The sequence below is a fragment of the Sphaerisporangium fuscum genome, from assembly GCF_018531465.1.
GTDB classification, from domain to species: domain Bacteria; phylum Actinomycetota; class Actinomycetes; order Streptosporangiales; family Streptosporangiaceae; genus Sphaerisporangium; species Sphaerisporangium fuscum.
This window is the reverse complement of sequence record NZ_JAHDTF010000048.1, coordinates 1-55,418: the sequence shown is the minus strand read 5'-3', so window position 1 is coordinate 55,418 and position 55,418 is coordinate 1. Positions and strand designations below refer to the sequence as shown.

Here is a 55,418-nt window from a genome sequence, read left to right as displayed (position 1 = left end):
CCCGAGCCCTTGAAGACGATGCCGACGGCCGAGAAGACCTTGCGAAGCTGGCCCTGGCAGTTGGGGCAGGTGGTCAGCGGCTCGTCGGTGAACCGCTGGACAGCCTCGAGCCCTTCACCGCAAGCGGTACAGGCGTACTGGTAGGTGGGCACGCACTCCTCCTATGGCTCACGCAGATTGGCACTCTACCGATGCGACTGCTAATGGTACGCAGCCGATTAGGCTAAACGCCACCCAGGTGGCTTCTAATCCCCGTCCCAGGCTCTCTAGGGGGTCCGCTCCGGAGCTGATACAGGTCGCCCGAAACCCGCCTCACTCGCCGTGTTCGCCGTACCAGCCTGCCAGCTTGCCCCGGCGGCTGACGGCGCGCAGGCGGCGTTCGACGCGGTCCCGGCAGGCGGCCGTGGTGACGACCAGGAGTTGGTCGTCGGTTCGCAGGCGTGTGGTGTCGACGGGGACGAACGACCGGCCGTCCCGTACGACCATGGTCACGGCCGCGTCCGACGGCAGGCGCAGCTCGAAGATCTCCACTCCGTGGAGCCCGGAGCCGGGCGGGATCGTGACCTGCAGCAGGTCGGCGTTGAGCTCTTCGAGCGGGGCGGCCTCGACGCCCAGGTCGCGGGCCTCGTTCGGGGCGCCGACCTTCAGCAGCCGCGCGAGGTACGGGAGCGTGGGGCCCTGCACCAACGTGAACGCGATGACGATCACGAAGACCTCGTTGAAGACCCCCTTGGCGCCGGTGACTCCTGCCGCCCACGGGATGGTGGCGAGCACGATGGGGACCGCGCCGCGCAGCCCGGCCCAGGAGAGGAACGTCTGCTCGCGCCAGGACAACCTGTCGATGCCGAAGAGCTGTACGAGCAGGGCGGAGACGGCCACGGACAGCGGCCGGGCGAGTAGGACGAGGGCGAACCCGGCGATCAGGCCGGGGACGACGGCGGTGGGCAGTTCGCGTGGGCTGGCCAGCATGCCGAGCATGACGAACAGCCCGATCTGGGCGAGCCAGGCGGCCCCTTCGGCGAAGCCGCGGGTGGCCGGCCGGTGCGGCAGGCGGGTGTTCCCGAGGACGAGCGTGGCGAGGTACACGGCGAGGAAGCCGCTGCCGTGCAGGAGGGTGGCGCCGCTGTAGGCGGCGATGGCGAAGGCGAGGACGGCGATGGGGTAGAGGCCGGACGACGGCAGCGCCACCCGCCGCAGGGCGTACGCCCCGAGCGGCCCGACGCCGAGCCCGACCGCGGCTCCGACGACGAGCTCGAAGGCGGCGTCGAACACCACGTGGCCGAAGGTCGGTATGGGCGCGCCCGCCGTGCTGAGCATCATGACGACGATCACGGTCGGCGCGTCGTTGAACCCGGACTCGGCCTCCAGGACGCCCGCGAGGCGGGGCGGGAGCGGCAGGCGGCGCAGGACGGAGAACACCGCGGCCGCGTCGGTGGAGGCGAGGACGGCGCCGAGCAGCAGTGCCGTACGCCAGTCCATGTCCAGCAGCCATTGGACCGCGGCGGCGAGCACGACGATGCTCACGGCGACGCCGAGTGTGGCGAGGACGAGCGCGGTGGGCACGGCCCGGCGGACGTGCTGCCAGTTGGTGGTCAGACCGCCCTCGGCGAGGATGACGGCCAGCGCGACGAGGCCGATCTGCTGCGCGAGCTGGGCGTTCTCGAACTGGAGGCCGAGCCCGGCCTCGCCGACCAGCAGTCCGAGGCCCAGGTAGATGAGCAGGCTCGGCATGCCGGTGCGGTGGGCCACGCGTACGGACGCGATGGCGGCCATGACCACGACGGACGCGAGGAGCAGCCAGGTATGCAAATTCACTGGGCCCCCTTCTCGCGTTTTAGGCCCATTCTGTCGTATCCGTATAGTCGACTACCACGTTGAACTACTTTGGGCTACCGTCACACGCGACACATTGGTTGGGCGATCAGGTGGCGAAGTGACCGACGAAGCTTCCCCGGTTCTGGAGAACGCGAGGAAGGGAGATTCCGCCGACGAGGAGAAGCTCCTCCCGACGGAACCGCCGAGGAAACGTCGGTTGCTCCGCCGGCTGTTGATCGCGGTCGTGCTCATCCTCGCGATGGTGGTCGCGGCGGCGTTCGCGGTGGTGATGGAGCGTCAGATCACGCTCAACGGCAATATCGAGCGTATCCCCGGGGCTTTTCCCGAAGAGGCCGGGCGTCCGGCCAAGGCGGCCGGCGACGCGCAGAACTGGCTGCTCATCGGGTCGGACAAGCGGCCAGGTGAGGCGGGCAACCAGCGGGCCGACACCATCATGATCGTCCACATCCCGGCGGCCCGGGACCGGCTCACCCTCATCAGCATCCCCCGCGACTCTTATGTCCCCATCCCGGGGAAGGGAAACAACAAGATCAACGCGGCGTACGCCTTCGGCGGGCCGAAGCTGCTGATCAAGACGGTCGAGAACCTCACCCGCGTCCGTGTCGACCACTTCGCGGCCCTGGATTTCGAGGGCTTCGTCAACATGACCAAGATCATCGGTGGCGTGGACGTGTACGTGTCGCGCAAGGTGTACGACCCGATGAACAAGGTCACCTGGCCCCAGGGCATGGTGCACCTGGAGGGGGAGAAGGCGCTGCTGTTCGTCCGCCAGAGGTACAACCTCCCGGGCGGCGACTTCGACCGCATCAGGCGGCAGCAGGCGTTCATCGGCGCGGTGGGCCGCAAGATGACCAGCAAGGACCTGCTGACGGACCCGTTCAAGCTGAACGACTTCCTCGAGGCGCTCACCCAGGCGGTGAGCGTGGACGACGGCGTGACGCTCGGCACGCTGCGCGACCTGGCGATCGACCTGAGGAACATCAGGGCGGACACGGTCGACTCCACCACCGTGCCCACACTGGGCACCGCGACGGTGAAGGGCGCGAGCGTGGTGAAGCTCAACAAGGAGGCCGGGCGGCTGTTCTACGCGGCCCTCAGGAACGACACCCTGCCGCAGTACTTCAAGGACAACGGCGGGCTCAACGACCTGCAGTCCCTCCAGTAGCACCGCCATGGGCCGTCCAGGTCGAAGACGGTTCCGGCCGGCCCGTAAATACCCCGCTTACGACACCGGACGGCCGCCGAAGGTGACGATCCCGGACGGAAGGGCGGCCATGGATACCGGACGGTCGTGAGGCTCCGCCGGAATGCCCTCGACCAGCTCGCCCTCGTGCAGCAGCGCCACCGTCGGGACGTTCGGCCCGACCCGGGCCAGCGCCCGGTCGTACGACCCGCCGCCGCGCCCCAGGCGGATCCCCGTGGACGGGTCGACGGCCAGGGCGGGGACGATCACGAGGGCGGCGGTGCGGATGGCGTCGACGCCCCGCCGCACGTCCACCGGCTCCATCATGCCGCGCCGCCCGGGCGCCACCGAGTCGGGCCCGTCGTACACCGCCCAGTCGAGATCGTCGTCGGGCTTGAGAACGGGAAGGATCACCGTCGCCCCGTGCTTCCACAGGGCGAAGATCAGGCCGTGGGTCGCGGGCTCGTCGCCCATCGACCAGTAGCACGCGACGAGCCCTGCCAGCTGGACCCAAGGTTGGTCGAGTAGCGTCTCCCTGATCGCCATGGCCGAGCCGCGCGGATCGGAGACCTGGGTTCGCGCGGCCAAGATCCTACGACGCAGCTCTGCTTTGTCCACTCGACCCTCCATTAAGGTGCATTTATGGCTGACTACGATCCAGTGACGAAAGTCGTCATTCCCGCCGCAGGTCTCGGCACGAGATTCCTGCCGGCGACCAAGGCGACCCCGAAAGAAATGCTGCCGATCGTCGACAAGCCGGCCATCCAGTATGTCGTCGAGGAGGCGGTGTCCGCCGGGCTCCTGGACCTCCTCATGGTGACAGGCCGGAACAAGCGCTCGATCGAGGACCACTTCGACCGGGCGTACGAGCTGGAGGAGGTGCTGGCGGCCAAGGGCGACTCCGAGCGCCTGTCGCAGGTCCTCGAACCGGTCGAGATCGCCACCTTCCACTATGTGCGCCAGGGCGAGCCGAAGGGCCTCGGCCACGCCGTGCTGTGCGCGAAGCAGCACGTCGGCAACCACCCCTTCGCCTGTCTGCTGGGTGACGACCTGATCGACCACCGTGACGGGCTGCTGAAGCGCATGATCGAGGTGCGCGACACCTACGGCGGCAGTGTGGTCGCTCTCATGGAGGTACCGAGGGAGCAGGTCTCGCTGTACGGCTGCGCCGAGATCGAGGCGACCTCCGAGGACGACGTGGTCCGCGTGACGGGCCTGGTCGAGAAGCCCCCGGCGGAGGAGGCGCCGTCCAACTGGGCGGTCATCGGGCGCTACGTCATCGACCCGGCCGTCTTCGAGGTCCTGGAGAACACCCCGCCCGGTCGCGGCGGCGAGATCCAGCTCACGGACGCGCTGCTCGAGCTCGCCGGACGTACGAACGAGCAGGGCGGCCCGGTCCACGGCGTGCTGTTCCGCGGCCGTCGCTACGACACCGGGAACAAGCTCGACTACCTGCGCACGGTCGTCCAGTTCGCGGCCGAACGCCCTGACCTGGCACCCGAATTCATCCCCTGGCTGCGCGAGTTCCTGGAGAAGGCGCCGCCTGTGGCAGAGTGATCTGGCGGTGCCGCCCCGTGGGGGCGGCGACTCCACGGATGGGCTGAGGCGATGAAAACGGTTGACGCGCACCTGGCCGAGATCCTCGACACCGTGCGCCCGCTCGACCCGGTCGAGCTCGACCTCGACGCGGCGCTCGGCGCCACGCTGGCCGAGGACGTCACCTCACCGGTCGCGCTGCCGCCCTTCGACAACTCGGCGATGGACGGCTATGCCGTGCGCGCCGAGGACGTCGCGACCGCGACCGGCGACGAACCCGTCGTGCTGCCGGTCACGCTCGACGTGGCGGCGGGCGACACCGCGCCGCGGGCGGTCGCGCCGGGGTCGGTCACCCGCATCATGACCGGCGCGCCGGTGCCGGAGGGCGCCGACGCCGTCGTCCCCGTCGAGTGGACCGACGGCGGCGCCGTCAAGGTCACCGTCCATCGCGCCGCGCCGCTCGGCAACGCCATCCGCAGGGCCGGGGAGGACGTCCAGGCCGGCGACGTCGTGCTCCCCGCGGGCACGCTGATCGGGCCCGCCCAGCTCGGCATCCTCGCCGGCGTCGGCCGTCGCGGCGTCCTGGCGCGCCCGCGTCCCCGCGTGGTGGTGCTGTCGACCGGCAGCGAGCTGGTGGAGCCGGGCGCGCCGCTCGGGCACGGGCAGATCTGGGAGTCCAACAGCTTCACCCTGGTCGCCGCCGTCCGGCAGGCCGGCGGGGAGGCCTCCCGCAGGCGTGCGGTGGGCGACGACCCGGAGGAGTTCTCGGCGACGCTGCACGCCCTCCTCGGCGAGGCCGACGCCGTGATCACCAGCGGCGGCATCTCCATGGGCGCGTACGAGCCCGTCAAGGAGGCGCTGTCCCCCCTCGGCACCGTCCGCTTCGAGAAGGTCGCCATGCAGCCCGGCATGCCGCAGGGCTTCGGCGTCCTGGGCGACCGCAGGGTTCCGATCTTCACGCTGCCCGGCAATCCCGTCTCGTCGTACGTCTCGTTCGTCCTGTACGTGAAGCCGGCGCTGGCCAAGATGCGAGGCCTGCCGGCCGGGCCCGCGGCCACCGTCACGGCGGCGACGACCTCGGCGCTGCGCTCTCCCGCCGGCCGGCGCTCGTACCTGCGAGGGGTGCTGAGCAGCTCGGCGGACGGACGGACGCTGGTGGCCCCCGTCCACGGGCAGGGCTCCCACCAGCTCGCGGCGCTCGCCACGGCGAACGCCCTGATCGTGGTCCCCGAGGACGTCACCGCCGTGCCCGAGGGCGCGGCCGTACAGGTGATCCCGCTGTGAGGAAGTGGTGCGGCTGTGAGTGAGCTGACGCATATCGACGAGTCGGGCGCCGCCCGCATGGTCGACGTTTCCGCCAAGGAGGTCGGCGTCCGTACGGCTCGCGCCACCGGCCGGGTGCTGCTCTCGGCGGAGGCCGTGGCCATCCTGCGGTCCGGTGAGGTTCCCAAGGGGGACGCGATCGGCGTCGCGCGCATCGCGGGCATCCAGGGCGCCAAGCGCACGCCCGATCTGATCCCGCTGTGCCATCCGATCGCCCTGCACGGGGTCAAGGTCGACATCGCCGTGGTCGACACGGGCGTGGAGATCACGGCCCGGGTGAAGACGGCCGACCGCACGGGCGTGGAGATGGAGGCTCTGACGGCGGTGTCCGTGGCGGGCCTCGCCATGATCGACATGATCAAGGCCGTCGACCCGGCCGCGGTGCTCACCGACATCCGGGTCGAGGAGAAGACCGGCGGCAAGACCGGCGTCTGGACGCGGCCGTGAGAGCACTGGTCGTCACGGCGTCCAACCGGGCCGCCGCTGGCATCTATCCCGATAAATCCGGGCAGTTGCTGGCCGAGCTGCTCGCCGGCGCCGGGTGCGAACAGGTGGACGGCCCGCGCGTCGTCCCCGACGGGCAGCCCGTCGAGGACGCGCTGCGCGAAGGGGTCCGCGAGCGGTACGACGTGATCGTCACCACCGGTGGCACGGGGCTCACCCCGCAGGACCTCACCCCCGAGATGACGCGACGCGTGATCGAACGGGAGATACCCGGCATAGCGGAAGCCGTACGGCAGGCCAATCGCGAGAAGGTCCCCACGTCGATCCTCTCCCGCGGCCTCGCCGGCCAGGCGGGCACCACACTCATCGTCAACCTGCCCGGATCGTCCGGAGGTGTCCGGGACGGCATGGCGATCCTCGCCCCGATCCTCCGGCACGCCGTCGACCAGATCAGGGGCGGAGACCACCCACGGTGACCGTTCCGGCCTGAGGGCCGCCGACCGGGGCTGTCAAAGGGAAGGGCTGGAAGGCGCCATGGCGCACATAGGGTCCGGCAGGGGATGATTGACCCGTGGATCGACTTCGCGGCTGGCCGGTGACCCTGAACGAGGGACCGGTGGGACTCCGGCCGCTCCGCCTGCGCGACGTCGTCGCGTGGCGGGAGACCCGACTGCGCAACGCCGACTGGTTACGGCCATGGGAACCCAGCAACCCCGAGACCCCGCTGTTCCGCACCGGCCTCGGCCCCTACATCTCCATGGTCGGCACCCTGAGGCGCGAGGCACGGCAGGGGCTGGCGCTGCCGTGGGTCGTGACCTGGAACGGGGCCTTCGCGGGACAGCTCACCGTGGGCGCCATCGTCTGGGGCTCGGCCCGGTCGGCCCAGGTGGGCTACTGGGTGAGCGGCGACCTCGCCGGGCGCGGCATCATCCCCACGGCGCTCGCCCTGGCGGTCGACCACTGCTTCTTCACCGTGGGCCTCCACCGCCTGGAGGCCAACATCCGGCCGGAGAACCACGCCAGCCGCCGGGTCGTGGAGAAGCTCGGGTTCCGCGAGGAGGGCATCCGCCGTCGGCAGCTCCACATCGACGGGGCCTGGCGCGACCACATCTGCTACGCGCTGACCCTCGAGGACGTGCCTCGCGGACTGCTCGCCCAATGGCGACAGACCCGGGCGAAAACCGCACACGACGGATCCACCTGAACCACCATAGAGAGCTTTGACTCAGGCCTGGCCATAAACAGGTTGACGATCTCGCGACACACCGCACCGAATGCTCGTCAACCAGTGACACCCGGTCCTACGGTGCGTGACGTGAACACATTTGCTACGGACCTGGCCCCGTGCTGTGTTCATGCTGCCCGGAGGTGGGCTCATGGGTAGCGCCTTCCTGTACCTCGGCATCGTGCTCATGTGGCTGTGCGTGCTCGTGCCGATGTGGCTGCGGCGCGACCGCCACACGGTGGAGATGAGCGAGCTCTACGGCGAGCAGGGCATGGACGGCGATCCGGACGTCTCCGACTGCGACCCGATCGGAGGGGACACCCTCGCCGACATCAGCGTGTCCGACGTGGCCGGCGTCCGCACCACCGGTGCCCTCGACCCCTCCGACGACGAGATCACCGTCGAACTCACCTCCCCCACGTCCGACAGCGCCACACCGGGGTCGTCCGGCACCGGCGGTTCCGCGTCGTCCGGCACCGGCAGTGGCGCCTTCCGGCCGTCCGGCACGGGCAGTGGCGCGTCCGGGCCGTCCGGCGCCGGCGGTTCCGGATTGTCCGCTTCCAGCAGTGGCGCCACCGGCCCTGGAACCCCGTCCGGTCCTCGGGCGAAGAGCGAACCGTCCGGCCCCTCCGAGACCCCGCTCACGGAGCCTTCCGCCGGCGAGTCCAGCGGGCCGTACGGCGGCGGAGCCGACCCCTCCCAGGAGGAGTCGCGGCGCCGCGCCAGGGTCCTCGCCCGGCGCCGCAGATGGCTGCTGTGCTGCGGGCTGGTGCACCTGGCGTCCGGGGTGACGGCCGCGGCCGGGGTGGCTCCCTGGTGGAGCGTCGCGCCGTCCACCGTCCTGCTGGCGTCCTACGTCGTGATCCTTCGCATAGCGACGCGCGTGGACCGCGAGCGGCGTGCCGCGGCGGCCAGGGCCCTGGCGGAGCGGCAGCGCAAGGCACGGGAGCGCAGACGCGCCCTCGAAGCCGCCGCCCAGCAGGCGGAGGCCGAGATCATCGAGTTCGTGAAGCCCGCAGAGCCCTTCGACCAGCACGCCGACCGCTCCCGCCGAGCAGTGGGCGACTGAGGCTCCCAAGGGTTCGGCGGGAGCGAACCGGCGCGAGTGGCGCGGGTGGTCGCCAAAGTTTGCTAATCTGGTCGAGTCCTTGGGGCTGTAGCGCAGTCCGGTAGCGCACTTCGTTCGCATCGAAGGGGTCAGGGGTTCGAATCCCCTCAGCTCCACCCAGGTCAAAGGCCGTTTCCGGGTGATCGGAAACGGCCTTTTTTGATCTCCGTACAGCAGCGTTGTACAGCAACGGCTATTCGAGTTGTTCGCCGAGCTTCTTGAGTGCCTTCCGCGTGGCTTCGGACGACACCTCGCTGTAGATGTTCATCGGGACCGCGATCTGACTGTGTCGAAGGATCTGCATAGCGATCCTCGGGTGAACGTCCAGCGCGACGAGGAGCGACGCGCCCGTCTTTCGGGTGGCGTGAACCGGAATGCTCCGCACACCCGCATGCTTGATCGCGCTCGCGAAGCTGCGGTTGAAGTTCCGAGGTTCGACCGGCCGACCGGTCCGCGTCGTGAAGACGAGTCCCTTGCCGATCCACTCGCTCCCGGCAGCCTTGCGCGCCGCCTCCTGGTCTGCCTGCCGGTCGCGAAGCGCGGTGACGCAGAGATCGACGAGAGGCAGAACGGCGTCCGACGCCTCCGTCTTGGTCTCACGGTGGTAGAGCTGCCCGCTCACCCGCTGGAGCTGCCAGCCGATCGTCATCTCGGCGTTGTCCAGGTCGACGTCTTCCCACCTCAGCCCGAGGACTTCACCGCGCCGCAGGCCCACCGCGAGGATCAGCACGTAAGCGGCGTAGAGCGGATCACGCCGAGCCCGCGCGGACTCCAAGAACTGTCGGGCCTCGTCCACCGACCAGGGCTTGATCTTGCGGCGCCGAGGCTTCGGGACACGCATCAGGGCCGCGACGTTACGGTGATCAACTCATCCCGTATGGCGTTGTTCAGCGCGGCCCGGAGAATGGTCCAGGCGTCGCGCACGGTGCGGTCGGAGGCCGTCTGCTGGCAGCAGGCCCCCACGGCACAGCACTTCTGCTTCTTGGTTGGCCTACGGGCGTCCTTGCCCTGCGCGCAGCATTGGCAGGTGGTTCGGAGCTTGTTGTACCAGGTCTGAACATCGCGAACGGTCAGCTTGTCGAGCCGCTTGGTGCCGAGAGCAGGCCCGATGTACAGGCGTGAGAACACCTCGTAGGTCGCCGCCGTGGACGGAGCGAGATTGGGGGCGACAACCTCATGGATCCACCGATCGAGGTAGGCGCCAACCGTCATGGACTTGGTGACGACTGGCCCCCTGGCGGCGGCCTCGTGGAGCTTGAGCCACTTCTTGTGGGTCTCGTCGCGGGTCTTGCCATAGGCCCACTTGCGCTTACGCTCGCCCTCGGGCGTCGTCACCCAGACGTATCCGGCGTAACCGTTCTTGTAGGGGAAGATCGAGCCTTCCCCGTTGGCGCGCTGTCCCATCAGGCGGCCTCCTCGCACAGCCGGGTCATGTAGTCGTGGAGCGCGGATTGGGGGATGCGCCGGCATCGTTCGCTGACGAGTACGGATTCGAGTTCGCCGGAGCGGATGAGCTTGTAGACCGTCCACCGGCTGACCCTGAGCTTGGTCATCACGTCGGGGACGGTGAGCATGTCGTCCGTGATCACTGGTCACTCCTGGCGGCTGGTGTGGGTGCGGGAAGGGGGACACCGGTGAGGGCGGCGGCGATGACTTGTTCACCGGCGGACAGGCCGCGTCCGGCGTACTCCCAGTGCGCGACGACGAGCACGGTGTCTTCGTCGAAGAGGGGCAGGCGGCCGGTGCTGGTCTCTTCGTCGCGCATGTGGTCGACTCGGGCGGCGCGGAGGGCGCCGAGGGTGGTGGAGTAGCGGCGGGATTTGGTGGAGAAGTGGCCGCGGAAGCCGAGCATGTGCGCCCATTGGGCAAGCCGCAGTTCGTTGAGCCGGTCAAGGGTGGACAGGCGGAAGCATTCGACGATCAGCCGCCGAGCATGCTCGCTCAGGTCCAGACCGCTCAGGTCTTCCAGGGCGTTGATACGTCGATCGACGGTGCCGACGCATTCGGCCGCTTTAGTTGCGTACTTGGCGATGTATCCGGCGACTGCCTGATCCGTCAGCTCCCCATTGATCGTGATCGACCGGATGTCGAGCTGTGTGCCCCAGCGCATGACGCGGGCAGGTTCGCCGGGCAGCTCGGGCACCGGGACGGTCACGGCGGCCGTGGCGTGGCGTACGGCTTGCGTCAGGGCATCGGCGTTTGCCCAGTCGGGCGGTGTGGTGTCGGGGCCGGCGGGGCCGTCGAGGCGGATCACCGCGTGGAAGTGGACGACGCCACGGCGCTGGTATTCGGCGACTTTGGCGAAGGAGATGACGAGCCGTTCGCTCAGCTCCTATTGTGTCAGGCCGTGGAGTTTGGCCAAGTGCCGACGGAGCGCCATGGTAAAGCGGCGCCACAGTTCGGGGGCCAGGGCGTTGAACAGCACGCTTGAGGCGTAGTCGTAGCAGTCCGAGAGCGCGAGTCCCCGGCAGCCGAGTAGCTCGACCGGGGACGTTTAGCAGCAGAAATGCGCCCAGATTGACTCTGGTGATCTTGTCTAGTCCCACGAGATGCCTGACGGTTCTGTCCCACGACATGAGCGACAGGCGATCTCAGCGGTGACGTGGGGGTTGGGGCCCGGCTAGGGCGAATACTTGCCGCAGACTGAGACCTGAGGTCACAGCGCCCCGGGGGGGCCAGGCAGGACGATCCTGAAGAAGTCCTGCGCGATATAGGTGGTGAGCTTTCTGGCCTTGCCGGTCTTGACGTTCACCGCGTAGGCGGTCATGGTCTGGTACGGCGGGTCGATCATCGCGGGCTCGTCGTCCGGCACCTCGGACGCCGGCCTGCACCGCACGGACATGGTGAGTGCGGTGACCTCCTCAGCGCTGAGCCAGGTGCGCAGCGAGATCTGGGAGACATCGGAGGGCAGGCCGCTGATGACGGTCGTCTTCCGCTTCTCACCGGTGAGCGTGTCCATGAGGGCGAGGTCGCCGTGACGGCACGGCTTTTCGGCGGTGCTGCGGTTCTCGATCACCGCGACGGTCTTCCCGTCGGGGGCGAGCGGGCTGAAGTGGTAGGCCGCCGGCAGGTCGACCGACGTGGTGTGACCCTTTGAGGAACTCGGCCACAGGTTCGAGATCGTCCGCAGCCGTGATGTGGGAGAGTAATCCGCGAGAGTGATGGTAGCGCCGTCCTGTGACAGGCCGATGGGGACCCAACGGTTCGGCAACTCGCGTACGCCCCCATCGCGCATGTCGATGAGCAACGCGGGATCCTTGAAATCCGGGACCTTGCTGAAGGCCACGAACCGCCCATCGTCCGACAGCATCAGACGCGAGATGCTGCCCAGTTGTGCCTTCGGTACTTTCGTCGCAGCCGTCGTCTTCTGGCCCGAGGCCAGGTCGCGGACCTGGAAGGTGCCTTCCTTGGCGCTGTAGTAGGCGATCTTCCAACCGTCCCGGCTGATCGCCAGTGGGCTGTCGCGCAGACCGGTGCGGCCGGGGGCGAGGCTGGGCAGCGCCTCCGGCACATCGTAGGCCTTGCCGCTCCGGGTGACCACCCGCCATCCGCCGTCCCGGCAGCCCGCCAGTGCCTTCTCGCTGCCGGGCTTGCAGAAGGTCTTGTACGCGTAAGTCAACGGCTCCGCCCCGCGCGCCGGCAGATCGCTCACGGAAGCGGCCTCCTGTGGCCCGTGCGGCAGCAGCCGGATGGCGGCCGTCACGCCAAGAGCGATGGCCACGACCATGGCCGCCGCGAGGTAGGAGATCGTAGTACGCCGCCTGCGGTGATGCACCGCGATCGTGCGCTCGGCCAGGTCCACCTGTGGAGTATCGTCGGCCAGGTCGACGAGCACATTCCGCAGCCAGGTCATCGGTAGGCCTCCTCGGCTTCGATATCGGCAAGCTTCGGCGCGAATTCGGGCGCCAGTTCGCGTAGGCGGGCCAGCGCGTAGTGAGCTTGGCTCTTCACCGTGCCGATGGAGCAGCTCATCAGCTCGGCGGTTTCGCGTTCGGTCCGGTCCTCGTAGTAGCGCAGCACGATCACCGCCCGCTGCCGGGGCGGCAGCCGCATGAGAGCCCGGCGCATGACGAGCCGTACAACGGTGGAGTCCTCGCTCGAGTACGACCGGTCGGGCGGTTCGGCGGTTGGGAACTCGCTCCTGGCGCGGCGCCGCCGCCAGGAGATGTGCTGGTTGACCAGCGCCTTACGCGCGTACGCCTCGGGGTGCTCGACGCGCGAAAGCCTGGACCAGCGTCCGAGCACTTTGAGCAGGACGTTCTGCAGCAGGTCCTCGGCCTGGTGGGCGTCTCCCGTGAGCAGGTACGCGGTGCGCATCAGCGCCTGCTGATGGCCCGCGACGAACTCGCGGAAGCTGTCATTGCGATCCAACGCGACTCCTCTCGACCGTTACCGACTCCGGTGACCTGTCGAAAGGTTCGATCCGCACGGCTACAACTTCGGGTTGCGTTTTCGCGCGCCACCAGCAGCACCGCCCGATACCGCTGCTGACAACAGACAACTCCACCAGGGCCAATTCCGGCCTCCTGACGCGCGACGCCCGCAAACGACGCACGCCAGACTGACCGACAACGGCACCTGTCACCCATGTCTTGGGACCGGAGTGTCAAGCATCTCCCGGGACAGGACATTGACTCTGGTGATCTCCCGGATGAGGACTTTCTCTACGTCTTCAAAGGCGGTCCGCTGCGCGGCCCGCCGGGCGCGCCGGTCGGCAAGCGTGCCCGGCTGCGGCTCTTCGGCCGGTCCGGGCACGCACCGCCCCGCGCGCGCCCGAGGTCCGACAGTAGCCGCCAGTGAGAGTCGCTCCATAGCCCTCGTCATGCCGACTGGGCGCCGGCTACCTGCTCCCTGCCCCGCCGAATACCGTCACGGAGGCCCTCGACTACGGCACGTCGAGATCATCCCCTGCTCGGATGGCTTCCCACTAAGACCCCGTCGTCGTGGCTGAGCTAAGGGTGGGCCATCACACTCATACAGGTTGCGATCGCGCTGTGGCTGGTCATCGCACGGGGTTGAGGGCGATCGAAGGTCCGGGGCTTCGCCCCGGCCCGCCGAGCTACCAGGGTGCCGTACGGACCCAATACCGGACCATCCGGCGAACGATCATGCGGAGGCCCCCGCCGCCCGCCGGCGAGGGGATCATCGCGACCGTGGCCTCCTCCGCCGCCTTGCGAAGACGTGACCGGCGGTTTCCCGTCTACGGTGGAAATGACTGCCCAAAGTCTTCTTTTCAACATAAACGCGCTATAAGTCAGTGTATCGCCGTACTTCCGACAAGAGCTTGGGTATTTCCGATGAGGTGAACCGCTACTTCAAGGAAGATGAGCGACGAAAAAGATTACGGGGCTGGGCTTCATAGCTGTTTCGACGGCGCTTCTTTCAATTGCGGCGCCATCCGCCGCTCTCGCTGAGTCTGGTGACGACACGCAGTCCGAACAGACCGCATCCGTGCGGCCAGTGGGTAATCAGGCCCAAGACAACCCCACATTCCCCCGGGGCCGCCTCAATCACCTCCGGGTCCGGCTCCGGCTGGGGGGCCGGTTCCGGTTCCGGCTCATGGTCGATCACCACCACGGGCTCCGGTTCCGGTTCCGGTTCCGGCTCCGGCTCCAGGTCCGGCGCAGCTGGGCCCTCGGGGGCCGGCTCCTGCTCTTGCGGTTCTACGTCTGCTGTGTCAGTCGGCCCTTGTAAGGCTGTGTTGCTGTACCGCTCTGCTGTACGGCAGTACATACGCGAGCAGTCGTCATCGCACGCCTGAGCAGGCCGACGAGGCGTTGACCTTGATGCCGCCCGCAGTTCGCATCGAAGGGGTCAGGGGTTCGAATCCCCTCAGCTCCACCCAGGTCAAAGGCCGCTTCCAGAGCATTGGAAGCGGCCTTTTGCGTTGCTGAGTGACTACAGGTCCCGGAAGATCTGGTCCACCGCTTCGGCGCGCTCCAAGAGGAGGGGGCGGAGCTTGTTGGCGGGAGACCGTTCCGGTGACGCTGGTGTTGCGGTGCCCGACCAGGCGAGAGATGCCTCGATGGGCATGCCGGCGTCGGAGAGCATCGAGACGAAGCTGTGCCGCATCTCGCTCGGTGTCCACTCTTGGGCGTTGAGGCCGGCCTTCTTGAGGACGGCTCGGAACGAGCGGCGGACGTTGTGGGAGTCGAGTTCCGTGCCGACCTTGGATGCGAAGACGAGGTCGTTGTCCTGCCATCGGTCGCCTGCCGCCTTCTTTGGCCACGTCCTGTCGCTCGCGGTGGAGTTTGAGGGCTTCCGCGCAGCGTTTGGGCATGGCCAGTGTGCGGCGGGATTTGCGGGTCTTGGTGTCGCCGCCTTCGCGTACCGAGCGCCAGAGCATGACGACGGGCGGCGCAGATCCGCTCGATGGTCCGCTGGGAGACGGCGGCCGTGGTCACCCTCGGCACGATCCTCGGTCTGATGATCGCGATGGGCACGCTGGTGCTGCTGCATCTGACGAGCGGCAGCTCGTACCTGCGCCCTGCCCCACAGTGGTGGCTCTTCTCGCTGGTCGCGGCGGGTGCGGCCGTGGCGACGCTGGCGACCTCGGCGCTGCCCGCGCGCCGGGCCGCGTCCGTACCCGGCCTGGAGGCAGCCAGGGCGGAGTGAGCCCCCACGTCCAGTGAGCGGCCGTCGCCTCGTCGAGGCGAGATGCCGACGGCTTCCAACGGTACGGGCGGCGACTCACAACGTGCACCTTTCGTCTCGCACTGCTGCCTTGCGGGATGCCGGCTAGGGGGTCATGGCCTGGTCAGCGGAATGAGCACCTCATCGACGATGGAGGCGATCTCGCCGGGGTCCACGAGACCGCCCTCCCATGCCTGGAGGAGGATCAGGCGTGGCCCGACTGAGACAATGCGCGGGGTGAGGCTGCGGGGTGCGGCTTCGCCGCGTTCGACCGCCTGGCGCAGGACGGACAGCAGTACTTCCTGGTGCGGGCGGATCACCAGCCGGTGGACCTGCTCGAACAGCTCGGGATGGCGGTGGCGGTGGGCGATGAGCGGGAGCAGCGCGCGGCCGCGCGGCTCGTCGAGCGCCCGTACGAAGTGCTCGAGCAGGGCGATCAGGTCATCGCGCAGTGTGCCCGTGCCGGGCGGCGCCGGCGGGTCGCCGAAGCCGGTCGCGGGGTCGCTCAGCGCGGCGAGGACGAGTTCGGCCGGGGTGGACCAGCGCCGGTACAAGGCCGCTTTCCCGGTCCCGGCCGCGGAGGCGATCTTGTCGAACGTCAGCTCCTCGAAGCTGCTCTCGGCCAGTTCGCTCAGGACGGCCTGGAAGATCGCGGTGGTGAGGGCGTCTCCGCGGCGGCGGGTGGGACTCATGAGGACGGATATATCACGCACTTCGCCGTGCTAGCCTCCGTTAGTGAACAAAACTGTTCCTTATTTGAGGCGGGTGGCCCATGTCCACTGACGGCAGGACAGCCTTGCGCAATGTGCGGGTCTTCGATGGCAGACGGCTCGGCGAGCCCCGTACCGTCGTCATCGACGGTCCGCTGATCGGCGACGATCCCGCAGGGGCGGAGGAGATCGACGCGGCTGGGGCGGCGCTGCTGCCCGGGCTGATCGACGCGCATGTCCACCTGCACGGCCCTGGGAACCTGGTCGCCCTGGCCGCCTGGGGAGTGACGACCGGGCTCGACATGGCCTGCTGGCCGGCGGAGCGGGTGGCCTCGTTGTGCGAGGCCGGGGGAGTGGCCGACTTCCGTACTGCTGGACTGCCCGCGATCGGGCCGGGCGGCCACCACGCTCGCATGCCGGGAATGCCGCCGGAAGCCGTCATTCTGACGGCAGCCGATGCCCGGCGGCACGTCGAGGCGCGGGCGGCGGAGGGTGTCGACTACATCAAGGGCGTCGCCGAGGCTCCCGGCGAGGGCGGGCCGCCCGCGGACGCGCTGCGCGCGCTGGTGGAGGCGGCACGCGAGTACGGGCTCAAGACGATCGTGCACGCCGCCACCCCGGGCGCCTACACGATGGCCGTGGAGTCGGGAGCGGAGTTCGTCACGCACACGCCGATCGCCGGCGGGGTCCGGGCGCAGGACGTGGCCGCGATGAGGAGCACCGGCCAGAGGTCCATCCCGACGATCACCATGATGGAGGCGTTGCTCACCGCCTTCATGACGTCCGGCCCGCCGCCTGGGCGGGCCGACCACCTGGGGGAGGTGCTGGGCGACGTCGGCCGTCTGCACCGGGCCGGTATTGAGATCCTCGCCGGGACGGACGCGAACGCCGAGCCGTCCGCGCCGCTGCCCGTGCCCCACGGCGAGAGCCTGCATCACGAATTCGAGCTGATGGCGCGGGCCGGAATGACGCCGGTGGAGATCCTGCGCTCGGCGACCGTGCTGCCCGCCCGCGCCTTCGGCCTGGCCGACCGGGGCGCCGTCCGGCCGGGTATGCGGGCCGACCTGTTGCTGGTCAACGGCGACCCGACCCGGGACATCACGGCCACCCGCGACATCCGCGCCGTATGGTGCGCCGGCCACCCCGTCACTCCGGCCGCCGCTCGCGAACCCTGAACCTGAGCGGCCGCACGAGCGGAGGTTCCCGCAACCGCGGCGGCGTCAAGCAGGTCGAGGCAGTACCGCCACAGGCCGGCGACGGCCCCGCAGTCAACAACGGCGCGCCTCGACGGGACGGATCGACCGGCTTCCTGAAGGCCACGTCACGTCACCGCTGCCGCCCACCGTCACTCAAGCAGCATCCGCCGTATTCGCCAGGAAAGACCGGTTGACCTCGATCAGGTGATCAAGCGCTTCCCTTGCGGCCGTGAGGCTGTCGATCGTCGATGTAAGGCGGGTTCGCTCATGATTCATGACGGCCATGGCCTGCAGGGCCTTGGCCGTGGTGGGCTCCGACATGCAGGGGACCATCTGAGCGATGCTCATGGTGGACATGCCGGCGGCTAGGAATGTCTGAATCAGCGCCACCCGCTGGACGTGATCGTCGTTGTAGCACCGCTGGCCGCTGGGCGATCTCGTGCTGACCAGCAGGCCCTGCTGCTCGTAGTAGCGCAGCGATCGACGGCTTGCTCCTGTCCGGGCGGACAGCTCACCGATCCGCATCTCAACTCCTCGTGTGCATCGGGTCACAATGCCTTGCCCATGACATCGATGTGAGCGTTTAGCGTAACCCCGTAGCTCGCAACCCGACGCCGGGGCAGGCGGCCGCCTCCCCCGTGCCGCGAGGACGAAGGAAGCAAATCATGATCAAGTTCGCTTACATGATCAACCGTGTCGGGGGGATGACCCTCGAGGAATTCGTTGATTATCACCGAAACCACCACGCCCCATTGTTCGCCTCGATCCCGGAGGCGCGACGGTACGTGAAGAAGTACACCGTCTCTCACCCGGTTCCCGCCGACGGCTACCCGAGCCCCGGCTACGACGGCCTCACTGAGATCTGGTTCGAAACCTGGGCGGACCATGACGCCTTCTTCGGATCGAAGAATTACAAGGAGCTGCTGAACCCGGACGAAAGCAAGTTCATCGATTTGGATTCGGTGGTGGTCATGGTCACCGAAGAAAAGGTCGTGATCTGATACGGGCCGCCGGGGGAGCTGGACGACGAGGCGGAGCCTGTCGTCCAGCTCCGCAGCGAACGGCTCAGGACGCGGCCGTCATGCTTCTTCTCTGCTTGATCGTCTTGGTGATTCGGGTGGTCAGCCTGTTGCACCTCCCGACGAATCGGCCACCTCGACGCGCTCCACAGCCTCGCCGACCAGGTCGCCGGCGACCGCTACAACCCGGTCGGAATGAGCACCGTCAACCACTGAGCGCTCACCCGGCGCGGATGCCGACGCCGGGCGGGTGGCTTGCTGCTCACGGCTTCACCATCGTGCGGACGAATGTGGCCGCGCGGGTCATCGCCGCGTCGGCCTCGTCCCACGAGGCGGCGAATGACTGGAAGACGTGTGTCGCCTGCGCGGTGACGTCTAGCGTCACCGACACGTCGGCCGCCACGAGCCTTGCCGCGAGCCGGGTGGAGTCGTCCAGCAGCACCTCGTCAGAGCCGACCTGGATCAATGTGGGCGGCAGACCGTGCAGGTCCGCGAACAGCGGGCTGTGCTGTTCTGCCGCGGATGCGTCGCCGAGGTAGTCACGCACGCGGCGTTCGAGGGCGGTGCGGTTCACGATGAAGTCCGCCTCGGCCCTGGCCGTCATCGAATCGCCACTGAGTGTGAGGTCAACCCACGGCGAGAACAGCAACGCCGCGGCGGGCATCGGCTCGTCGGCGGCGGAAAGAGCCGCCAGCAGGCCGAGCGCCACCCCGCCGCCGGCCGACTCGCCGGCGACCGCCACCCGTTGCGGATCGACGCCGGAGGCGATCAGGGCGCGATAAGCGCGTACCGCGTCGTCGGTGGCGGCAGGGGCGGGATGCTCGGGTGCCAAGCGGTAGTCGATGGTGATCACCCGTGTCTGTGACCTGCGGGCCAGGTCTGCGACGATCCCCAGCGAGCTGCGCGCCGACCCGAAGACATACGCCCCGCCGTGGAAGTACAGGACGGTGCCGACGCGGGGCTCTTCCGCGAGTTCGACCAAGAGGCCAGGGATCGTGTCGTAGTGGGCTTCGGTGACGATGACGTCCTCAGGGACAGGATGGTGGGACAACAGCTGCTCGAACAGGGCACGCTGTTCGTGGACCGCACCGCCGAGGTCAAGGGGGGACGACGCGCGAAACTGCCGGATGGCCTCTCGCTGCTCACGGCTCATATCTGCTCCTTGCTGTGGGTTCGGTCGGCTCTGTTCCGGACGGGTCTTGAAGGTGTGAGCTCAGACGGCCCGGGCGTGCTCAATGAGAAGGTCGGCGAAGGCGTCCGGCTGGTCGATCGGGGTGATGTGACCGCAGTCCTCAAGCAGGTGCTGGGTGAGGCAGCCGGTGATCGGTTCGAGTTGGCGGGCGGTGGCCGCGCCGATCGCGCCACCGCCGATGGCGAGGGTCGGCGTTGTCAGTCGCTGGTCCTGCGCCCAGTTCCCGATCCATTCCGCGGTGGCCGGCACCGCGCGGTAGTGGTCGAAGGCATTGCCGAGACTCGTTTTGCCCCGATATGCCTCGACGATCACCCGTGTAAGGTCTGCCGGCAGACCTCGGCGACTGCCGGCGGAGAGGAAGAAACGGACGTAGCGCTCCGCCGAGTTCTCCAGGACGTCCTCGGCCAGACCACCGGGCGCCTGGTGGAAGCCGAACCACCACGGCAGCCCCTGCCGTAGGAAGGCCTCGGCGCCGGGCAGAAGTCCGATCAACCCTTCGGACAGGGTCAGGCTGGTCACGCGCTCGGGCGACGATGCTGCCAGGGCGAATGCCGGAGTGACACCTAGATCGGTGCCGACGACGTGTGCCTCGCGGTCACCTAGGACGTCCAACATTCGGAGCAGGTCCGTGGCGATCGCGGATGCCTGGTAGCCGCGGACGGCGGGTGTGCTGTCGCCCAGCCCGTGCAGGTCCGGCGCGAGGGCCCGGAAACCTGCCGCGGCCAGCCGGGGTGCGACATCGCGCCAGATCGCGCGGGTGTGCGGGAAGCCGTGCAGCAGCAGTACGGCCGGCCCCTGCCCGAGAGTCTCCACGGCGAGTTCGACCCCGTCGATCGGTATCCGGTGCACGGTCGCGCCGGGAAGGTGGGGGGAAAGAGTCATCTGGCGCACAGGTGCCCTCCTTGATTACGCTTGGGAACGTGGTAACCGTAGGAGACCGTTCAATGAACGGGGAAGAAGGCACTTTTCCGACACGAGGTGACTTCGTGGTAACTGCCTCGCGGCAGGGGAACTTGTTCGATCCTCTGTGCCCGACACGGCTCCTGCTCGACCGGGTGGGGTCGCGATGGACGACCATGGCGGTGCTGTCGCTTGCCGCCGCCGAGGGCGAGCTGCGGTTCACCGAGTTGAAGCGCGAGATGACCGGTGTGTCGCAGAAGATGCTGGCGCAGACCCTCAGGGCGCTGGAACGAGACGGACTTGTCGATCGTCGTGTCGAGGCGAGCAAGCCTCCACGGGTGTACTACCGTCTGACCGGCCTGGGCGCCACGCTCGTCGCGCCGCTGCGAAGTCTGCGAGCCTGGGCTGAGCAGTACATGCCCCTGATCCAGCACAACTGCGACATGTTCGACGCCGCCGACCGCCCGGACGGCCACGGCTAAACAGCCGTGAGCCGACGAAGGACTCCTCCAAGCTGCGTGATACTGCGTTGGCATGGATTTCGAAAGGCGGGTGGTACACCGCCAAGATCAGTGACCTCTTTTCATCCTCGGGCGACCTCGTAGTTCTGCAGAAGAGCGATGGCCTTGCAGATGTGGTGACGCGATCACCTGGATGTTCATCCCATGCACGCGGTGCTTGCCGGCGATCATCGCAGGGAAAATGGCGCACAACCTCGTGTACTTCTGTCCATAGCCGCGATCTTCACGGCGTGAACGGGTGCGCCGCCACCCGGCCATGGCGTTCCGCCCACCGGGCGAGGGATCGGCCGAGCCGGCGGGGTTCAGTGCGGGAGCACCCAGCTCGGCACCCAGGTCCCGGGGGCGCCGTGGCCGGTCGTCGTGGTGGCGAGGTGGGTGCGGAGGGTGGCCAGCGCGGGGTGCGGGTTGTCGCGGTGCCACAGGAGCGAGTGCGGGTAGACGGGTGTCGGGTCGGTCACCGGGATGCGGCGAAGGCCGTGGCCGGCGGGCCAGACCAGGCGGGTGTGCTCGCCCATGAAGGTGGCCAGGGCCGGGGTGTCGGCGATGGTGTCGAGGAGCGCGTCGGAGCCGAAGTTGGGGCCGGTCGCCTCGATGGTGAGGCCGAACTCGGCGACGAGGTCGTCGTAGTAGGCGGCCCACTCGGTTCCGGGGACGAGGCCGGGTATCCAGATCCGGTGCCCGGCGAGCTGGGCGACGGTCACCGACCGGGCGGACGCCAGCGCGTGGGCGGGCCCGGTGAAGAGCTGCAGCTGCTCGTCGAGCACCCGGACGGATTGGATGTCCTCGGGAAGGGGCCGGCCGGGCATGGCGACGGCGCGGAAGGAAGCGTCGATCGTGCCGGACCGAATGGCGGCGAGGGCCGTCTCGACATCGAACAGCATCACCACGTCGAGCTCGATCTCGGGGTGCGCGCGGTGGAAGGCGCGCATCAGGCCCGACGCCGCGGTGCGCGAGGCGATCATGTCGACGCGCAGCGGACGGTGACCGGTGCGCACGGACGCGACCGCCCGCTCGGCGACGCGCAGCAGTTCGCGCGCGTGGGGCAGGAACGCCTGCCCGTCGATGGTCAGCTCGGCGCCACGTGCGGTGCGGGTGAACAGCCGTACGCCGAGGTTGCGCTCCAGCGCGGCGATGCGCTTGGAGACGGCCTGCTGGGTGACCGCCAGCTCGGCGGCGGCCTCCTGGAACTGCCCCGCTTCGGCGGCGGCGACGAAGGTCCGGACGGCGTCGAGGTCCATGCGGACACCTTATGCGTACAACCGTTGGTTGTGGCCGACGGCCTTACCGTTGTTTGATCCCCAGTCAGGGTGCTCGCTTTGATGTTTCCGATCGCGGATCGGTTGTACGAGTGAGTGACGAGGGGCGGCGGGCATGGGGAACGGGCACCGGTTGGGGCGGCGGTTCGGGTGGCTCTGGGGAGCGTACGGGACCAGCGCGCTCGGCACGTGGCTCGCCTTCGGCGCGTTCCCGCTGATCGCGCTCCAGGTGCTGCACGCCGGACCGGCGGAGGTCGCGGCGTTGTCCTCCGTGGGGGCGGCGGTGGGCGCGGCCGTGGCGGTGCCGCTCGGCCCGTGGGTGGAGTTCCGCCGCAAGCGGTCGGTGCTGATCGGGATGGACCTGGTGCGGTTCGCGGCGCTGCTGACGATCCCCGCCGCGTTCGCGCTCGGTGTGCTCTCCTTCGCCCAGCTCCTGCTGGTCTCGGTGGTCGTCGCGGCGGCCGACATCACCTTCCGCGCCGCCTCCGGCGCGTACCTGAAGACCCTGTTGCCGGCTGAGGACCTGCTCGTCGCCAACGCCCGATTCGAGTCCACGTCCTGGACGACCACGATCATCGGACCGCCGCTGGGCGGTGTCGCGATCGGGCTCCTCGGCCCGGTGGCGACGGTGGTGGCCGACGCGGTCAGCTACCTGCTCTCGGCCCTGGGCATCCGCGCGATGGGCGGCCAGGAGCCACGGCCCGAGCGCCGGGAGACCGCGCGCATGCGGGCCGGGGACCTGCTCGACGGGTGGCGGTACATCCTCGCCGACCCGACGCTGCGCCCCCTGTTCTTCAACACCGCCTTGTTCAACGGCCTGGTGATGGCCGCCGACGCGCTGCTGGCCGTCCTGATGCTCGGCCGGCTCGGGTTCGCGCCGTGGCAGTACGGCCTCGCCTTCGCCGTACCCTCGATCGGCGGGCTGCTCGCCTCGCGGCTGGCCCGGCCGCTCGTCACCCGGTTCGGGCAGCACCAGGTCCTGGTCGCGGCCGGGACGCTGCGCGCGCTCTGGCCCGTCGGCCTGGCCTTCGTGGGGCCGGGCACCGGAGGGCTGCTGCTGGTGATGGGCGTCGAACTCGGGCTCATCTTCTGCTGCGGGGTCTTCAACCCCGTGTGCGCCACCTACCGCCTGGAGCGCACCGCGCCCGACCGGATCGCCCGCACGCTGTCCGCCTGGTCGGTGACGACCAAGGCCTCGACGGCGCTGCTGACGGCCGCATGGGGCGTGCTGGGCGGCCTGCTCGGCCCGCGCGCGGCGATCGGCCTGGCCGGCGTGCTCCTGCTGGCGACCCCACTGCTGCGCCCCCGGCGCGCCGCGGCGCCCCTCGCCGAGCCGGAGCCGGAGCCGGAGCCGGCGCCGCACCGCGCCTAATGGGCCGCCACGACCGTCACCCCGGCACGCGATCTCGCGTGTCAGCCCCCATCGACACAAGGAGAGAAAATGACCGTCACGATCCCGGCGCTGGACCCGCGGACGACCGCACTGCTCGTCATGGATTATCAGCAGGGTGTCCTGGCCTCGCTCCCCGGGCCGGCCGATGCGGAAGGGTTGGTGTCACGGGTGGCCGCCGCCATCGCGGACATGCGCGCGCACGGCGGCGTCATCGCCCACGTGCGCGTCGGGTTCACCGAAGCCGACTGGGCGGCCATCCCGCCCGCCAACAAGACCTTCACCTTCATCCGCCGCCGGCATCTCTTGCACCACGAGGAGCCCGGCACCGCCTTCCACGACCGGCTCGCTCCCGAGCCCGGTGACATCACCGTCCGCAAGACCCGCTTCGGCGCGCTCTCCACCACGGACCTGGACCGGCGACTGAGGGATCGCGGAATCACCACCCTGGTCATCGCCGGCCTCACCACCAGCGGCGTCGTCCTGTCCACCGTCACCGACGCCGCCGACCGCGACTACCGGCTCTACATCCTGTCCGACGGCGTCACCGACCCGGATCCGCAAGCCCACCAGACCCTGATGACCAGCGTCTTCCCGAGGATGGCCCACATCATCGACACCGCCGGACTGCGCTCACTCCTGCACGACGGCCATCCCGGCGAGGCGAAGACCGGCAGGGCATGACCGTGTCGGGGGATCGCTGTCAGCGGCCAGATCCCGGCTCTGGCCGCTGACGGGTGCCGGCGTCGCCGTCGCACGGCTGGGAAGTGGATCGGGCTTTGCGACGGACTAGTGGTGTACCTGAAAGAAGGGACGCCATGCGGATGACCGCTCCCCCCGATACAACGGGAAGACTCGACGACGCTGTGCTCATGGAGCAGTCACGGCATCGGCCCGAGTCCTTCGCCGCGCTGTACGACCGCTACTTCGGCGACATCTACCGCTATGTCGCCGCGCGGGTCGGACCGCAGGCCGCAGATGACCTGGCGTCCGAGACGTTCCTGGTCGCCTTCCGCAAACGGGAGGACTTCGATCCCGACCGTGGCGCCGTACGCCAGTGGTTGTACGGGATCGCCACCAACCTCCTCGCCCACCATCGCCGAAGCGAGACGCGGAGGCTGGAGGCGCTGGCCAGGGTGCCGATGGAGGACCCGGCCGAGAGCGAGCACGCGGACAGGGTGGCGGCGCAGGTGACCGCGGCAGGTGCCCAGCACCGGCTCGCGGCAGAGCTCAGCCGGCTGCCTGATGGCGAGCGAGACGTGCTGCTTCTCGCCGCGTACGGCGATCTCAGTTACGAGGAGATCGCTCAGGCCCTCGACGTCCCCTTGGGCACCGTCGCTTCCCGGCTCCACCGGGTGCGTAAAAGGCTGCGCGCGGCGCTGGACGACATCACCGCTGAGTCTGGAGGATCTGATGGATGAGTTGCGTGATGACCAAGACTTCCGTCATCTGGTCGAGCCGCGGCATGTGGACGCGGTACTCCAGCTGCTGGGGACTCATGAACCGCCACTCGACGCGGTCGCCGAGGGCCGTGCCCGGCTGCTGGCCGAAGCGGCTGCGACCACCACGGTCGAGCGGCCCGCACCTACCCGGAAGCGGCGGAGAGGCCGGCTGGTCGGCGCCGGGCTGAGCCTGGCCATGGCCGCCGCGGTGGCGGTCATCGCCCCCGGGCTGTTGTCCGACAACACGCTCTCCGTCGTACCCCGGCCCAGCGCGTCGTCGTACCCGAGGGTCGAGCCGACTGCCCGGCAGATCCTGCTCGCGGCCGCCGTCGCCATGGAGAAAGCCCGTGCGAGCGGCGACTACTGGCGCACCGCGACCGTCCACCAGTGGATGTTGACCGACCCCACCCGCAGCTATGTGCTCGAGGGCAGGCGGTCCCTTGAGACGTGGCTGGCGAAGCGGCCGGATCTGCAGTACTGGCGCATCCGGCAGGATCTCGGTGTCAAGCCCGCGACACCGCAGGACGAGGCGGCCTGGCGGGCCGCGGGGGCGCCCACCAGCTGGCGATACCCCAAGAACATGAAGACGGAGAACCTGTTCTCCGTCCCGTCCGAGCCGCTGGAGGCGGCGGCGGGTGAGCGAACCGCCGAACTGCTCCACGGCAAGTGGAAGGGCTCGGCCGGTGACATGGCGGGGGACTCGATGACCTGGAAGGAGGTGCGCGCGATCCCGAGCGAGCCCGACAAGCTCCGGAGCTACCTGGAGGAGCGCATCGGCCGGCTGGAGCCGGCTGGATCCGGGATGGACGTGAAGGAGGCGAGGGCGTACATCCTTCTGCGGGACTGTGTGGGCATCATCAGTGGCCTGCCGGCCTCGCCCGAGGTTCGTGCCTCCGCGTACCGGATCCTTGCGTCTCTGCCCGGCATCCGGGCCGAGGGGGAGAGGACGGACCCGCTGGGCCGGCGCGGGCAGACGCTCAGCTATCAGGAGGAGATAGAGCCGGGCCTGTTCACCCGGGTTCAGCTCGTGGTCGATCCAGGCACCGGCCTGCTTCTCGCCGAGGTGAGGACGAACACGACCAAGCTCGCGAACGGGCGGCGGGCGGAGCTGCGTCTGTCCACCTCGTTCCAGGCGATCGGCTGGACCGACGAACGACCCGAACTGCCCGCACGCCGGGAGTGAACCGCTCATCAGCAGGTACGCGTGCTCGCCACAGCCGGTGCTCGCGGACGCTTCGGCGACTCTGATCGCGGACCGCGCGCTGCGCGGATGTCCCGCACCGGCTCCACGTGGATGAATCTCAACGCCGCGTACGGCCGGCGTTCGGGGTCGCGCACAGCGCGTCGTCGATCAGCTTGTCCTCGGCCTGTGCCACGCGCAGGACGTGGTCCGGCGATTCGGCGATCGTGCCCGACAACGACACCGTGACGCTGCGGCGGCCGTCGGCGGTGACACCGGCGGCGCTGATCCAGCCGGAGTCGCCGCCCTCGTGGCCCCAGTACCTGCCGCCGCACGACAGTGGGCGTGAGAAGAGCCCCAGCCCGTCACGGGCGCCCGGCATGAGCGGTTCGAACTTCTTGCCGACTGGAATGGTGTGTTTCATCTGCGCCAGTTGTGCCGGGGGCAGGAGCCGGCCGCCGAGTAGGGCGCGGAAGAACCGGTTGAGATCGGCGGTGGTCGAGACGAGTCCGGCCTCTCCATTTATGCCCGAGCTGACCTGCTTGGTGACGTCCACGAGTGGTCCGCCGGGCTCGAACCTCTGATAGGTCTCGGCATGTGGCTGGGGCAGCGTGGGTGAAGTACCCGGCCAGAAGGTGTGACGGAGGCCGAGCGGCCGGACGATCCGGTCCCGTACCTCCTCATGCCAGGGGTGTCCGGTGACCCGCTGGATGATCATGCCGAGCAGGACGTAGCCGGTGTTGGAGTAACTCCATTTTTTTCCGGGCTGGAAGTCCGGGCGGTGACGCATCGCCCTGGCGACGATCTGCTTCGCGGTGTAGTGGTCGTATCGGTGCCGGTAGAAGTCCTTCGCCGAGGTGTAGTCGGGGTAGTCGTCGTGGATGCCGCCGGTGTGCTGGAGCAGCTGCCGGATGGTGATCTCGCGGCCGTCGTTGCCGTTTCCGGACACCACGCCGGGCAGCCATCGCTCGACCGTGTCGTCCAGGGAGAGCCTGCCGTCGCCGGCGAGCCGCAGGATCACGGTGGCCACGAACGCCTTGGTGACGCTGGCGATCGGGAAGTAGCCGTTCAAGGGGACCGGCCGCCGGGTCGTCACGTCGGCGACGCCGCTGGTGGCGGTCAGGTTCCGGCCGTCAGAGGTGATCAGGCGGGCCTGGACGCCCGTCACGCCGAGTGCGGTGATCGCGGCGGCGTCGCGCCGAAGCCGGGCCTGGTCGTCGTGCCGGCCGGCGGCGCTCGCGGTGGGCACGCCGGCAGCGAGGGTTCCGGCCACGATGGCGGTCAGGGCCAGATTTCGCCGGATGGATCGGCCACGCCGCCGCGGTGAATGAATCGGTGAACTCGTCATGGTCGTCGACGCTAGATCCGGAGGGGAAAGCGGACGATACGGCTCACTGGTGCGAAAAAGGGGTAGTGGGCTGTAGTGCCGGGCTCGGTCGCCATGGCCCAGACTTGTGCCGGTGAACCACCATGGGGCCGGTCGGCTTTCGACGATGTGGCGCGGTCTGGGCTACCTGCTGGGAAGCCTGTTCGCCGCCGCGGTCGCCCTGTTCGCGCTGCCCGTACTCGTCGTCCCGGCGATGGCTCACGCCTGGGCGTCCTGGCATCGTCGCCGCGCCGACCGGTTGCTGCTCTCTCCGCGTTCTGATCCCGTCCGTGTCGGGACGTGGCGGGTTCTCGGATGGCTGTGCGCGTCCATCGTGACCGGTCTGGCGTTCGGGCTCGTCGTGGTGGTCTGCGTGGGCAACGCGGTGACCACGGCCGTCACGGTGCCCTTGTGGTGGGCGTTGCCCCCCGGCACCCCCGCGGGCGGCTTCGCCTTCGGCGTTCCACTGTCCGGGTGGGGGACGGCGCTGACCCTGGGGACCGTACAGTTCGCCATCTTCGCGGCGCTGACCTGCTGGCTGGTTCCGCTGCTGGCGCGTCTGCACGCCCGGATCTGTGTCGCGTTACTGTCCCCCTCGACCGCCGAACGGTTGGCGCAGCGTGTGGAGACGCTGACCGAGACGCGGGCCGATGCGATGAAGGCGCACGGCGCGGAACTCCGCCGGATCGAACGTGACCTGCACGACGGCACCCAGGCCCGGCTGGTGGCCATCGCGATGCGGCTGGGCGTGGCCCGTGAGTCGCTGGGCGAGGACCCGGAGATGGTGGGCAGACTCCTGCGGGAGGCGCATGAGAGTACCGAGGAGGCCATGGCAGAGCTCCGAGAGGTGATCCGGACGATCTACCCGCCGATCCTCGCCGACCGCGGGCTCGCCGGGGCGCTGACCGCCCTGGGGTCCCGATCGGCGATCGGCACCACCCTCGACATCGGCGACCTCGGCGCGATCCCCGCCGCCGTCGAGGCCGTCGCCTACTTCACGATCGCCGAGGCGCTCACCAACGCCGCCAAGCACAGCCGGGCCACCCGGACCACCGTCCGCGTCGCGCGCGCCGGCGATCGGCTGTCGATCGAGGTCACCGACGACGGGATCGGCGGCGCCGACGAGACGCTGGGCACCGGCATCGCCGGAATCCGCCACCGCGTCCTGGCGCTCGACGGCACCGTCCGCGTCCACAGCCCTGCCGGTGGCCCGACCACGATCACTGTGAGCCTGCCGTGCGAGTCGTGATCGCCGAGGACAACGTCCTGCTGTCCAGCGGGCTGGAACTCCTGCTGACCGCCAGGGGCTTCGACGTCGTGGCGATCACCCAGGACGCCCCCGGCTTCACCACCGCCGTCACCGAACACCGGCCCGACGTCACGATCGTCGACGTACGGCTACCGCCGACCTTCCGTGACGAGGGGATCCACGCCGCCCTCCACGCTCGCCGCCGGTATCCCGGCCTGCCCGTGCTCGTACTCTCCCAGTACGTCGAGCAGCAGTACGCCGGCGAGCTGATCTCCGATGGACGCGGTGGTGTCGGCTACCTCCTCAAGGACCGGGTGAGCCGGGTGAGCGAGTTCGTCGACGCGCTGCGGCGGGTCGCCGACGGCGGCACCGTCATGGACCCCGAAGTGATCGCGCAACTCCTCACCCGCCACGCCCACGACCCGATCGCCGACCTCACATCACGCGAACGCCAGGTGCTCGCCCTGATGGCCGAAGGAAAGGACAACACCACGATCGCGGCCCGGCTCGTCATCACCGAGAACGCCGTGCACAAGCACATCGGCAACATCTTCGCCAAGCTCGGCCTCTCACCGGACGACAGCGGCCACCGCCGCGTCCTCGCCGTTCTCAGCTACCTCAGCAGCCAGGGCCGAACACCTCGTTGACGAGCCTCTGCGTCGCCTTCTGGAACGCCTCGGCCAGCGACATCGCGGCGTCGTCCACATAGGTCAGCGAGGCGGTGAGGGTCTTGGCGCCGTCGGGTGTGCTGTACATCAGCGCCGCGGAGCCCGCGATGCCGCCGTTGTGCGTGATGACCTTGCCGCCGTCGGGGCCCGCGTCCTGCACGAAGACCCCCAGGCCGTAGCCGAGCTTGGGATGCGGCTCGCACATCTCGGCCAGCAGCGGGGCCGGCAGGAGCTTGCCGCCCATGAGCGCCGAGATGAACGTGTGAAGGTCCTGGGTGGTCGAGATCATGTCACCGCCGGTGGAGATCCAGGAGGGGTTCTGGCGGGTGACGTCGACCGTCTTCTCCTCGCCGTCCTCCTCGTACCGGTAGTAGGCGTGGGCGTGCGGCTCGGGGATCTCCGGGTCGGAGTCCGGCACCACGGTGCCCGACAGGCCGAGCGGCCCCAGGATCAGCCGCTGCATCTCCTCGGCGAGCGAGCGGCCGGTGACCTTCTCGATCAGCAGCCTGGCCAGCACGTAGTTGGTGTTGGAATAGCTCCAGTCCGTCCCCGGCTCGAACCGCGACGGCTTGGACAGCGCCAGCCGTACCAGCTCCTCCGGCCGGTAGGTCTTGAACCGGTCCTCCACCCACTCGCGGCCCGACCAGACGATCCCCGGCACGACCGTCCCGTCCTCGTAGTACTCGCCGGTGAAGTTGAACACCCCGCTGGTGTGCTGCAGCAGCATCCGCACCGTGATCCGCCGGTCCAGCCCGAACTCGGGCAGGTGGCCGGCCACCGGGTCGTCCAGCCCGATCACGCCTTCGGCCACCAGTCGCAGAACCAGGGCCGCGGTGAAGGTCTTGGTGGTGCTGCCTATCCGGAAGTGCCCGTTCGTCGGCGGCTTGGCGGTCTCGCCCAGCTCGCGCACCCCGGCGCTGCCCACCCATTCGCCCCGCTCGTCGTTTACGCGCAGCTGCACCCCGGCGAAACCGGAATCGACGATCTCCTGGATGGCCTTCTCAAGCTCCGGACGATGAGGCGCGTTCGTTGAACCGTTCATGGCATCCACCTTCGCCGACCGCTCTGATACGGCACTGTTGCCGCCCTGACACGGCCACTGACACGCCACCGCGTGGTCGGCAGGAGGGCCGCCGGCCACTGCTGGTGGGCGCGGCCGGAACCGGGCGGAACTCGCGGATTCCGAGCGGACAGGAACCGGCAGAGAAGCGGAAAACCCGCTTCGCACCCTGAGGAAAGAGGGCATCTGCCATGAGACGTGCTGCACTCCTGCTGGTCGTCCCGCTGCTGGCACTGGCGACGGCCTGCGGGGGGACGTCGACGTCGAGCCTGGACGCGAGCTCGTCCGGCGGGTCGGCCGCCGCCCCGAGTGACGCCTGGCTCAAGTACGCCAAGTGCGTTCGGGAGCACGGCGTCAAGGATTTCCCCGACGACCCCAAGAACCTTCCGCAGGGTGGGATGCAGATCCCCGACAAGGCGAGCAAGGCCTGTGAGAAGTTGATGGAGGGCGTCGGTCAGCGGGTCGACACCAAGGATCCCAAGTACCTCGACAAGATGACCAAGCTCGCCAGGTGCATGCGCGAGCACGGCATCGACTTCCCCGACCCCGGCCCCAACGGTCAGCTGCCGCCGCCCGGCTTCAACGGCGGAAACCAGGCGAAGTTCGACGCGGCCGGCAAGGCCTGCGCTTCCGCGGGCGAGAGCCAGTGAAGCGGGGCCCTGTCGTGGCGGGGGTGCTGGCGGCCGTCCTGGTCGCCGGTGCCGCCGCCGCGGCGGTGACCTTCGGTGGTTCGCCGCGGACCGCCGCCGCGAGCCCCACGCTTCCCCCGACGGCCGACGTCGTCCGGGGTGACCTCGTCGACACCGTGGCGGTGGACGGGACGCTGACGTTCAGCGGCGATCGGAAGATCTTGGCCGGCGCGTCCGGCACGGTCACCTCGGTGGCGCGGATCGGTTCGGTGATCAAGCAGGGCGGCACGCTGTTCACCGTGGATCGCCGCCCGACGGTGCTGTTGCGGGGCAGGCTGCCGCTCTACCGCACGCTCAGGCAGGGCGTTTCCGACGGGCCGGACGTCATGCAGCTGGAAAGTGCCATGAAGGCCCTCGGGTACGGCCGTGAGATGACCGTCGACCGGCACTTCTCCTGGGCCACGCGGCAGGCCGTGCGGCGCTGGCAGAAGCACCGCGGTATGAAGCAGACCGGCGAGGTGGACGTGACGCAGGTGGTCTTCCTGCCGGGCGACGTGCGGGTGACGGATACGAAGATCTCCGTCGGGGACCGTACGGCGCCGGGCGGGCAGGCGATGACCGTGAGCAGTACCCGGCAGGTCGTGCATGTCGACCTCGACGTCGACAAGCAGGACCTGGTACGCCGTGGCGCGCGGGTCTCGGTGGAACTGCCCGAAGGGCGGAAGGCCAAAGGGAGGATCACCTACATCGGGGCGGTCGTGAAGCGTGACAACCCGAAGGACGCCGGCCAGAGCGGCACGAGCACCGTCGAGGTGGAGATCGAGCTGAGCGGCGGGAAGAAGGCCAGAGGGCAGGACCAGGCGCCGGTGACGGTGACGCTGGTCAGCGAGCGCCGTCGGAACGTCCTCAGCGTGCCGATCGAGGCCCTTCTGGCGCTGCGCGACGGAGGGTTCGGAGTGGAGATCCTCCAGCCGGACGGTCGCCGGCGCACGGTGAGCGTGAAGACCGGCGTGTACGGCGGTGGCCGGGTGCAGATCACCGGTCCTGGGCTGCAGGCCGGCACGAAGGTCACGGTGCCCGCCGCATGAATCACCTCCGTACACCGATCATCGAGGCCGAAGGAGTCACCAAGCGCTACGACGGGCAGGTGGACGCCCTACGCGGCGCGGATCTGCTCGTCGAGGCCGGTGAACTGGTCGCCATCGTCGGCCCGTCCGGTTCGGGCAAGTCGACCCTGTTGCAGTTGCTCGGCACCCTGGACCGGCCGACCTCGGGCACCGTGAAGATCGCCGGGTACGCCGTCGGGGAGCTGTCGGACTGGCAGCTGTCGGCGCTGCGCACCTCGCGCATCGGGTTCGTCTTCCAGCAGTTCCACCTGACTGCCGGCATGTCGGCCCTGGACAACGTGGCCGACGGGCTGCTGTATTCGGGTCCGCCGCTGAAGGTCCGCCGCGAGCGGGCCAGGGCCGCTCTCGAGCGGGTCGGGCTCGGCCACCGGCTGGACCACCGGCCCCACCAGATGTCCGGTGGAGAGCAGCAACGGGTCGCCATCGCCCGGGCGGTGGTCGGTGACCCTCCGCTGCTGCTGGCCGACGAGCCGACGGGGAACCTGGACTCGGCCGCCGGGACGGAGGTGCTCGCCCTGCTCCGGGACCTGCACGCCGAGGGCACCACGGTCGTCATCATCACCCACGACATGGAGATCGCCGAGTGGAGCCCCCGGCGGGTGCGCGTGCGCGACGGCCGCATCGTCGCCGACGACGGACCGGGCACGGGACGCCGCAAGGTGGAGGCCCTGGTGAAGATCGATCGCCATGACCTGGCACAGCAGGGAGAAACGCGATGACGGCACGCCTGCTCACCCCGGCCCGGCTGCGTCCGCGGGACGTCGCCAGGGTCGGCGCCGCCGGTCTGCGAGCCCGGCCGGGGCGAGTCGTCCTGTCCGCGCTGGGCATCGCGCTCGGGATCGCCACCATGATCGCGGTGATCGGCATCTCCGCGTCGGGTCAAGAGCAGCTGCTCCGCCGGCTGGACCGGCTCGGCACCAATCTGCTGCGCGTGGAGGCCGTGAGCAGCTTCACCGGGCAAGAGGTGAAGCTGCCGGCGAGCGCGGTGGGGATGGTGCGGCGGATCGACGCGGTCGTGTCGGCGAGCGCCACCGGCAGCGTCGGCGTGTCGGTCCGCCGCACCGACCGCATCCCGAAGGAGCGGACGGGCGGGCTGTCGGTGCAGGCCTCGACTTTCGACCTGCTCACCACCCTCGACGGGAAGGTCAAGAGCGGCGACTGGCTCAGCGCGGTCAACGCTCGCTACCCGGCCGTGGTGCTCGGCTCGGTGGCCGCCGAACGACTCGGCATCAACGACGTCGGAGCCCAGGTCTGGATAGGTGACCGGTGGTTCACCGTGATCGGCGTCCTGGACGCGATGCCACTGGCCCCTGAGATCGAACGCTCCGCGCTGATCGGTTTCTCCGCCGCGGAGAGATACTTCGGATTCGACGGACACCCGACGACGCTCTACGAGCGCTCCTCGGAGGAGGCGGTGGACGCGGTCCGCGGTCTGCTGCCTCGCACGGTCAATCCGGAGAATCCCGGCCACGTCGCGGTCTCCCGCCCCTCGGACGCCCTGGTCGCCCGCGCGGCGGCCTCGGACACCTTCACCGGTCTGATGCTGGGCCTCGGCGCGGTCGCCCTCCTGGTGGGCGGCGTCGGTGTGGCGAACACGATGGTGATCTCGGTCCTGGAACGCCGCCGAGAGATCGGGCTGCGCCGTTCTCTCGGCGCCACCCGAGGGCAGGTCCGTATCCAGTTCCTCACCGAGTCGCTGATCCTGTCGGCCGCCGGTTCGGGAGCGGGGCTGTTGCTCGGCGCGCTGGTCACCATGGTCTATGCCCTGTCCCAGGGCTGGCCCGCGGTGGTTCCGCTCTGGGTGCTCGGGGGCACGCTGGCCGCGACGCTGAGCGTCAGCGTGATCGCCGGCATCTACCCCGCCGTACGGGCCTCCCGGGTGCCCCCCAGCGTCGCCCTGACCATGGTTTGATGCATCCCGCCTCGAAAGGCGATTTCCTGCGAACTTCTTTGGAACCCGAGGCGGGACTGCGGACAGTCCTCTATGTGGATATGGATGCGGACGTGGAGATACGGCGCCGGATACGCGACGGGGATACCGAGGCCTTCGAGTGGCTCTTCGACGAGTTCGCTCGAATGGTGTACGGTCACGCGTTCCGGCTGACGGGAGACTGGTCGGTCGCCGAGGACGTGATGTCCCTGACCTTCCTCGAGGCCTGGCGGCTCCGGCATCGGATCGCCCCCGACCAGGGCTCACTGAGGCCATGGCTGCTCGGCATAGCCACCAACGTGGCACGCAACACCAGGCGGGCCGCTCGCCGGTACGGCGACGCCGTGGCCCGTATGCCTGGCGGTGACTTCGTCCCCGATTTCGCCGACGAGGTGGCGGGACGGGTCGACGACGCCGGGCAGCTGGCCCTGATCCGGCGCGCTTACGCCAAGCTGCGGCGCCCGGAACAGGAAGTCTTCACACTGGTCATCGCCTCAGGCCTCAGCTACGAGGAGGCGGCGCAGGCGCTCGGGATCCCCGTGGGCACGGTCCGGTCCCGGTTGTCGCGGGCGCGCAAGAAACTGGAGAAGTTCATGGCCGAGCATGGATGGCCCGAGCCGCCGCAAGAAGTGGGAGGCCGCCACGTCGTCGAGGTCGCCTTCGTGAGGGAGGAGTGCAGATGAACGGCGCCGAGAGAGAAGAACTGGCCCGGTTTCAGCCGTATCCGGTGGAACCCGAACTCTCCCAGACCCGGTACCGGCAGCACAAGCAGCTCCTGATGGCCACCATCCGCCGAGACGCCGGCCGGGCCGAGCGCGGGCGGCCGGCTTGGCGGCTGCCCCGCCCCGCCCTGCTCGCTTCGGCGCTGGCCGCCGCCGTCACCGCCGTGATAGCGGTGCCGCTGGTCCTGGGCGGCGGTCAGCCGGCGTACGCCGTCACCAAGAAGAACGACGGCACCCTTTTCGTCGCCATCAGCGAGGCCAAAGACCCCAAGGGCCTGCAGGCGAAGCTGCGCAGCATGGGGCTGAACGCCGTGGTCGACTACGTGCCGCCGGGCAAGAAGTGCAGCCCGCAACCGCGCAGCCGGAACCTGCTGCCGCTCTCCCAGGCCCTGCTGGCCGATCCAGCGGCCACCCGGAAACCGGACGAGTTCACGATCGACCCGAAGGTGGTCAAGAGCAACCAGACCGCGGTGCTGGAGTTCAGTATCAGTGAGAGCCCCGGCAGAGTGATCAACAGCATTTGGGCCCGCGTGGCCGACGGCCCCGTGGCCGACTGCACCCTCGTCGACGATTGACGCCGCCCCCGCCCCGGAGCGTACGGCCCCCTCGGTAGATCAGCCACGAAATCGCCGACGTGCCGTCACCTTCCGTAGCATCGGTTCGCCGTATCCGTCTTGTGCTCGTAGGGGATCGGCCTACTTCTGCGATTGAAAACGGGGAGCTCCCCGCTTAGGGTGGGCAGGGAACCGGGGAGGTCCCCGTTTGCTGTTCGCGGGCTCGCCGCGCCATCCCCTCGTCGAGCTCTTCAGGAGAGGAATCCGTCATGGCGCTCACCGACCAGGACCGCATTGCCATCACCGAATTGATCGCCATGCACGGTCATCTCTGCGACAGCGGGCGGCTCGACCGTCTCGACGAGGTCTTCACCGTGGACGTCACCTACGACATCACCGATCTTGGTTACCCGCCCCTGAAAGGTGTGGCGGCCTGCGCCGAGGCCGGGCGGGCTCTGGGCGAGTCGAACTCGGTCGGTCACCATGTCACCAACGTCGTCCTCACCGAGAACACCGACGGGACCGTGGGGGCGCTGTCCAAGGGAATCGGTATCAACGGGGACGGCACGAGTGGGAGCGTGACCTACGAAGACACAGCCGTGCGCACGGACCAGGGATGGCGCATCAGCCACCGCAAGATCCTCGCACGCCGGGCGCCCCTGGGCGGGTGAGGCCGTGGCGGCGCGTCGCCTCACATTCCGGAGGGCCGATCCCGATCTCGACGACGTGTCCCCTGACCTGGCCGACCGCCCACTCGCGAGCGCCCCGCAGCAGCCTGCGCTCTCACACGCCCATCTGGCGGTCGTATCCGTCGGCGAGCCTGTCGAAGACGCGGCGGACGTGGTCGTCTGTGGAGGCTCTCATGCCGGGTGATCCCCTCCTCGCGGACCGGGTGACTTCATCATTCATCACGGGTCGGGACGGCGCGCGCCTCTTCGTGCTCGGGCGTCAGTAGATTCGGAAGTAGGTACTAATCTATGATCTAACTATGAAGAACGTACATAACTATGAGCGGGACCCGGAAGGGTTCCTCTACGACCCCCGGGTCAGGGCGGCGGTGGACCGGTTCGCCGGCGGTGAGGACGAGCTGCCGTCCCTTGAGGCGGCGGCCGCCGTCCGTACCGCCTACCACGCCGTCGAACGCATGCGCGCCCACGGCTCCGAGGGCAGAGGAGTCAGTGCCGGCGCCCTCGACCTGCTGGTCCGGCTCGGTGGCGGCGGCCAGGGGATCAGCATCGGCGATCTGGCCCGCGCCGCGGGGGTGAGTTCGCGCAACGTCACCGGCTTGGTGGACACGCTGGAACGCGACGGGCTGGTCCGCCGGGTTCCGGATCCGAGTGATCGTCGTTCTGTCCTGGCCGAGATCACGCCTGCGGGCCGGGAGTGGATCGACGCCTTCCGCGAGCCGTCGCGGCGGGCGATGCGCGCGATGTTCCAGGGGTTCACGCCGGAGGAACTGGTCGTCTTCCGAGACCTGTGCCTGCGGCTGGCCGCCAACCAGCACCGCCTCGCCGACCATCTCCGTCAGATCGGATCCCAGTCATGACCCTCACAACCCGGGAGCGGACTCGCCGCGCTGTGCGCGGGTATCACCAGGCGCGCTTCCGGGGCGACGTCGAGGCGGCGGCGGCGCACCTCGGAGAGCCGTTCCGGTTCCAGAGCCCGTTCATCAGCTCCGACGATCGGGCGGGACATCTGGGCACACTGCCGGGCTTCGTGTCGATCGTGACCGGGGTCGACCTCATCAGTGAGCTGTACGGGGAAGCCGAGGCGACGCTCGTGTACGACGTGCACACCGCGACGCCGGCCGGCACCCAGCGCACCGCCGAGCACTTCCGCCTGGACGGCGACAAGATCATTTCGATCACGCTCATCTTCGACGCCTCGCCGTGGCAGTCGATGAAAGCCCGGATCGAGCTGTGATCCGACGGCCGGGGGAGCGCGCGAAGGCCGCTCCCGCTGCGGGGGCGGCCGTTCGGTCTTCGCGTGAACGCCGGGTGGTCAGCGCAGGACGGAGCGGACCAGGTCGCGGATCTCCTCCCGGCGGTCCCGGGCGACCAGAGCGAACACGACGGCCATCCCGATGGGCAGGAGGGCCCAGGCGGGCTCGATGACGAGGATCTGGGTGAGCGCGGCGCCGGCCATCAGGCCGATGAGGCCGAGTGAGGCGGCGCCCGCCAGCCTCGGGATCAGCAGGCCGATCCCGCCGGCGAGCTCGACGGCGCCGGTCACGTACCGGAACCACTGGCCCCAGCCGATCAGGTCGAAGGTGTGCACCGCGTTCGCCTCGCCGGCGAACTTGGGGAGCGCGGACGCGATGATCAAGAAGGCGGCGATGAGGATCTGCAGGACCCAGAGTGTCCTGCGCAGGGCGCTCATGCGGGTGCGGGTGACGGGGGCGGCGGCGTGGGTGGCGGCCATGAGGGGTGCCCTTCCGGTTCGATCGGCTCTCTGACCACGCGTCGTCCGGCCCGCCCCGAAATCGACACGCCTCCCGATTTCTTTTCAAGATTTTTCCGCTGCCGAGTCGACTCCGTATTGCACTGATCGTTCCAAAACGTGTTACCGTGTGCTCATGGCACGACCGAGGATGTTCGACGAGGATCGGGCGGTCGAGGCCGCGATGCGCGCGTTCTGGAGCGCGGGCTACGAGGCGACCTCCACCCAGGATCTGTGCGAGGCCACCGGACTGGGCCGCAGCAGCATCTACAACACCTTCACCAGCAAGCACGACCTGTTCGAGAAGGCCCTGCGCCGCTACATGCGTTCCAAGAACGCGCCGACGTTCGAGCTGCTGGAAGGCGACCTGCCGGTACGCGAGAAGGTGCGGGCCCTGCTGTGGAACACCGTCGAGACGGACACCGATGATCCCCTCGGCTGCCTGGTGGTCAACAGCGTGATCGAGCTGGCGCCGCGCGATCCCGAGATCGCGGCCCTGCTCCGGCGTGACCAGGAGCGGCGTCTGGAGGCGCTGCGCGTCGCGTTCGAGGAGGGGATGCGCGCGGGAGAGATCGACGCGGGCAAGGACCCGCTCGCCCTCGCCCACTTCGTCGTCGCCACGATCGGCGGCATGCGCGTCGCCGCGCGCGGGGGTGCCGACCGGGTCACGTTGGAGGCGATCGCGACCACCGCTCTCGGCGCGATCTGAGCGCCCCCGGTACGGCCCCGACGGCCCGCCGCCGAGGCGTACGGCCCCGACGGCCCGCTGAGGCGCGGTTCCGAGAAGGTCCGGCCGGCTCCGGGGGCGCCCACGTCTGTCGGACGTGAACGGCTCGGCCTGGCCCGCCGTCGAGGCTCACCGCGCTGATCCGTGCCTGCCGTAAACCATCCCTTTCTTCACCCTCATTTTGAACTGATCCATCCAAAATATCAGGGAGGCTCTCCGATGCCCTTGGCCGTCTACATCCTCGGCCTGGCGATATTCGCCCAAGGCACCTCCGAGCTGATGCTCGCGGGCCTGCTCCCCGAGATCGCCACCGACCTCGGGGTCTCCATCCCCGACGCCGGGATGCTGATCTCGGCCTTCGCCATCGGCATGCTCGTGGGCGCGCCGGTGCTGGCCGTCGTCACCCTGCGCAGCCCACGCCGTACGACCCTGCTGGCCTTCCTGGTGATCTTCGTGCTCGCGCACGTCGCCGGGGCGCTGACGCCGGGCTACGGGCTGCTCTTCGTCACCCGGATCGTGGGCGCGTTCGTCTACGCGGGCTTCTGGGCCGTCGCCGCGGTCACCGCGGTCGGCCTGGTGCCCGCGAACGCGCGGGGCAAGGCGATGAGCATCATCGCGGGCGGCCTCACCGTGGCCACGATCATCGGCCTCCCGGCGGGCACGCTCATCGGCCAGCACCTCGGATGGCGGGCGGCCTTCTGGGCGGTGGCGGTCCTTTCGGCCCTCGCGACGATCGGCGTGCTCGCCACCATTCCCGGCGGCCGTCCCAGCGGGGCCGGTGCCCCTCGGCTGCGTGACGAACTGCGCGCCATGGCCGCCCCACGGCTGTGGCTGGCGTACGGCACGACGGCGCTGGCCACCGGCGCTCTGCTCGTCACGTTCAGCTACCTCGCGCCGTTTCTGACGGAAACGACCGGGCTGCCGTCGAGCTGGGTGCCCGGGGTGCTGGCCCTGTACGGCGCGGGTGCGCTCATCGGCATCACGATCGGCGGCCGCAGGGCCGACGCGCACCCGGTCGGCACGCTCTACCTCGGGATCGCGGGGGCCGTCGTCGTCTCGGCCGGCCTGGCCCTGGCCGGCGGCACCCCCGCGCTCGCCGTCCCGCTGGTCTTCCTGCTCGGCGCGTTCGGGTTCTTCGTCAACCCCGCGCTGAACACGCGGGTGTTCAGCCTGGCGGACGGGGCCCCGACGCTGGCCGCCGCCACGAACGTCTCGGCCTTCAACGTCGGGATCACCGCGGGACCGTGGCTCGGTGGCCTGGCGATCGACGCGGGCGCCGGGTATCCGTCGGTGGCCTGGATCGGCGCGGCGCTCGGCGTGGCCGGGCTCGGTACGGTCGCGGCCGGCGTCCTGCGGAGCACTCGCTCCCGTACGGCCGACGCCGGCGCCGCGGCCGTCCCCGAGTGCTCGCCGGTCGCCGGAAACTGAAACCGGGGTCCGCTCGGTGAGCGGACCCCGGTCGTCCGGCGCCGTTCCCGGGCCGGAGGGTCGTCGAGAACAGGGATCAGAGCCGGCCGCTCTCGATCGCCTGCTTCAGGGCCACCTGGGTCTGCTGGTGCGCGCCGGCGCCGTTGTCGGCGACGAAGTCGATCAGCGAGGCGTCCGCGTCGAAGGTGAGACGCTCGGTGACCGTGGTCCTGCCGAGCGGCACGGGAGTGAACGTGATCTTCTGGTGCGTGACGACGTTCGGCTCGGACCAGGTGTCGGTCTCGTAGTAGAGCTCGTCGCGGTGGATGCGCTGCTGGGCCTGGGTCTTGCTGGTCACGATCGTGCCCTGGTAGGGGATGTCCTCGATCGCGGTGAAGTTGATGGTGCGGATGTCGTCCTGGGTCCAGTCCTTGTAGGTGACCACGCGCTTGAGGAACGGGGCCCGGCCGAGGTGGTTGTTGATGTTGGAGTAGGCGGGGAACACCTTGCCGATCGGCGCGTCGATCGTGATCGAGATCTCGCGTACGGCCCGGCTCCGTCCCGAGTCCGGCGCGGGGGGAGTGGTGTCGTAGAACTTGTAGGTGTCCCACGCGGCCTGCCACTGGGCGGCCAGTTCGGCGTCGGTCTCGGTGGTGTCCGCGCCGGCCGGGGCGGACATCGCGGTGAGGATGACGGTCGCGGCGACCAGCGGGGCCGCGAGAAGTCTGATGAGTTTCTTCACGAATACCTCAAGAGGCGACAGTAGGTGCGAATGCTCTTCTATCGCATGTGATCGTGATTTACCGCCCTTTGAGCGGAAGACGCAGAGAAAAGTTTGCACCGCTTACCGAGGCCGCCACCCCGGTGCTAGCCTCCCGGTGGAGGACGCGCGAAGACCACGGTCCGGTATGGGTTAGTCCGGGCGGCGCATCGCGTTGAACACCACATCTCGGTGAGATGTGACCTGTGCGTCCCTTTCTCTGTCATGCTCCGAGGAAGGGACGGTTGCGATGCCGCATCCGCATGTCATCATCATCGGCGCCGGGCTGGGCGGGCTGTGCCTGGCGCAGGGGCTCCTCCGGCAGGGCGTCGACGTCAGCGTGTACGAACGGGACGACTCTCTGACCTCCCGCCGGCAGGGCTACCGCATCCACATCGACGGCCACGGCGCCCGCGCGCTGGCGCGGAACCTGCCCGAGCACCTGTACGAGCTGTTCCTCGCCACCTCCGGCACCCCGCGCACGAGCACGCCCGTCTTCGACCACAACCTCGGACGGCCGGCCATGCTGGAGCCGTCCGGCGACGACGTCCACCTCGCCGTGGACCGGCTGGTGCTGCGGCGGATCCTCCTGGCGGGCGTCGAGCGCGTCGCCTCCTTCGGCAAGCGGTACACCCACTTCGAGAGGAACGCCGACGGCCGCGTCACCGCGTACTTCTCCGACGGCACGGCGGCGGTCGGCGACGTGCTCGTCGCGGCCGACGGGGTGAACTCCCCGGTGCGCGAGCAGTACCTGCCGCAGGCCCGCATCGTCGACACCGGCCTGCGGCAGCTGTACGGCAAGGTCCCGCTGACCGCGGAGACGCGCGGGTTGTTCCTGGACGAGATGTTCGCGGTGTTCACCCCGATCATCGGGCCGAACCGGAACTTCGTCGGAGTGGCCCCGGTACGGTTCCCCGAGCCGCCCGCTCAGGCGGCTGCCCGGCTCGCCCCGGAGGTGCCACTGCCCGACACGCAGGACTACATGACCTGCACGTTCGGCGCGCGTCCGGAGTTCCTGCCCTGTGACGACGACGGACTGCGCGCGATGTCGGGGAGCGAACTCCAGGCCATGACGCTGGAGATGATCGAAGGCTGGCACCCCCGGGTCCGCCGGATCATCGAGCACTGGGACACCGAGACGATCTTCCCGCTCGTCCTGCGGACCAGCGTGCCCATCGACCCCTGGCCGGCCACGAACATCACCCTGCTCGGCGACGCGATCCACGCGATGAGCCCGGCCGGCGGCGTCGGCGCCAACACCGCCCTGCGCGACGCCGCCGTCCTCGGCGCCGCGCTGGGCGAGGTGGCCGCGCGGGGCAAGCCGGTCGCCGACGCGGTGGCGGAGTACGAGGCGGCGATGACCGGGTACGGCTTCGAGAACGTGCGCGTGTCGGCGAGGAACGGACAGCGGTTGCTCGGCCAGGATCCCCTGCCCGAGGCCTGAGGCCCTGCCGTCCGGCCCGGCACGAGTCCGGGAGCGCGGACGCCGTCCCGCTTCCGGACTGTTTCGGGTCATGCCCTTCCATCGGCGGGGTCACGGAAAAGGAGGACGTCGTCAATAACGCGGAAATGTCCGGCAGGTCGGTGTGAAGAAACGGCCACGGGGTGCCATCTCAATGCCTTGCGTCTTCCCTGATCAGGGCTTATCCCCCTATTCACGCTTATCGTTACGCCACCCCGTGAAGGGTAGGAAACGGAGCGAAAGACGCCGCGATAAAGGGGGGCATATGATCAGGACACTCCACAGGATGGGCATACGCTCCGGCATGATGTACACCGCCGGGGTGATGTCCGTCGGCGCGTCGTTCATCTCCTGGTTGCTGTCCAAGGAGTACGAAGGCGACATCGCCCGCGCCGACCGCTGGGGGCTGTTCGTCGGCGAATGGGCGCCGACCTTCTTCGCGCTCGGGGTCGCCCTCCGGCTCGAGGAGACCCGGGAGGAGATGATCTCCGGTCAGCCCATGGAGGAGCGTGGGGAGCGCATGAGCCGCCGCTTCGGCGGCCGGGTGCCCGCAGGAATCTAGACCTGTACTCCGCACGACCCGGATCTCCCTGATCATCAGTGATCGACGCAGGCGGATGAGGGCGATGTGCGGAGAACGGGACCGGCGTCGGCCGGCGGGACGCGCTCCCGCCGGCCCGCCTCCCCGGCGTCCGGCACAGGGAATCAGAGGCGCTGGGCCTTGCTGAGCAGGCGCTGGGCGATCACCACCAGGGCGAGGAAGCCGCCGCTGACGACCTGCTGGAACGACGAGGTGAGGTCGCCGACCTGGTTGATGAGGCTCTGGATCACCCCGAGCAGCAGCACGCCGGAGATCGTCCCGGTCACGCTGCCCGCCCCGCCGGTCAGGAGCGTCCCGCCGATGACCACCGCGGCGATCGCGTCCAGCTCCAGCCCGATCCCCAGGATCGTGACGCCGGAGGACAACCGGGCCGCGTTCAGCGCGCCCGCGAGCCCGGCGAGCAGGCCCGACATGAGATACACCATGATCTTGGTCCGGGCGACGGGCACGCCCATCAAGGTGGCCGCCTGCTCGTTGCCGCCGATCGCGAAGACGTTCTGCCCGAAACCGGTGCGTTGCAGCAGGAGCATGCCGAGCACCGCCAGCACCGCGGTGATGTAGACCGGGTAGGTGAGGCCGAACAGCTCTCCCTGGCCGAGACGGGCGAAGGCCGTGTCCTTGACGAGGTAGGTGGTCGCGCCCTCGTTCGAGATCGCCAGCATCAGGCCGCGCACGCCGAGGAGGCCGGCCAGCGTCACGATGAAGGGCGCCATGCCGGTCCTGGCGATGATCACCCCTTGGACGAGGCCGACCAGTCCGCACACCACCAGGGGAAGCAGCAGCGCCACCGCGGCGCCGGCCTGCGAGCCGTACGCCGCCAGCACCCCGCCGAGGACGAACAGCGACCCGACCGACAGGTCGATGCCGCCGCTGATGATCACGAACGTCATGCCGAGGGCGATGAGGGCGAGGAACGACGACGAGACCACGATGCTCGCCAGGTTCTCGGCGCTGGCGAAGAAGTCGAAGGCCACGCTGCCGAAGACCACGAGGGCCACCAGGACGATCAGGGCGCCGTGGTGCTGGAGGAGGTGCCCCAGCCGCTCCCGGCGGGCGGCGCCCACCGTCCGTACGGCCGGGGCCCGCAGCTTGGGGGACACTGTCGAATCGGTCATCGGGTCCCACGCTCCCGGGTGACGTACACGGCGGCGAGGATGATGACCGCCTGGACCATCTGCGTCCACGACTGGGGCAGGTTGTGCTTGATGAGCGTCGCGGAGAGCAGCTGCATCAGCAGGGCCCCCATGACGGTGCTGAAGACCCTGATCCGCCCGCCCGCCAGCGGGGTGCCGCCGACCACCACGGCGGTGATCGCCGACAGCTCGATGAACAGCCCGAGCGAAGTGGGGTCGCTCGCCTGCAGCCGGGCGGTGGCGAGGACCCCGGCCAGCGCGGCGAGCACGCCCGAGATGATGTAGACGGTCAGCAGCACCCGCTTCACCGGCAGTCCGGACAGCTCGCTCGCCGTACGGTTCCCGCCGATGGCGACCACCTGGCGGCCGAACGTCGTCCGGCGCACGAGGAAGGCCACGACGAGGGTCAGCGCCGCCGCCACGATCACGATGATCGGGACCCCCGCGACCGAGCTGCTGCCGAGCGCGATCAGATCGGGGTTGCGGAACTCCATCAGCTGCGGCACGAGCACGTTCGCCAGCCCGCGCACGCCCACGAGGAGCGCGAGCGTGGCGACGATGGGCTGTACGCCCACGTACGCGACCAGTGAGCCGCCCGCGGCCCCGACGACGGCGCCCGCGACGAGCGCCACGAGCACGGCGGGCACCACGCCGTACCCCAGGTAGAGCACCACCATGGCGGCCGACATCGCCATCACCGACCCGACCGACAGGTCGATCCCCTGCGTCCCGATCACCAGCGCCATGCCCAGCGACACGATCACGATGGGCGTGACCTGCACGAGCTGGGTGCGGAAGTTGGCGACGTCCATGAACCTCGGGGTGAACAGCACGTTGAGGAGCAGCAGGGCGAGCACGGCGGCGTACACGCCGTACTCCTGGAGCCAGGCGAACAGGCGCGCCCGGTCGGCCTTCGGGACCCGGGCCGTGGCCGTCGCGTCGGTCATCGGGGCCCGCCTTCGGCGGAGTGGTCCCCGGCCGGTTCCGGCAGGGGATCCCGGGGCGGCGGGGAATGGTCGGCGATGGAGGCCATGATTCCTTCCTCGGTCACATCGGCGCCGGACAGCTCGGCCACCACGGCGCCCTCCCGGAGGACGACGATGCGGTCGGCGCCCTCCGCGAGTTCCTCCAGGTCGGAGGAGATCAGCAGCACGCCCAGGCCCTCGCCCGCCAGCTCGTCGATCAGGCCCTGGACCTCGGCCTTCGCGCCCACGTCGATGCCGCGCGTGGGCTCGTCGAGCAGCAGCGCCTTGGGCCGCATGGCGAGCCAGCGCGCCAGCAGCACCTTCTGCTGGTTGCCGCCGGACAGTTCCGACACCTTCTGGTCGGGCGAGGCGGCCTTGATGCGGAGCCGGCGCATGTAGGTGCCGACGATCTCGTCGACGCGGGCGTCCGACACCACCCCGCCCCTGGCCAGGTGGGGGAGGGAGGCCAGGGCGATGTTCTCGCGGACCGAGAGGTTCGGAATGATCCCTTCGGCCTTGCGGTCCTCGGGGAGGAGGCTGACGCCCGCGCGGATCGCCGCGGCGGTGGAGCCGCGGGGCAGCGCGAGCCCGGCCACCTCCACCTCCCCGGCGTCGAGCGGCAGCGCCCCCATGATCGCCTTCGCCGTCTCGCTGCGGCCCGCCCCGAGGAGCCCGCCGAGGCCGACCACCTCGCCGGGCCGTACGCTGACCGAGACCTCGCGCAGGACGTGCCGCCGGGTGAGCCCGCGGGCCCGCACGACCGGTTCGCCCGGTTCGCCCGCCGAGGTGGCGTGCTGCTCGCGGGAGAACCTGGTCGCCCCGCCGCTGCGCACCTCGTCGAGGTCGCGGCCGAGCATGAGCGAGATGAGCTGGAGCCGCTCCAGGCCGGCCATCGGGCCGGTGTGCGCGAGCCGCCCGTCGCGGAGCACGGTGACCCGGTCGCACACCTGGTAGAGCTCGTCGAGCCGGTGACTGACGTAGATCACGGCGATGCCGTCGTCGCGGAGCCGCCTGATCACCTCGAACAGCGTGTCGACCTCGCGGGGTTCGAGCGAGGAGGTCGGCTCGTCCATGATGACGACCTTCGCCCGGACGGACACCGCCCTGGCCAGGGCGACCATCTGCTGCGCCCCCATGCCGAGCGTGCGGAGGGGACGGCGGACGTCGGTCCGCACGCCGTACCGTCCGAGGAGGCGCTCGGCCTCGGCGTACATGCGGGCGGCGTCGATGACGCCGAGCCGGTTGCGCGGTTCGCGGCCGAGCAGCAGATTGCGGGCCACGCTCATCATCGGGACGAGGTTGACCTCCTGATAGATCGTCGAGATACCCGACCGCTGGGCGTCCAGCGGCGTGGCGAAGGCGGCGGGCTCACCGAGGTACCGCAGCTCGCCGCCGTCCGGCCGGTGGACGCCCGTGAAGATCTTGATCAGGGTCGACTTCCCGGCGCCGTTCTCGCCCACCAGGGCGTGCACCTCGCCGGCGAGCAGGGCGAACGACACCCCGTCGAGCGCGACGACGCCCGGGAAACGTTTGGTGACGTTGTCGGCCTCCAGCACCGGCCCGGCCTCCAGCACGGGCCCGGCCTGCGGCACCGGGCCCGCCACCGGTTCGGACGCGCCCAACGGCTTCCCCCTCACCATCGATCAGTAGGCCTCGTCCAGGCCGGCCTTGGCCGTGTCCTCGGCGTACTCCCGGTCGGAGATGACCACCTTGTCGGGGATCGGCTGCCCGTCCAGGAACTTCTGGGCCGTCTCGAAGGCGAGCGGGCCGAACCTCGGATTGGATTCGATCACGGAATACAGCCAGCCGTCGATGATGCCCTGAACAGCGCTGCGGGTGCCGTCCACCGAGACGATCTTGATGTTGCCGGGCTCCTTGCCCGCGCCCTTGAGGGCCGTCACCGCGCCGAGCGCCATCTCGTCGTTCTCGGCGTAGATGCCGTTGATGTCGGGGTTGGACTGGATGAGCTGCTCGGTGACCTGCTGACCCTTCTCGCGGGCGAACTCGCCGGTCTGCTCGAAGGAGATCTCGATGCCGGGGGCCTGCTTCTGGATCTGCTCCTTGAAGCCGTTGGTGCGCTCGGTCGTGACGTTGTTGCCGGGCGCGCCGAGCAGGATCGCGACCTTCCCCTTGCCGCCCAGCGCCTTGATCATCTGGTCGGCGGCGCGCTTGCCCTGCTGGTAGAAGTCCGACCCGATGAACGTCAGGTAGTCGCCGCACGCCTTGGCGTTGATCTTCCGGTCGACCGTGATGATGGGGATCTTCTTGGCGGCCGCCTGCTGGAGCACCGGCTCCCAGCCGTCGGAGTTCAGCGGGGCGATGACGAGCAGCCGGGCGCCCTGCGCGATCAGCTGCTGCACGTCGGTGATCTGCTTGGAGAACTGCGACTGCGCGTTGGTCACCCGGAGTTTCCCGATGCCCAGCCGGCCCGCCTCGTCCTTGATCGACTTGGTCTCGGCGATGCGGAACGGGTTGGCCTCCTTCTCCGACTGCGAGAAGCCCACCGTGGCGGTCTTGAGGTCGAACTTCTGGCCGCCGAACCTGTCCAGGGTGCAGGTCGGGCCGGCGTCCCCGGCGGGGGTCTGCACCACCTGCTGTCCCTGGGTGTCGCCGGCCGAGGGGGCGGCGGCGGTCTGCTCGGTCCGCGCGCAGCCGGCGGCCGCGAGCGCCACGGCGAGGGTGAGGGCCGCCGTACGGACGCGGCGACCGGGCTCCATGGTCATGATCGTTCCCTTTCCATCAGGCCTGGTTGCGGGCCCGTTTCGAGCGAGGGGGAGCGGCCGGGACGGCGGCCGCTCCCCGGGTGCCGGTCAGCCGCAGGCGACCGCCGTGCCGTCGGTGACGGCCTTGTTGGCGTCGTGGACGCGCTGGACGTCCGGCTTGGTCACGGCCCGGTCGTAGGTCATCAGGCCGTTGAGCTCGGTCTCCACGTCGGTCGTCTGGGTGTAGATCGCGGCGCTGAGCCCCTTGCAGCTCTCCAGCCGCTGCACTTCCTTGCCCATGTTCACGTACCGGTTGGTGAGCGCCACCGGGTCGGACTCCACCGCGTAGCCCCAGCCGCCGCCGGACCAGGTGTGCCCGATCACCGGCAGGCCCAGCCCGCCGTACTCGCCGATCACCGTCACCCGCGCGTCGACGGGCTTGTCCGGGACGGCCGGGTCGGGGTAGGTGTGGAAGTCCTTCACATCGCCGTTGCCGCCGTCCCTGGCCGCGCAACAGTTGATGCCGCTCATGTTGTTCACCAGGCGGGAGGGGTCCCAGCCCTTCACCAGGTCGGCGATCCTGGCCTGGTCGTACTGGCCCCAGCCCTCGTTGAACGGCACCCACATCACGATCGACGGGACGCTGCGGTGCTGGTCGACCATCTCCTTCAGCTCGGCCTCGAACTGCGCCCTCTCCTGCGCGTTCGGGTCGCCGGCCATCGAGGGCATGTCCTGCCACACCAGGAGGCCGAGCCTGTCGGCCCAGTAGTACCAGCGGTCCGGCTCCACCTTCACGTGCTTGCGCACCGCGTTGAAGCCCAGCCGCTTGGTCTGGACGAGGTCGTACTTCAGCGCCTCGTCCGTCGGGGCGGTGTAGAGGCCGTCGGGCCAGAAGCCCTGGTCGAGCGGGCCCATGTGGAAGGTCGGCTTGCCGTTGAGCAGCAGGCGGGCGACGTCGTCCACCTGACCGACCGCGATCGAGCGCATCCCGAAGTAGCTGCCGACCGAGTCGACCTTCTTGTGCCCCTTCTTCAGCACGACCTCCAGGTCGTACAGGAAGGGGTCGTCCGGCGACCACAGACGCGGGTCGCGTACCGGCAGGGTCAGCTCCGTACCCGCCGGCCCGCTGACGGTGCCCACGACGCGGTGCCCGGCGCGGGCGGTGAGCACCGCCGTGAGGCCGGTGGCGCCGGCGGCGTCCACGGTGGCCTTCAGCGCCTTGCCCGGCACGTCGGGGGTGAGGCGGAGCGCGTCGACGTGCGCGGCGGCCGCCGGCTCCATCCACACCGTCCGCCAGATGCCGGAGGAGGAGGTGTAGGTGATCACGCCGTTGGTCAGCGTCTGCTTGCCGACGGGCTGGTGGCCCCGGTCCGTCGGGTCGTACACGCCGACGACCAGTTCCTGCGTGCCGAAGGGCTTCAGCGCGCCGGTCACGTCGACGGTGTGCCGGCCGTAGCCGCCCTTGTGGGTGCCCACCTGCTTGCCGTTGACGTACACGGTGGACTGCCAGTCGACGCCGTCGAGGTGCAGCAGCAGCCGGTCACCGCCCGCGCGGACCTTCCAGGAGTTCGGGACGGTGAACGTGCGGCGGTACCACATGCGCTCCTCGTGCCGCCCGATCCCGGACAGGACGGACTCCACCGGATACGGCACGACGATCTTCTCGGCGAGGTCGCGCCCGAACGGCGGTGCCTCGTCCTGCTTGGCGGCGGCGAACTGCCAGGTGCCGTTGAGGTTGTGCCAGCGGTCGCGGGTGAGCTGCGGGCGCGGGTACTCGGGGAGCGGCGAGGAGGGGTCGACGTCCTTGGCCCACTTCGTCGCCAGGATGTACGTCGAGGTGTTCTCGACGAGGACGTGGGAGAACGCCGGCAGCGCCGTGCCGTCGGCGAAGGCGAGGCCGCCGTTGCCGTCGTAGGACAGCCGTACGGAGGCGCCCGCCTGGGCGGGGATCGAGAAGCCGAGCTTCAACCGGATCACCGAGCGCCGGGTGGTGTCCTGGGTGACCGAGGTGACGGGCCACTTGGTGCCCTTCACGGTCAGGACGAGGTGCTCGGCCGTGCCCGCGGGGATCGCGGCGAGGTCGGCGCCGAAGTCGAGGGTCGCGGTGTCCCCGGCGGGCTCGACGACCGCCGACTTCGGGCCGGGCGGGTCGAAGCCCTCGGGGAGGTAGAAGGCCTGCGGAGGCACGATCTCCTTCGGCTGGCTCGCGCTCTGCCAGCGCAGCCGCAGGTTGGAGCCGCCGTAGTGCTCGAAGTACTCGATCTTGAAGTCGTACTTCCGGCCCGCCTCCAGGCTGATGGGCGTGCCGATCTTCTCGACGTCCCAGACGTCCACCCAGTTGTCGATCAGCAGCTTGCCGTCGACCCACAGGCGGAAGCCGTTGTCGCCGATCATCGAGAAGGTGTACTGCTCGGAGAACTTCGGCTGGATCTGACCGGTCCAGCGGACGGTGACGTCGTCCACGCGGCCGGTGAGGTCCTTGAAGACCGGTTCCAGGTCGGGGAACTCGATGGACGGGTCGGCGACGGTCGCCTTGAGCTCGCCGAAGTCGAAGGCCCCGGGGGCCGTGCTGAGGTAGTAGTCACCGCGCAGCCCGTGCCGGGCGGCGTCGGCGGCGCTCGCGCCGCTCACCGCGGCGAGCTGCCCCGCCAGGCAGAGGAGCAGGGCCAGCAGGAGTAGGGGACTTCGTCTTTTGACATTCATCCACGGGGTCCTTTCCGCACGGGACGAGCAGCCGACGCTTCCGGACAGAACCGAACAGATTCGGCCTCGCGCTGACCTCAAATAAGCATTGGCGGACCAAAAGAGTCAAGAGTTTCGATCGGAACCGTTCTCAAACGGTCACGACCGATCCGATCGCCTGGTCATCGCCGTTCCGCTCGCGGCGGCGTCCCGTGCCCGACTATGATCGGATTCGAGCACGTCAACGAACGTCCGGCACGGATGACAGGGTGGGGAGTCGTGGGCGACGCCGAGGCACCGGGGGAGGCGCGCCGGCCCGTGTTCGCCGCCGAACGCCGGCAGCGCATCCTCGAACTGGTGCGCGTCAACGGCGCGGTGTCCTTGAGAGAGCTCGCGCAGGCGGTGCGGTCGTCGGAGGTCACCGTGCGCCGCGACCTGCGCGCGCTGGAGGCCGAAGGCCTGCTCAACCGTCACCACGGCGGCGCGACGCTGCCCGGGGAGCTGTCGCGGGAGCCCACCCACTCCCAGAAGGCCCAGGTCGCCTCCGTCGAGAAGAACATCATCGCCGATCTCGCCGCCTCACTCGTGGAGGACGGCGACGCCATCGTGATCGGCCCCGGCACCACCACCCACGAGTTCGCCCGCAGGCTCACCCGCAACACCGAGCTCGCCGTCGTCACCAACTCCCTGCTGGTCGCCCAGGCGCTGGCCGGGTCGCCGCGCGTCGAGGTCGTGCTCACCGGCGGCACCCTGCGCGGGTCGATCCTCGCCCTGGTCGGCAGCGCGGCCGAACGGTCGCTCGCGGGCCTGCGCGTGCGGCGGGCCTTCATCTCCGGCAACGGCCTCACCGCCGAGCGCGGTCTTTCCACGCCGAATCTCCAGGTGGCGAGCGTCGACCGCGCGCTCGCGGCGGCGGCCGAGGAGGTCGTCGTGCTCGCCGACCACACCAAGATCGGCATCGACACGATGGTGCAGACGGTGCCCACCGAGCAGATCGACCACCTCGTCACCGACGACGCGGCCCCCCGCGACGTCCTCGACGAACTGACCGGGCGAGGCGTCCGCCTCCACGTCGCCCGAGCCGTCTGAGAACCGACCAGGCCACCCGCCGCACAACGGCGCCGCCTTCGCCGTACCACGTTCTCGCCGACCCGGCGCCGATCAAGGACAGCACAGGGGCGGTGGGTCCCGGCCGCCGTAGTCGGTGTCCGGCCTCGCCGTGCCGCGTGCCGTTGACGTGGCGCCGAGTGGGAGGTGGCCGGGTGACTGGTTTTGATCGACCGTGACGGGATAAGTTTCCTTCTGTTACGCGGTTGTTTCCATCTCCGATCACCATCGGTCTCAACGAGGCATTCCCCTCGCCCAGGCACCTCGTCCGGGGAGGAAGCTTGTGACAGGCGGCGGCATGGCCCTCCAGGTGGCGGGCGTCACCAAGGGCTTCCCCGGCGTTCGCGCCCTCGACCACGTCTCGATGTCCGTCGCCGAGGGCGAGGTGCACGCGCTCATCGGCGGGAACGGCGCCGGGAAGTCCACCCTCGTCAACGTGCTCTCCGGCGTGTGCCGCCCCGACGGCGGCGAACTGCGCCTGTTCGGGGAACCCGTGAGCTTCGCCGGGCCGCTCCAGGCGCTGCGCGCCGGTGTCGCGACCATCTACCAGAAGGACGGCCTCGCCCCCCAGTTGAGCGTCGCCCGCACCGTCTTCCTCGGCAGGGAGCCGCGAGGCCGGTTCGGGCTGATCGACTTCGCCCGGATGCACGCCGAGGCCGAGGAGATCCTCACCGGGTACGGCCTGCGCGTCGACGTCCGCCGCCCGGTGGGGTCGCTGCCCGCCGGGACCCAGCAGATGGTGGCCCTCGCCCGTGCCGCCTCGACCGGCGCCCGGATCGTGGTGATGGACGAGCCGACGACGTCGATGGAACCCGGCGAGGTGGAGGCGCTGTTCGGCGTGATCGCCGGGCTGCGGGAGAGCGGACGGTCGGTCGTCTACGTCAGCCATCGTCTCGAAGAGCTCTACCGCGTCTGCGACCGCGTCACCGTCCTGCGCGACGGGAAGGTCGTGCACACCGGCACCATGGACGGGCTCGACCGCTTCAGGCTGGTCTCGCTCATGCTCGGCAGGCCGTACCACCCGCCGTCCCCGGCGGCCGACCCCGGTGACGGACCGGCGGACGAGCCGGGGGACCTGCCCGTGCTGGAGGCGACGGATCTGCGCCGCCGCCACGTGCTCGCCGGCATCTCCATCGCCCTCCGGCCGGGCGAGGTGGTGGGCCTCGGCGGGCTGCTCGGCGACGGCCGCAGCGAGACCGCCCGCGCCCTTGCCGGGGTGGAGCCCGTGGAGACCGGGCAGGTGACGGTGGCCGGCATCCCGCTGCGCGACTGGTCGGTCCGGAGCGCGATCAGGGCGGGTGTCGGGCTGGTGCCGGAGAACCGCAGGTCGGAGGGCATCGTGCCGAGCCTCTCGGTGCGCGACAACATCGCCCTCGCGGCGCTGCCCCGCCTGTCGCGCGTCGGCATCGTCTCCGACGCCCGCGTGGATCGCATCGTCGCGACGTTCATGCGGCGGCTGCGCATCAAGGCGGTCTCCCCGGCGCAGCGGGCCGGGGAACTGTCGGGGGGCAACCAGCAGAAGGTGCTGCTCGCCCGCTGGCTCGCGATGAACCCCAAGGTGCTGCTCCTCGACGAGCCGAGCCAGGGCGTCGACCTTCCCACCCGGGCCGAGATGCAGACCCTCATCGACGAGCTCGCCGTGGACGGGCTGGCCGTCCTGCTGGTGTCCTCGGACGTCGCCGAGCTCGTGGAGAACTGCGACCGGGTGGTGGTCCTGCGCGAGGGCGCGGTCGTGCGCGAGCTGACCGGGTGGGAGGTCACCGAGGACAACATCATGTCGGCGATCGCGGCCCCGGCCGGGAGCGGCGCCATCGGGTGACCGTGGGCCGTGCCCCTACGTCAGGGTGACGTACTGGCGGGGGCGCAGGGCCTGGCCGCGCAGCGCGGTGAGAGCGGCGGCGCGACCTGCGGGGGTCAGCGTGGCCGGGGGGTGCCCCGCGGGGGAGGGTGAGGGGGAGGAGACGCACAGATCGAACGCCTCGAGGCGATGACGTAATTCGGCGAGGGGGCCCACCACGTCGGCCGGGGTGGCCGTACGCCAGCCCTCGCCGACGACGACCTCGGTGACCCGTTCGGCGAGCGGGCCGCAGGCCAGCTCCCTGCCGTCGGCCATGATCATGAGGCCGACCTCGCGCACCGAGATCTCCATCTCGTGCTCGCCCGTCGCGGGCGTCAGCAGCGCGGTGGTGGCCGCCCGCCACATCGCGGCCGGGTCGGCGAGCAGCCGCCGGCCCGCCTCGGTGATCAGGAGCCTGCGGCCGGTACGGGCCAGCGCCCCCATCTCGTGCTGGGCGACCAGGCGCAGCGTGCGCAGGGCCATGACGTCGCCCTCGCCGCGTACGCCGCCCGCCCGCCAGCCGAACCGCTCGGCGGCCTCGGCGGCGAGGGCGCGGACGATGTTGTGCCGCTTGGTGAGCGGCACCCCCTCGGGCCGGCTCGCCAGCTCCAGCAGCCAGCACAGGGCTTCGAAACGGTGGTCCTCGGGGGTGGGGATCGGGGCGTGCAGGCGCACCTCGAACGGCTGGGCCAGCTCGCGGCGGGCGGCGCCGCGGCCGAGCACCCATCGATTGAGGCGCTCGCCGTGCACGCGGTTGAGCCAGTTGTCGCCGCCGAGCTCGGTGCGCGACTCGGTGAGCCAGCGGCGTGTCAGCCCCTCGGCGCGCTGCTTCCGCTCGTTCCCCTCGGGGTCGAGCTCGCCGGAGACGACGGCGAGCTCCAGCGCGGCCGAGCAGGCGAGGTGGGCGCCCACCTCCTCGGGCCCCATGATCGAGCTCCAGCGCAGCTCGGGCACGTCGGGCGGCAGCACTCCGGTGGCGGCCAGCGCACGCTGGTAGGCCGCCGTCCCGGCCTCGTCGCCTTCGCGGGTGTAGGTGCGCAGGATCTGGGAGGTGGTGGGCGAGGCGCACAGCGCGGCGTAGCGCTCCATGCCGCCGAGCCGCAGCAGCGCGCCCAGGGCCCGGACGATGGCGGCCTGGTCGCCGGTGACCTTCAGCGGCAGCGTGTACCAAAGGAATTCGCACACGTCGAGCTGGGTGATCGCTTCAAGGGGCTCACCGCCGATCAGCCATTCGACGGCCACCCTGGCGTCGTCGGCGACGTCCGGTTGGGACCGCTCCAGCTCGCTCAGGAGCGCGGCCACGTCGGGTGCAGGCATGCCTCGCAGTCTGCCGTATAGGGCCGGGCCCTGACGACGGCCACCGCCACGGACGATTTCCACGTCACCTACCTGTAAGACCAGAAAGAGCAGAAGGGCTGGGTTGTGCGGACTCGGGGGACGTCATATCCAGCGTTCGAACAGCATGCGCCTGTACCAATCGTGGTAGGGGATGACCTCGGCGGAGATAACGGGGTACAGCCACCAGAAGTTAACCAGGGCGATGAGCACGAAGGCACCCGAAAGCGAGGCTCCGATCGTGCGGCGCAGCGGCGAGGCGTTCACCGGCCCGATGGCCAGCCCCGCGACGAGAGTGATCGCCAGCGCCATGAACGGCACCAGGGGGGCCATGTAGAACAGGAACATCGTGCGGTGGTCGGAGACGGCGTAGTAGGCCCAGGGCAGGATCCCGGCGGCGTACGCCAGCAGCACGGCGCCGGCGCGCCAGTCGCGGGTGGAGACGTACCAGGCGATGAGCGCGATGAGGGCGATGACCGCGCCGAACCAGATGACCGGCGTGCCGACGCCGAGGACCGCCTGGGAGCACTTGTCCGCACCACAGCCGCCCGGGCTCTCGTAGAAGAACGCCACCGGGCGCAGCAGCAGCGGCCACTGCCAGGGCCACGACTGGTACGGGTGCCCGGAGGCGAGGCCGGTGTGGAAGCTCAGCACCTGCGTGTGGTAGTTCCACCAGGACCGCAGGGAGTCGAAGACGAAGAAGAAGGGCCCGCTCGACGTGGCCTGGGCCCAGTTGCGGCCCCAGCCGTAGGGGGTGGCGAACCAGCCGGTCCAGGACACCAGATAGGTGAGAGCGGGCACCAGGGCCATGGGGAGCAGGGCGGTGGGGGCGTCCTGGCGCAGCGCCGACCCGTAGGGGCGG

The 55,418-nt window shown here is 69.7% G+C and carries 56 protein-coding genes, 1 tRNA gene and 2 pseudogenes; 33 read left to right on the top strand and 26 right to left on the bottom strand.

What is annotated here, in order from left to right:
- Positions 1-11: 11 nt before the first annotated feature.
- Both KIK05_RS49280 and KIK05_RS42800 read right to left on the bottom strand, forming a co-directional pair.
- Positions 12-152: pseudogene (locus KIK05_RS49280) on the bottom strand (FmdB family zinc ribbon protein); the annotation flags it as partial.
- A gap of 160 nt (positions 153-312) precedes the next feature.
- Entirely contained in the window at positions 313-1,815 is a 1,503-nt protein-coding gene (locus KIK05_RS42800; RefSeq protein WP_214416646.1) for a potassium/proton antiporter, read from the bottom strand.
- Between the two features lie 118 nt (positions 1,816-1,933).
- Between KIK05_RS42800 and KIK05_RS42795 the strand changes: the two genes are divergently transcribed.
- The gene (locus KIK05_RS42795; protein ID WP_214416645.1) at positions 1,934-3,001 is read left to right on the top strand and encodes an LCP family protein; all 1,068 of its coding nucleotides are present in this window, start codon (positions 1,934-1,936) and stop codon (positions 2,999-3,001) included.
- A gap of 57 nt (positions 3,002-3,058) precedes the next feature.
- Here the strand turns inward: KIK05_RS42795 and KIK05_RS42790 are convergent, their stop codons facing one another.
- Complete coding sequence (locus KIK05_RS42790; protein WP_308250370.1) at positions 3,059-3,637, bottom strand: 5-formyltetrahydrofolate cyclo-ligase; 579 nt, start codon at positions 3,635-3,637, stop codon at positions 3,059-3,061.
- A 24-nt stretch (positions 3,638-3,661) separates the two neighbouring features.
- Between KIK05_RS42790 and galU the strand changes: the two genes are divergently transcribed.
- The 7 genes from galU (at position 3,662) to KIK05_RS42755 (ending at position 8,771) form a co-directional block, all read left to right on the top strand.
- Positions 3,662-4,576: a UTP--glucose-1-phosphate uridylyltransferase GalU gene (gene galU, locus KIK05_RS42785; RefSeq protein ID WP_214416643.1), complete on the top strand. Its 915-nt coding sequence runs from the start codon at positions 3,662-3,664 to the stop codon at positions 4,574-4,576.
- A 51-nt stretch (positions 4,577-4,627) separates the two neighbouring features.
- A complete protein-coding gene (gene glp / locus KIK05_RS42780; protein WP_214416642.1) occupies positions 4,628-5,839 on the top strand; it encodes a molybdotransferase-like divisome protein Glp in 1,212 nt (403 codons plus the stop codon).
- A 15-nt stretch (positions 5,840-5,854) separates the two neighbouring features.
- The gene (gene moaC / locus KIK05_RS42775) at positions 5,855-6,325 is read left to right on the top strand and encodes a cyclic pyranopterin monophosphate synthase MoaC (RefSeq protein WP_214416641.1); all 471 of its coding nucleotides are present in this window, start codon (positions 5,855-5,857) and stop codon (positions 6,323-6,325) included.
- Positions 6,322-6,798 carry a MogA/MoaB family molybdenum cofactor biosynthesis protein gene (locus KIK05_RS42770; RefSeq protein WP_214416640.1) on the top strand — a complete coding sequence of 159 codons (477 nt, stop codon included), beginning with the start codon at positions 6,322-6,324 and terminating at the stop codon, positions 6,796-6,798. Before moaC ends, KIK05_RS42770 begins: the two co-directional genes overlap by 4 nt.
- A gap of 95 nt (positions 6,799-6,893) precedes the next feature.
- The gene (locus tag KIK05_RS42765) at positions 6,894-7,526 is read left to right on the top strand and encodes a GNAT family N-acetyltransferase (RefSeq protein WP_214416639.1); all 633 of its coding nucleotides are present in this window, start codon (positions 6,894-6,896) and stop codon (positions 7,524-7,526) included.
- A gap of 172 nt (positions 7,527-7,698) precedes the next feature.
- Entirely contained in the window at positions 7,699-8,616 is a 918-nt protein-coding gene (locus tag KIK05_RS42760; protein WP_214416638.1) for a SepX/GlpR family protein, read from the top strand.
- 81 nt (positions 8,617-8,697) lie between these two features.
- A tRNA-Ala gene (locus KIK05_RS42755) sits at positions 8,698-8,771 on the top strand.
- A gap of 77 nt (positions 8,772-8,848) precedes the next feature.
- Here the strand turns inward: KIK05_RS42755 and KIK05_RS42750 are convergent.
- The 7 genes and pseudogenes from KIK05_RS42750 to KIK05_RS42715 form a co-directional block, all read right to left on the bottom strand.
- Positions 8,849-9,496, bottom strand: a complete 648-nt coding sequence (locus tag KIK05_RS42750; RefSeq protein WP_214416637.1) for a site-specific integrase — start codon at positions 9,494-9,496, stop codon at positions 8,849-8,851.
- Entirely contained in the window at positions 9,496-10,059 is a 564-nt protein-coding gene (locus tag KIK05_RS42745) for an N-terminal phage integrase SAM-like domain-containing protein (RefSeq protein WP_214416636.1), read from the bottom strand. The genes KIK05_RS42750 and KIK05_RS42745 overlap by 1 nt, the downstream gene beginning before the upstream one ends.
- On the bottom strand, positions 10,059-10,244 hold the full coding sequence (locus tag KIK05_RS42740; protein WP_308250369.1) for a helix-turn-helix domain-containing protein: 186 nt from the start codon (positions 10,242-10,244) through the stop codon (positions 10,059-10,061). Before KIK05_RS42740 ends, KIK05_RS42745 begins: the two co-directional genes overlap by 1 nt.
- A pseudogene (locus KIK05_RS42735) lies at positions 10,241-11,080 on the bottom strand (replication initiator). The gene KIK05_RS42740 and the pseudogene KIK05_RS42735 overlap by 4 nt, the downstream one beginning before the upstream one ends.
- A 231-nt stretch (positions 11,081-11,311) precedes the next feature.
- Entirely contained in the window at positions 11,312-12,508 is a 1,197-nt protein-coding gene (locus KIK05_RS42725; protein ID WP_214416633.1) for a hypothetical protein, read from the bottom strand.
- On the bottom strand, positions 12,505-13,026 hold the full coding sequence (locus KIK05_RS42720) for a SigE family RNA polymerase sigma factor (RefSeq protein WP_214416632.1): 522 nt from the start codon (positions 13,024-13,026) through the stop codon (positions 12,505-12,507). The genes KIK05_RS42725 and KIK05_RS42720 overlap by 4 nt, the downstream gene beginning before the upstream one ends.
- A 1,527-nt stretch (positions 13,027-14,553) precedes the next feature.
- On the bottom strand, positions 14,554-15,114 hold the full coding sequence (locus KIK05_RS42715) for a tyrosine-type recombinase/integrase (RefSeq protein WP_214416631.1): 561 nt from the start codon (positions 15,112-15,114) through the stop codon (positions 14,554-14,556).
- Here KIK05_RS42715 and KIK05_RS42710 point away from each other — a divergent pair.
- Positions 15,019-15,270 carry an FtsX-like permease family protein gene (locus tag KIK05_RS42710; protein WP_308250372.1) on the top strand — a complete coding sequence of 84 codons (252 nt, stop codon included), beginning with the start codon at positions 15,019-15,021 and terminating at the stop codon, positions 15,268-15,270. The genes KIK05_RS42715 and KIK05_RS42710 overlap by 96 nt on opposite strands.
- A gap of 131 nt (positions 15,271-15,401) precedes the next feature.
- Here the strand turns inward: KIK05_RS42710 and KIK05_RS42705 are convergent, their stop codons facing one another.
- Positions 15,402-15,980 (bottom strand): TetR/AcrR family transcriptional regulator, encoded by a 579-nt coding sequence (locus KIK05_RS42705; protein ID WP_214416630.1) that lies wholly within the window; start codon positions 15,978-15,980, stop codon positions 15,402-15,404.
- 113 nt (positions 15,981-16,093) lie between these two features.
- Between KIK05_RS42705 and KIK05_RS42700 the strand changes: the two genes are divergently transcribed.
- Positions 16,094-17,173 carry an amidohydrolase family protein gene (locus tag KIK05_RS42700; protein WP_214416629.1) on the top strand — a complete coding sequence of 360 codons (1,080 nt, stop codon included), beginning with the start codon at positions 16,094-16,096 and terminating at the stop codon, positions 17,171-17,173.
- A gap of 174 nt (positions 17,174-17,347) precedes the next feature.
- Here the strand turns inward: KIK05_RS42700 and KIK05_RS42695 are convergent, their stop codons facing one another.
- Positions 17,348-17,719: a MerR family transcriptional regulator gene (locus KIK05_RS42695; protein WP_214416628.1), complete on the bottom strand. Its 372-nt coding sequence runs from the start codon at positions 17,717-17,719 to the stop codon at positions 17,348-17,350.
- Positions 17,720-17,859: 140 nt separating this feature from the next.
- Here KIK05_RS42695 and KIK05_RS42690 point away from each other — a divergent pair, with 140 nt between their 5' ends.
- A complete protein-coding gene (locus KIK05_RS42690; protein ID WP_204052833.1) occupies positions 17,860-18,195 on the top strand; it encodes an EthD domain-containing protein in 336 nt (111 codons plus the stop codon).
- A gap of 280 nt (positions 18,196-18,475) precedes the next feature.
- Here KIK05_RS42690 and KIK05_RS42685 read toward each other — a convergent pair whose 3' ends face one another.
- Complete coding sequence (locus tag KIK05_RS42685; protein WP_214416627.1) at positions 18,476-19,366, bottom strand: alpha/beta hydrolase; 891 nt, start codon at positions 19,364-19,366, stop codon at positions 18,476-18,478.
- 60 nt (positions 19,367-19,426) lie between these two features.
- Positions 19,427-20,287 (bottom strand): alpha/beta fold hydrolase, encoded by an 861-nt coding sequence (locus KIK05_RS42680; protein WP_250564392.1) that lies wholly within the window; start codon positions 20,285-20,287, stop codon positions 19,427-19,429.
- A 131-nt stretch (positions 20,288-20,418) separates the two neighbouring features.
- Here KIK05_RS42680 and KIK05_RS42675 point away from each other — a divergent pair, with 131 nt between their 5' ends.
- On the top strand, positions 20,419-20,787 hold the full coding sequence (locus KIK05_RS42675; RefSeq protein ID WP_250564385.1) for a winged helix-turn-helix transcriptional regulator: 369 nt from the start codon (positions 20,419-20,421) through the stop codon (positions 20,785-20,787).
- A 341-nt stretch (positions 20,788-21,128) separates the two neighbouring features.
- Here KIK05_RS42675 and KIK05_RS42670 read toward each other — a convergent pair whose 3' ends face one another.
- Positions 21,129-22,064 carry a LysR family transcriptional regulator gene (locus KIK05_RS42670; RefSeq protein WP_214416624.1) on the bottom strand — a complete coding sequence of 312 codons (936 nt, stop codon included), beginning with the start codon at positions 22,062-22,064 and terminating at the stop codon, positions 21,129-21,131.
- A 133-nt stretch (positions 22,065-22,197) separates the two neighbouring features.
- On the opposite strand from KIK05_RS42670, the gene KIK05_RS42665 reads away from it, so the two are divergent.
- The 4 genes from KIK05_RS42665 to KIK05_RS42650 all read left to right on the top strand — a co-directional run bounded on the left by KIK05_RS42665 (position 22,198) and on the right by KIK05_RS42650 (position 26,097).
- Complete coding sequence (locus KIK05_RS42665; protein ID WP_214416623.1) at positions 22,198-23,454, top strand: MFS transporter; 1,257 nt, start codon at positions 22,198-22,200, stop codon at positions 23,452-23,454.
- 69 nt (positions 23,455-23,523) lie between these two features.
- On the top strand, positions 23,524-24,156 hold the full coding sequence (locus tag KIK05_RS42660; protein ID WP_214416622.1) for a cysteine hydrolase family protein: 633 nt from the start codon (positions 23,524-23,526) through the stop codon (positions 24,154-24,156).
- Positions 24,157-24,344: 188 nt separating this feature from the next.
- Positions 24,345-24,893 carry an RNA polymerase sigma factor gene (locus tag KIK05_RS42655; protein WP_250564384.1) on the top strand — a complete coding sequence of 183 codons (549 nt, stop codon included), beginning with the start codon at positions 24,345-24,347 and terminating at the stop codon, positions 24,891-24,893.
- Positions 24,886-26,097: a CU044_5270 family protein gene (locus KIK05_RS42650; protein WP_214416621.1), complete on the top strand. Its 1,212-nt coding sequence runs from the start codon at positions 24,886-24,888 to the stop codon at positions 26,095-26,097. Before KIK05_RS42655 ends, KIK05_RS42650 begins: the two co-directional genes overlap by 8 nt.
- A 118-nt stretch (positions 26,098-26,215) precedes the next feature.
- Here the strand turns inward: KIK05_RS42650 and KIK05_RS42645 are convergent, their stop codons facing one another.
- Positions 26,216-27,343, bottom strand: a complete 1,128-nt coding sequence (locus KIK05_RS42645; RefSeq protein ID WP_214416620.1) for a serine hydrolase domain-containing protein — start codon at positions 27,341-27,343, stop codon at positions 26,216-26,218.
- A 244-nt stretch (positions 27,344-27,587) separates the two neighbouring features.
- On the opposite strand from KIK05_RS42645, the gene KIK05_RS42640 reads away from it, so the two are divergent.
- Both KIK05_RS42640 and KIK05_RS42635 read left to right on the top strand, forming a co-directional pair.
- A complete protein-coding gene (locus KIK05_RS42640; protein WP_214416619.1) occupies positions 27,588-28,709 on the top strand; it encodes a sensor histidine kinase in 1,122 nt (373 codons plus the stop codon).
- Positions 28,697-29,356 (top strand): LuxR C-terminal-related transcriptional regulator, encoded by a 660-nt coding sequence (locus tag KIK05_RS42635; RefSeq protein WP_214416618.1) that lies wholly within the window; start codon positions 28,697-28,699, stop codon positions 29,354-29,356. The genes KIK05_RS42640 and KIK05_RS42635 overlap by 13 nt, the downstream gene beginning before the upstream one ends.
- Here the strand turns inward: KIK05_RS42635 and KIK05_RS42630 are convergent.
- Positions 29,328-30,419: a serine hydrolase domain-containing protein gene (locus KIK05_RS42630; RefSeq protein ID WP_214416617.1), complete on the bottom strand. Its 1,092-nt coding sequence runs from the start codon at positions 30,417-30,419 to the stop codon at positions 29,328-29,330. The two genes, KIK05_RS42635 and KIK05_RS42630, sit on opposite strands and share 29 nt — an antisense overlap.
- A 209-nt stretch (positions 30,420-30,628) precedes the next feature.
- On the opposite strand from KIK05_RS42630, the gene KIK05_RS42625 reads away from it, so the two are divergent.
- From KIK05_RS42625 to KIK05_RS42585, 9 genes are all read left to right on the top strand, one after another.
- Positions 30,629-31,087 carry a hypothetical protein gene (locus KIK05_RS42625; protein WP_214416616.1) on the top strand — a complete coding sequence of 153 codons (459 nt, stop codon included), beginning with the start codon at positions 30,629-30,631 and terminating at the stop codon, positions 31,085-31,087.
- Positions 31,084-32,154, top strand: a complete 1,071-nt coding sequence (locus KIK05_RS42620; protein WP_308250368.1) for an efflux RND transporter periplasmic adaptor subunit — start codon at positions 31,084-31,086, stop codon at positions 32,152-32,154. The genes KIK05_RS42625 and KIK05_RS42620 overlap by 4 nt, the downstream gene beginning before the upstream one ends.
- Positions 32,151-32,912, top strand: a complete 762-nt coding sequence (locus KIK05_RS42615) for an ABC transporter ATP-binding protein (protein WP_214416615.1) — start codon at positions 32,151-32,153, stop codon at positions 32,910-32,912. The genes KIK05_RS42620 and KIK05_RS42615 overlap by 4 nt, the downstream gene beginning before the upstream one ends.
- Positions 32,909-34,105, top strand: coding sequence for an ABC transporter permease (locus tag KIK05_RS42610; protein ID WP_214416614.1), 1,197 nt, complete (start codon positions 32,909-32,911; stop codon positions 34,103-34,105). The genes KIK05_RS42615 and KIK05_RS42610 overlap by 4 nt, the downstream gene beginning before the upstream one ends.
- Positions 34,106-34,197: 92 nt before the next feature.
- A complete protein-coding gene (locus tag KIK05_RS42605) occupies positions 34,198-34,806 on the top strand; it encodes an RNA polymerase sigma factor (RefSeq protein ID WP_214416613.1) in 609 nt (202 codons plus the stop codon).
- Complete coding sequence (locus KIK05_RS42600) at positions 34,803-35,420, top strand: hypothetical protein (RefSeq protein ID WP_214416612.1); 618 nt, start codon at positions 34,803-34,805, stop codon at positions 35,418-35,420. Before KIK05_RS42605 ends, KIK05_RS42600 begins: the two co-directional genes overlap by 4 nt.
- A gap of 248 nt (positions 35,421-35,668) precedes the next feature.
- Positions 35,669-36,070 (top strand): nuclear transport factor 2 family protein, encoded by a 402-nt coding sequence (locus tag KIK05_RS42595; protein ID WP_214416611.1) that lies wholly within the window; start codon positions 35,669-35,671, stop codon positions 36,068-36,070.
- Between the two features lie 317 nt (positions 36,071-36,387).
- Positions 36,388-36,945, top strand: coding sequence for a MarR family winged helix-turn-helix transcriptional regulator (locus tag KIK05_RS42590; protein ID WP_214416610.1), 558 nt, complete (start codon positions 36,388-36,390; stop codon positions 36,943-36,945).
- Complete coding sequence (locus KIK05_RS42585) at positions 36,942-37,322, top strand: hypothetical protein (protein WP_214416609.1); 381 nt, start codon at positions 36,942-36,944, stop codon at positions 37,320-37,322. Before KIK05_RS42590 ends, KIK05_RS42585 begins: the two co-directional genes overlap by 4 nt.
- A 78-nt stretch (positions 37,323-37,400) precedes the next feature.
- On the opposite strand, the gene KIK05_RS42580 is transcribed toward KIK05_RS42585, so the two are convergent.
- A complete protein-coding gene (locus tag KIK05_RS42580; protein WP_214416608.1) occupies positions 37,401-37,820 on the bottom strand; it encodes a DoxX family protein in 420 nt (139 codons plus the stop codon).
- Positions 37,821-37,974: 154 nt separating this feature from the next.
- Here KIK05_RS42580 and KIK05_RS42575 point away from each other — a divergent pair, with 154 nt between their 5' ends.
- Positions 37,975-38,547, top strand: a complete 573-nt coding sequence (locus KIK05_RS42575; protein WP_214416607.1) for a TetR/AcrR family transcriptional regulator — start codon at positions 37,975-37,977, stop codon at positions 38,545-38,547.
- 237 nt (positions 38,548-38,784) lie between these two features.
- The gene (locus KIK05_RS42570; RefSeq protein WP_214416606.1) at positions 38,785-39,993 is read left to right on the top strand and encodes a Cmx/CmrA family chloramphenicol efflux MFS transporter; all 1,209 of its coding nucleotides are present in this window, start codon (positions 38,785-38,787) and stop codon (positions 39,991-39,993) included.
- 76 nt (positions 39,994-40,069) lie between these two features.
- On the opposite strand, the gene KIK05_RS42565 is transcribed toward KIK05_RS42570, so the two are convergent.
- Entirely contained in the window at positions 40,070-40,714 is a 645-nt protein-coding gene (locus KIK05_RS42565; protein WP_214416605.1) for an SRPBCC family protein, read from the bottom strand.
- 268 nt (positions 40,715-40,982) lie between these two features.
- Here KIK05_RS42565 and KIK05_RS42560 point away from each other — a divergent pair, with 268 nt between their 5' ends.
- Both KIK05_RS42560 and KIK05_RS42555 read left to right on the top strand, forming a co-directional pair.
- A complete protein-coding gene (locus tag KIK05_RS42560) occupies positions 40,983-42,176 on the top strand; it encodes an FAD-dependent oxidoreductase (RefSeq protein WP_214416604.1) in 1,194 nt (397 codons plus the stop codon).
- A 304-nt stretch (positions 42,177-42,480) separates the two neighbouring features.
- On the top strand, positions 42,481-42,756 hold the full coding sequence (locus KIK05_RS42555) for a hypothetical protein (RefSeq protein ID WP_250564382.1): 276 nt from the start codon (positions 42,481-42,483) through the stop codon (positions 42,754-42,756).
- 143 nt (positions 42,757-42,899) lie between these two features.
- Here KIK05_RS42555 and KIK05_RS42550 read toward each other — a convergent pair whose 3' ends face one another.
- From KIK05_RS42550 to KIK05_RS42530, 5 genes are all read right to left on the bottom strand, one after another.
- Complete coding sequence (locus tag KIK05_RS42550) at positions 42,900-43,910, bottom strand: ABC transporter permease (RefSeq protein ID WP_214416603.1); 1,011 nt, start codon at positions 43,908-43,910, stop codon at positions 42,900-42,902.
- A complete protein-coding gene (locus KIK05_RS42545) occupies positions 43,907-44,875 on the bottom strand; it encodes an ABC transporter permease (protein WP_214416602.1) in 969 nt (322 codons plus the stop codon). The genes KIK05_RS42550 and KIK05_RS42545 overlap by 4 nt, the downstream gene beginning before the upstream one ends.
- Complete coding sequence (locus tag KIK05_RS42540) at positions 44,872-46,515, bottom strand: sugar ABC transporter ATP-binding protein (RefSeq protein ID WP_250564381.1); 1,644 nt, start codon at positions 46,513-46,515, stop codon at positions 44,872-44,874. Before KIK05_RS42540 ends, KIK05_RS42545 begins: the two co-directional genes overlap by 4 nt.
- 21 nt (positions 46,516-46,536) lie before the next feature.
- Positions 46,537-47,616: an ABC transporter substrate-binding protein gene (locus KIK05_RS42535; protein ID WP_214416600.1), complete on the bottom strand. Its 1,080-nt coding sequence runs from the start codon at positions 47,614-47,616 to the stop codon at positions 46,537-46,539.
- Between the two features lie 87 nt (positions 47,617-47,703).
- Complete coding sequence (locus tag KIK05_RS42530; protein ID WP_214416599.1) at positions 47,704-50,298, bottom strand: PA14 domain-containing protein; 2,595 nt, start codon at positions 50,296-50,298, stop codon at positions 47,704-47,706.
- 240 nt (positions 50,299-50,538) lie between these two features.
- Here KIK05_RS42530 and KIK05_RS42525 point away from each other — a divergent pair, with 240 nt between their 5' ends.
- Entirely contained in the window at positions 50,539-51,366 is an 828-nt protein-coding gene (locus KIK05_RS42525) for a DeoR/GlpR family DNA-binding transcription regulator (RefSeq protein ID WP_214416654.1), read from the top strand.
- A 316-nt stretch (positions 51,367-51,682) separates the two neighbouring features.
- A complete protein-coding gene (locus KIK05_RS42520; RefSeq protein ID WP_214416598.1) occupies positions 51,683-53,203 on the top strand; it encodes a sugar ABC transporter ATP-binding protein in 1,521 nt (506 codons plus the stop codon).
- A gap of 15 nt (positions 53,204-53,218) precedes the next feature.
- Here KIK05_RS42520 and KIK05_RS42515 read toward each other — a convergent pair whose 3' ends face one another.
- Together KIK05_RS42515 and KIK05_RS42510 are read right to left on the bottom strand one after the other, a co-directional pair.
- Positions 53,219-54,538, bottom strand: a complete 1,320-nt coding sequence (locus KIK05_RS42515; protein WP_214416597.1) for a hypothetical protein — start codon at positions 54,536-54,538, stop codon at positions 53,219-53,221.
- Positions 54,539-54,661: 123 nt separating this feature from the next.
- Positions 54,662-55,418, bottom strand: a 757-nt coding sequence (locus KIK05_RS42510; protein ID WP_504740209.1) for a dolichyl-phosphate-mannose--protein mannosyltransferase, incomplete at its 5' end; no start/stop codon positions are given.

Bases quoted from the DNA above. Each gene is read 5' to 3' on its own strand.
- galU (WP_214416643.1), top strand. From the start codon at position 3,662: ATGGCTGACTACGATCCAGTGACGAAAGTCGTCATTCCCGCCGCAGGT.
- glp (WP_214416642.1), top strand. From the start codon at position 4,628: ATGAAAACGGTTGACGCGCACCTGGCCGAGATCCTCGACACCGTGCGC.
- KIK05_RS42760 (WP_214416638.1), top strand. From the start codon at position 7,699: ATGGGTAGCGCCTTCCTGTACCTCGGCATCGTGCTCATGTGGCTGTGC.
- KIK05_RS42750 (WP_214416637.1), bottom strand. From the start codon at position 9,496: ATGCGTGTCCCGAAGCCTCGGCGCCGCAAGATCAAGCCCTGGTCGGTG.
- KIK05_RS42745 (WP_214416636.1), bottom strand. From the start codon at position 10,059: ATGGGACAGCGCGCCAACGGGGAAGGCTCGATCTTCCCCTACAAGAAC.
- KIK05_RS42725 (WP_214416633.1), bottom strand. From the start codon at position 12,508: ATGACCTGGCTGCGGAATGTGCTCGTCGACCTGGCCGACGATACTCCA.
- KIK05_RS42715 (WP_214416631.1), bottom strand. From the start codon at position 15,114: ATGCAGCAGCACCAGCGTGCCCATCGCGATCATCAGACCGAGGATCGT.
- KIK05_RS42705 (WP_214416630.1), bottom strand. From the start codon at position 15,980: ATGAGTCCCACCCGCCGCCGCGGAGACGCCCTCACCACCGCGATCTTC.
- KIK05_RS42695 (WP_214416628.1), bottom strand. From the start codon at position 17,719: ATGCGGATCGGTGAGCTGTCCGCCCGGACAGGAGCAAGCCGTCGATCG.
- KIK05_RS42690 (WP_204052833.1), top strand. From the start codon at position 17,860: ATGATCAAGTTCGCTTACATGATCAACCGTGTCGGGGGGATGACCCTC.
- KIK05_RS42685 (WP_214416627.1), bottom strand. From the start codon at position 19,366: ATGAGCCGTGAGCAGCGAGAGGCCATCCGGCAGTTTCGCGCGTCGTCC.
- KIK05_RS42680 (WP_250564392.1), bottom strand. From the start codon at position 20,287: ATGACTCTTTCCCCCCACCTTCCCGGCGCGACCGTGCACCGGATACCG.
- KIK05_RS42670 (WP_214416624.1), bottom strand. From the start codon at position 22,064: ATGGACCTCGACGCCGTCCGGACCTTCGTCGCCGCCGCCGAAGCGGGG.
- KIK05_RS42665 (WP_214416623.1), top strand. From the start codon at position 22,198: ATGGGGAACGGGCACCGGTTGGGGCGGCGGTTCGGGTGGCTCTGGGGA.
- KIK05_RS42660 (WP_214416622.1), top strand. From the start codon at position 23,524: ATGACCGTCACGATCCCGGCGCTGGACCCGCGGACGACCGCACTGCTC.
- KIK05_RS42655 (WP_250564384.1), top strand. From the start codon at position 24,345: ATGGAGCAGTCACGGCATCGGCCCGAGTCCTTCGCCGCGCTGTACGAC.
- KIK05_RS42650 (WP_214416621.1), top strand. From the start codon at position 24,886: ATGGATGAGTTGCGTGATGACCAAGACTTCCGTCATCTGGTCGAGCCG.
- KIK05_RS42640 (WP_214416619.1), top strand. From the start codon at position 27,588: ATGTGGCGCGGTCTGGGCTACCTGCTGGGAAGCCTGTTCGCCGCCGCG.
- KIK05_RS42630 (WP_214416617.1), bottom strand. From the start codon at position 30,419: ATGAACGGTTCAACGAACGCGCCTCATCGTCCGGAGCTTGAGAAGGCC.
- KIK05_RS42625 (WP_214416616.1), top strand. From the start codon at position 30,629: ATGAGACGTGCTGCACTCCTGCTGGTCGTCCCGCTGCTGGCACTGGCG.
- KIK05_RS42615 (WP_214416615.1), top strand. From the start codon at position 32,151: ATGAATCACCTCCGTACACCGATCATCGAGGCCGAAGGAGTCACCAAG.
- KIK05_RS42610 (WP_214416614.1), top strand. From the start codon at position 32,909: ATGACGGCACGCCTGCTCACCCCGGCCCGGCTGCGTCCGCGGGACGTC.
- KIK05_RS42600 (WP_214416612.1), top strand. From the start codon at position 34,803: ATGAACGGCGCCGAGAGAGAAGAACTGGCCCGGTTTCAGCCGTATCCG.
- KIK05_RS42595 (WP_214416611.1), top strand. From the start codon at position 35,669: ATGGCGCTCACCGACCAGGACCGCATTGCCATCACCGAATTGATCGCC.
- KIK05_RS42590 (WP_214416610.1), top strand. From the start codon at position 36,388: ATGAAGAACGTACATAACTATGAGCGGGACCCGGAAGGGTTCCTCTAC.
- KIK05_RS42585 (WP_214416609.1), top strand. From the start codon at position 36,942: ATGACCCTCACAACCCGGGAGCGGACTCGCCGCGCTGTGCGCGGGTAT.
- KIK05_RS42580 (WP_214416608.1), bottom strand. From the start codon at position 37,820: ATGGCCGCCACCCACGCCGCCGCCCCCGTCACCCGCACCCGCATGAGC.
- KIK05_RS42575 (WP_214416607.1), top strand. From the start codon at position 37,975: ATGGCACGACCGAGGATGTTCGACGAGGATCGGGCGGTCGAGGCCGCG.
- KIK05_RS42570 (WP_214416606.1), top strand. From the start codon at position 38,785: ATGCCCTTGGCCGTCTACATCCTCGGCCTGGCGATATTCGCCCAAGGC.
- KIK05_RS42560 (WP_214416604.1), top strand. From the start codon at position 40,983: ATGCCGCATCCGCATGTCATCATCATCGGCGCCGGGCTGGGCGGGCTG.
- KIK05_RS42555 (WP_250564382.1), top strand. From the start codon at position 42,481: ATGGGCATACGCTCCGGCATGATGTACACCGCCGGGGTGATGTCCGTC.
- KIK05_RS42550 (WP_214416603.1), bottom strand. From the start codon at position 43,910: ATGACCGATTCGACAGTGTCCCCCAAGCTGCGGGCCCCGGCCGTACGG.
- KIK05_RS42545 (WP_214416602.1), bottom strand. From the start codon at position 44,875: ATGACCGACGCGACGGCCACGGCCCGGGTCCCGAAGGCCGACCGGGCG.
- KIK05_RS42535 (WP_214416600.1), bottom strand. From the start codon at position 47,616: ATGACCATGGAGCCCGGTCGCCGCGTCCGTACGGCGGCCCTCACCCTC.
- KIK05_RS42530 (WP_214416599.1), bottom strand. From the start codon at position 50,298: ATGAATGTCAAAAGACGAAGTCCCCTACTCCTGCTGGCCCTGCTCCTC.
- KIK05_RS42525 (WP_214416654.1), top strand. From the start codon at position 50,539: ATGACAGGGTGGGGAGTCGTGGGCGACGCCGAGGCACCGGGGGAGGCG.
- KIK05_RS42520 (WP_214416598.1), top strand. From the start codon at position 51,683: ATGGCCCTCCAGGTGGCGGGCGTCACCAAGGGCTTCCCCGGCGTTCGC.
- KIK05_RS42515 (WP_214416597.1), bottom strand. From the start codon at position 54,538: ATGCCTGCACCCGACGTGGCCGCGCTCCTGAGCGAGCTGGAGCGGTCC.